The organism is Pseudoalteromonas sp. C2R02, from assembly GCF_018860845.1.
GTDB lineage: Bacteria > Pseudomonadota > Gammaproteobacteria > Enterobacterales > Alteromonadaceae > Pseudoalteromonas.
The window spans coordinates 1-57,671 of record NZ_JAHKQC010000011.1 but is presented as its reverse complement, the minus strand read 5'-3'; the positions used below and the strand labels follow the sequence as shown (position 1 = coordinate 57,671).

Sequence of the window (57,671 nt, the reverse complement as noted above, 5' to 3'; positions counted from 1 at the left end):
TGTTTCAATTTCTAGTTTGCCAGCTTCTATTTTATTAATGTCTAAAATATCATTTAATATTGAAATTAAATTGTGTGCGGATACCGACGCTGTATTAATGAGGTCTTTGTCTTCGTAGTTTTTTGTCGACAGAGCGAGTAACTCTAAAGAGCCTATTATGGCATTCATAGGTGTACGTAATTCATGACTCATCATTGCAAGAAAGTCTGATTTTGTTTGATTTGCTTTTTCAGCTCTTTTAGTGGCTTGTGTGAGTTCTAATGTTCTTGATTCAACCCTTTGTTCTAATTCTAAATTTAATTGAGTTAATTTGTCATTCGCACGAAAAATTTCACTTTGGTCAACACAAAAACCATCAATTCTGCAGTTTTCACCATTTATATTTTTACCTACAACGCCTTTAGCGTAAACATAAATAATTTCTCCATCAGGTAAAACTCCTCGATACTGTTCATCAAATTCTTTACCTGTTTCTAAAGACACTTCTAGCGCTTTTAAAACTTTGCATGAGTCTTCTGGATGAATTCTTTCAGCCCAGCGCTCTAATTGACCAATATCTTCTTGTTCTAATTTGAAGATTTTATTTGATTGTTGATCCCAATCCCAACTCCATACATTTTTTTCTTTAAAAGCTCTCCAAGTACCAATTTTACCTGCTTGCATAGCAAGGGCTTTACTTTCATTTGCATCATTAAGTGCAATCACCATTTCTTTTTCGGCAGTACAATCTAGAAGTGTGCCATATATATGTTGAAGACCCGTTTTGTTTTCGGTAACTTCACCTCTGATTTGAAGCCATTGAATATTGTTATTGACGATTACTCTAAATTCAAAATCAAGTAAGAGTTGGAACTTCAAATGATTATCAAAAAAAATCTCAAATAATCCTCGATCGTTTGGGTGAACTATTTGTAATAGTTCGTTCCATGAAAGGTTGGTGGTGGTATCGACGCCTATAAGCGTTTTAGAAGTATGAGAAAAGTAGGCTTCTTCATTTGAAATATTGTAGCGCCAAATACCAATGTTGGCACCGCTAATTGCATTATGTAACATGGTAATATCATGTTCAGGATTGGTATCAGTTGTTAAATTTGTTTGATGTGAAATTTCGATTAATGAAAATGTATATTGCTGGTTTTTGGTCTCTTTATATAATTTAATAAGTAGAAAATATCTTTTATTCACATCATGAAATTCTAATGAAAACGACTGTTGTTGGTTTGAAATAAACATATTAAACAGAGGGTTGTCATACTCAAAAATTGATTCCAATGAGGTTAATGTTAGTTGTGTTTGGGTTAAGTTTAATAGCTCACATAGAGACTGGTTAACTTTAATAATTTGATTAAACTTATTTAAACTAAGTACCGCAGCTTCATACTCTAAGATGCTTTTCATATTCACAGCTCCTTTGTATAAATAAACTATAGCAGGGTTATTACAATTTTTATGATTGCGTGAAAAAAGAACAGTTTTATTTAGGGTATTTAAAAGGAATTGAAGGATTGATCTCGGATGGCTGGAAAGTAAAAAGAAGCTACGTTAGGATTTACGTAGCTAAATAAGTAATTCAGGGACTTCTTGAATGAGCACTAAATGAGACATGTACTCACCAAAATGTTTTAAGCAACTTCCTGAGTGAGTGCTAAATTAGCCATGTACTCGTCAAATGTACCTTGGAAATCGATCACTTGTTTGTCATTAATATCAATAATTCGCGTAGCGAGTGATGATACAAATTCACGGTCATGGCTTACAAAAATTAAAGTACCTTCGTAAACTTTTAGCGCATTATTTAATGCTTCAATTGCTTCCATATCCATGTGGTTAGTTGGCTCATCCATTACTAATACATTGATATCTTGCATCATTAATTTACCAAACAATAAGCGGTTTTTCTCACCACCAGAACAATTACGTGCTTTTTTATTTGCATCATCTGCAGTAAATAATAAACGACCTAAAATACCACGTACTGCTAAATCATCATGTTTAGTTGTGCGCCATTGTGAGATCCAATCAAATATACTTAAATCATTGTCGAAATCAGCTGAACTATCTTGAGGGCAGTAGCCAACAGAAGCATTTTCTGACCACTTAATAACACCATGATTTTGTTTAAGTTCATTAACTAAACAACGTAGCATTGTTGTTTTACCAACACCGTTTTCACCAATGATTGCTAATTTTGCACCGGCTTCTAATATTAAATCACCGTTTTGGAATAAAGTTTCACCATCAAAACCATGGCCAAACTCTTCTAAGATAAGAGCAGAGCGATACATGGTTTTACCTGGATCAAAACTTAAAGAAGGCTTTAAACGACTTGAAGATTTAACTTCATCAAGTTTAATTTTATCCATCTTTTTAGCACGAGAACTCGCTTGTTTTGCTTTTGAAGCATTGGCACCAAAACGATTTACGAAGTCTTGTAACTCATTAATTTCAGCGCTTTTCTTAGCGTTCTCTGCAAGTAATTGCTCTTGAATTAGGCTCGAAGCTTCAATGAACTTTTCGTAGTTACCTGGATAAATACGTAATTCACCATAATCAATATCAGCCATATGTGTACATACAGAGTTTAAGAAGTGTCTATCATGCGAAATGATGATCATGGTACATTTACGCTGATTTAACTCACCTGCTAACCAGTTGATAGTATGAATATCAAGGTTATTTGTTGGTTCATCAAGTAATAAAATATCAGGATTTGAGAATAATGCTTGTGCAAGTAATACGCGTAACTTCCAACCCGGTGCCACTTGTTGCATTAAACCAAAATGCAGCTCTTCTTCAATACCTGCATCTAGTAAAATTTGTCCTGCACGGCTTTCGGCTGTGTAACCATCCATTTCTGCAAATTGGCTTTCAAGCTCTGCAACTGCCATACCATCTTCTTCACTCATTTCTGGTAAAGAATAAATACGCTCACGCTCTTGTTTTATTTCCCATAGGGCATTATCACCCATGATCACAGCATCAATAACAGAATATTCTTCAAAAGCAAACTGGTCTTGACTTAAAGTACCCACTTTTAAACCTGGTGTGATTGAAACATTACCTGCGCTTGGTGCAAGTACACCGCTTAGGATTTTCATAAATGTTGATTTACCGCAACCATTGGCGCCAATTAAGCCATAGCGGTTACCGTTACCAAATTTAGCTGAAATGTTTTCAAACAAAGGCTCAGCACCAAATTGCATTGTGATGTTATTAGTCTGGATGATAACCAGTTACTCCAAAATTGATTTTTATAACAAGTGGTTATTATTCACTCACTATTTAAGGCCGCGTATTATACATGAAATAGGCTTGTCGTGGGGATTTTATTCAATATTAAAGTAGGCAGTTTAATGTATTACATTGTTTAATCATCACATTTAATTGTTATTTATTCTCTTCTCCAATCTTTAGTAAACGCAATAAATTTTTGTAATAAAGGCGATATATATTTTTCTTTGTGATGCACTAAATAATATTGTCGAGTTTGTTTTTTAGGCAAGTTGAGCATTATGAGTCGTTTGTCTTTTACTGCATGCGCCACGGCCAGTTTTGATAAACAGGCAATACCTAATCCTGCAGCAACACTGTTGATTATGGCCTCGGTATTGGTAAGCTGAAATGCGATACGCCAGTTTTTTAGTTCTGGTTCTAAAAAGTGCATAAAATAATGTTTAGTGCCCGAGCCTTCTTCTCTAAAAATCCAATCTTGGCTTTCTAAATCCTTGATTTTTTTGATCACTATACTAGCAAGTGGTGAATCAGATGCGCATACAATGCACATTTCGTCTGATAACCAAGGTATTATCGATAAGTTGTCATATTTAGCTCTACCTTCAACTAATGCAATATCAAGTTCAAATTTAGCGAGTTTCTCATAAATATCAGTGCTATTTGATATGGTAAGGTTTTGTTTTGTATGTCGGGTTTCAAGTCTGAAATCTTTTAATAAATAGGGCACAACTTGATTACCTATAGTATCACTGGCGCCAATTTTTAATTGTCCAGTTAAACTGGTATGTTCATCAAATAAGCTCTCTATATCTTGAGTTCGGTCAAGTAGTTCATCGGCTAATGGTTGTAGCTTTAACCCAAATTCATTAATGAGTAGGCGATTATTATGGCGGTCGAATAGCTTATGTCCTAGTTGGTTTTCTAACTCATTTAAAGCCATGCTAACAGCGGGCTTAGTTAAAAATAACTTTTTAGCAGCTAATGTAATGGATTTTTCTTGGGCAACCATTTTAAAAATGTTTAATTGTCTTAATGCGATATTCATTTGGTTTACCTAAGTGGGTTAAATTATATTGAACTTTATCTTAATATGTTCAAATATTATTAATTTAAGTATGCCTCTACAATTATCATATGGTCAACCTTTAGTGTTATGAGTATTGTGCTTATGAAAACTTTTAACGTATTTAAACTAATTTATCTACTGGGATTGTGGCCTAGCACAATCGCAAAGCAGTTGTTTAAAATTAGCGTGAACTATTAATAATTAACATATCGCGTTATTTAAAATAAAAGAGTTAGAAGGAGATTGATGATATTAGTTTAAAAGAGTATTAATATTATAGTCTAAACTTATGTATATATGGCAGTATGCTCAGGAAGGGTTATGGATATCAGTAAGCTTGATTTAGTTTTTTTGGGGACTTTAAAAGTGAAAGTAGGTGTTTTTTTAGCTAATGAAAATAGCATTCCTGAATTTAAATCACATACAAAAATTGAAACAGATTGTGCATATTTATCTCTTTTCTTTGTGTTTAACTTTTTACGTCAATGGCATTTATAGATCGTGTTTAATAAATATTTTTACCAACTTATATTTAAAGTGATTGTGTTTTTTGCCTTATTTTTAAGTCCTTTGAATGCGAATGAAATAAATAGGCCAAAGGTTTCAATAGTAGTTGATAATGCCTATCCCCCTTATTCTTATTTAAAAGATGATAAATTGGAGGGGATTTATGTGGAAATGGTATTACTTGCAGCACAAGAGTTAATGCCATTCTATCAAATAGAATTAATTCCTATGCCATGGAAAAGAGCTATTTTTGAAGTTGAATTAGGCCACGTAATGGGTGTATTACCACCATATAAACATCTAGAGGAACGGCCATTTATTACGCCTTATTCAGAACCTTTAATGATTGAAAGTGTTATTGCATTTTGTAATAAAGACATTGATATTAATAAATATTTAGATAAAAAACTCAAAATACCAGCTTTAAATATTGGAGTTAATGCCGGTTTTTTAATTTTAGGAGATAAAATAACAAATGCAGCTAAATTAGGCTCAGTTAAAATTTGGGAAAATAAAAATACGAGCGCTAATATTCTAAAATTATTATCAAAAAGAATAGATTGCTATATAAATGATAAGTTATCGACTTTATGGCAATTTAAGCGAATGAAACAACAAAATGCATTATTAAATTTTGATGATATACAGGCATCAATGTTGATTATGGAACAGCAAGCATATATTGGTTATGCAAAAGGGTTTAGTCAACTTGAAACAAAAGCTGATTTTATAAAACGTATGAATTTAGCTTTAATTAAATTGAAAAACACAGGCGAGGTTAAGGAAATTTTAAATCGCTATATAAAATAAAAAGCTAAGAATTGAATTCTCAGCTTTTTTAAAAAAATTACTTTTCCTCTATATCTTCAATATCACCGCGCATCACAGGGTAGCCCATTTGCATCCAACCAAATATGCCTTCCCATAAAACAGCTGTACGGGTATAACCTTTCCTTCGGAGTTTACTAATTGTGTGCTCTGCAGCAGCACGAGGGCACGAACAATAGGCTACAATTTGTACGTCCTTTGGAATGCCCTCTACAGTTTCATCTAAGTCAGCGTAATAAGGAAAAGGGATAGAGCCTGCGATATGGGCTGTTTGCCAAACAGAAGGAACTCGAGTATCAAGCAATACCATTTTATTTTTATTGTTAAGTGCTGTATTTAAATCATCAGAAGATACAAACATGCCATCAGCAAGGTTAAAGTTAGGATCATCTCCTTGTTTATTTATTACATATTTATCAGGTGTCGGAAATGCTTTTAATACGGTTTTTTCCATTTTCCAACCACTGGCTTTACTTCTTAAAAATGCAGTGATGTTATTGATATCATCTGATGATAACTTATCTTTATAGGGCTGCATGGGTGTATCTTGGCGACCATAGCGAATAGCATGCCTGATAAAGTCATCGGTATTATGGGCAAGCGCCGACTGATTGCCTAAAGCAGGACCGGTGATCCCTTCACCTTTAATACCATGACAGCTAGCACATTCTTTTTGATAAACTTGCTCACCTCTTATTATATTGCCATGAACAGGGTTTGTTGAAAGTCTGAGTCTTTGATAGCCCGCTTTTTCAAATAGCCAGTAAGTTAAATCCCAGGTTTCATCTAAAGTCATTGGACCGCCCACTTCATCAAGATAGCCTCCCATAGCAGTGTCAACACGGCCATATTGCATAGGTCGCAAAATCGCATGAGGTACGCCTGATTCAAATAAGCTTTTACTACGTAGTGAAGGTGCATGATCATTTACATGACCTTGTCGGTCGGCGCCATGACATAAAGCACAATATTTTTGATAGTTTTTTTCAGCGACTTTTGCTTGTGAAGTAGTGAGTTTACGTGGCGGTGGTAAAGTGTCGTATTCACTTTGTTGCGCTAAAATGGAGTGGGGCAGCAGTATGATAAGCCCAGAGAGTATTAAAATTAGTTTTTTTATTATCGTCATAATAATCTTTATTGTTAGCTGATAATTAAGGTTACTGGGCTTTATCTGTATTATCAATGTGATATTGCTTTTTGAAACAGCTGGTAACAAATGAATATGTTCTTTATGAAGTGCTATGATTAATTAAGCATTAAACGCTTAGGTACTTATATGTATTTTTATCAAATATCTGTATTTTTTTGTCTCTTTTCTATTAGTTGTGTATCAGCTCGGGTATTAGAATTTGTCACAGAAAATGCACCTCCATTACAATATATTGACAAGGGTAAAGTAGTTGGTAAAACAACGGCATTTATTAATCAAGTTACCAAAAATTCTAACTTTAAAGCTGATATAAAAATACTCCCTTGGGCTAGAGCCTATCAAACGGCACTCACTCAAAAAAATATATTTATTTATCCTTTAGTGAGAACCGCTGAACGAGAAGAAAATTTTATTTGGATAGGTAAGATATACACTCTGAAGTTAAGTTGGGCTAAATTAAAGTCACGTACGGATGTAAGCATTAACAACCCTGAAGATGCTAAAAATTATAAAACAGGAGTTATTCGTGCTGATGCTACTTATAACTATTTAATAAAAAATGGTTTTATAAAGAATGACAATTTTATCGTGGTAAGTGAATTACCTTTATTACTTGAGCTTTTATATTCTGAGAAAATTGACAGCTTTATTGTTGATATTACTCTGTTAAAAGAAATGGCTGTATTAAAAGGGTACGATGCACATCAGCTAGTTTCTGAGTTTGATATTCCTAAATTGAATTATCACCTTTATTTAGCAACGAACCTCAATACAGATCCCGTTTTAATAGAAAAACTCAAAAATAATTTGCATGGTATTAATTAAGCACTGATAGAAGATATTTCCTGAGCAAAAAACTCTTGAAACCCCTTTTGCGCAACTATTACCTCTCGTCGGTATTAAATATATTTTATATATGTTTAATAACATTTCTAAGGTATTTCTCCATTCTCAAAATGATATAATATTTCGGGTTTTTATAGACCGAATACCCTCTATGTTTGAACCTAAAAGGCTTGTAGTAAATGTTAGAAAATAAAAGTTCACCTTTATTTAAGTTATCTATGACTAGGCGATTAGTCTTGAGTGTATGTAGTATTGTTTCGCTCATTTTATTAGTTATATCAATTATTATAATCAACAGATTATCAGATGAAACCACGTTAAAAACTCAAAGCAGTCTAGCAAGAGTTGTAGAAACAGAAGCTTCTAATATAGAGCAATTGTTTTTAAGCCGTTATAAAGTGTTAGAAACTGCATTTGAAGCGCCTAGCGTTAAAAGTTGGATAGAAACCCGAGAAATACCTTGGGAAGAAATTGATGGTAATACAGAATATAACTCTGTAAATAAATATTTAAAACAAATAGTTGATAGTGAAGACGAAATTACGAGTATATTTTATTCGCCAATGACGACAGGTGAGTATTGGGATGAAAACGGTCGTATTCCTAGAGAGTATATGACTTCTAGTATTAAAGAGGTGCCTTGGTGGATAAAAACTACGCAAGCTAACCAAGGGGTAGTAAATGAACCTTTTGAAGATAGCCGATCAAAGGTGGTATCTGCAGCATTGAGTAAACCTGTTTATTCAGATTCTGGTAAATTAATTGCAATTGCTGGCATTGATTTAAAGTTAGAAACGATACAACATCAAATAAAAGAAAATGCAAAATTTAATGATTTAGGTAATGCATTTTTATTTCAGGATAATGGGCAATTAATTACTTTACCTGAAGGTGTTCAGTTAGATAAAAAACAGCGAACACTTGATTTCATTGAGCAAGAAGAAACAAACTCAGGCTTTTATAACCTAAAAAAAGAAAACAAAAAACTATCTTTTCATCAAGTCATATTTGATGGAGAACCACAGTTATTAGCCTTAATTAAAATTGAATCAACAAAACCACAAATGGATTGGCGTTTAGCGCTAATGTACCCTCAAGAAAAAATTGATGAACCTATAGTTGATACAACTTTACAGTTGATTACTTTTACAATTATTTTAATTGTTACACTTGGATTATTATTATCTTTTTTAATTAAATTAGGCTTAACACCATTACATGAGATTTCAGATGCCATGGCACGTATTGTTAACGGAGATGGTGATTTAACACAGCGTCTTGTGGTCAAAGACAATAATGAGATTGGTAAACTCGCTCAAATGTTTAATGAATTTGTATCGAATGTAAATCATGTTGTCAAAGAGAGTTTAAACGTATCATCTCAAGTTTCAGAATCAAGTGAGCGTTTGCAATCTATGATGGAACAAGCTGATGATGCTGTACAAAGTCAAAATGCAGAATTAGATATGATCGCAACTGCAACAACTGAGCTTTCACAAGCGGTAAATGAGATCTCTTCTAACGCTGAAAATTCTAGTCAAGCAACCATTGAAGTTCAAAATCAAGTAAGTATAGGTATGGAGCTAGTTACTAAAGCAGATCAGCAAATCAATACCTTAGCTAACAGTTTTAGAGAAAGTGAAACTCTAGTGACTGAGCTAAATGTAAATTCAGATAAAATTGGTGAAGTATTAGACGTGATAGGCAGTATCGCAGATCAAACAAACTTACTAGCCTTAAATGCGGCAATTGAAGCAGCTCGAGCGGGCGATCATGGCCGTGGTTTTGCAGTTGTTGCCGATGAAGTACGTACTTTGGCTAAACAAACGCAAGACTCAACGCATAATATACAAAGTATAATTAATACCTTAAGAGAAAATACTAAACAAGTATTAACCGTTATGGTGGATAATCGACAACATGCAGAACAAAGTGTTGAAGATGCGAAAAATATTCATCAACAGCTAACCAAGTTAACAGTAGAAGTTGAAAATATTCAATCACAATCTTTACAAATAGCTGAAGGTACATCACAGCAATCGATTGTATTAGATGATATTTCAAGAAACATCGTAACAACGAAAGACTTTTCAACCAGTACATCTGAGCTGATGAATGAATCAAACTCAGCTTGTGGTGAATTAAAAGATGAGAGTCAGGCGTTATTACATAATTTAAATCAGTTTAAAGTGAATTAATTTTTAAATCGTATTTATATATTTAAAACCTGCATAATGGAAGTTATGCAGGTTTTTTACTTTAAATTTGGTCAGTAACACTTAATAATCTTGCTTAGACATTTTAAGGACATGACTTCAGTTATTTTTAATGACATTAAAAGTTGAATTTAAAAGTGGTGATGTCATGAAAAAAATATATAAACTATTAACTGTAGGAAGTGTGCTTTCAATATTGGTTGGCTGCGGCGGCGATGAAGGTTTAAATGATGACACTAGCATACGCGATTATTCAGGATTCTTTACAGCTTTACCAGAGCAAGCTATTTACCCCGAAAATAACCCATATTCAAAAGAAAAGTCTGATTTAGGTGAATTGCTTTTTTGGGATCCGATTTTATCTGGCAATCAAAATGTGTCTTGTGCATCTTGTCATCACCCTAAATTTGGCTGGGCTGATGGGCGAGCGTTTTCAATCGGTTCAGATGGTATAGGTCTAGGGCCTGACAGGCATGGTGATGAAGTGACACCTATTCATTCTCCTACAGTGATGAACGTGGCATTTACAGGAATAAGTGTAGATACTAATACAGATAATTTTACTTCTGGACCATACTTCTGGGATTTACGTGCTGATACATTAGAAGAGCAAGCGATAGGTCCAATTAAAAATAAAATTGAAATGCTAGGTTATAATTTTCATGAAGATGAAATTATGACAGAAGTGATAAATCGATTGTCTGCAAACGATGAATATGTTGATTTATTTGAGCAAGCTTTTGCTAATGAAGAATCTATTAATAAAGAAGTAATTAATGAAAAAAATATAGCTAAAGCACTAGCTACTTTTCAGCGAAAAATTACGACATCAAATTCTCGTTTTGATAAATTCTTAAATGGTCAAACAGATGCTTTTAGCGAAACAGAAATTATAGGTTTAAATACCTTTATTGATGGTGGTTGTGTCACGTGCCATAGTGGCCCTATGTTAGCTGATAATTTGATTAGAGAAGATGAGAAAATAATAGATTCACTTGATGCAGTACGTACACCATCACTTAGAAATATCACTAAAACAGCACCTTATATGCAAGATGGTTCTCGCGATACATTAGCGAGGGCAATTAGTATTTATGAAGATAGAGATGATATCGGTGTGAGTGTTGGTGAAGATGATTTTACCGGTTTAGAAATTTTCTTACGCACATTAGATGCTTCTGTTTATTCTCATATCCCAGCAAGAGTACCAAGTGGTTTACCTGTAGGCGGCGATATAAACCAATAAATTTACTTTTATAACCAGTCATACGATAAAAAGTACTGATTTTTTCAGTGCTTTTTATTTTTTAACCGAATAATCAACGCTTAATTTGAAATAAACTGATGTTTGCGCCAAACTGACCTAATTATAAGAAAAACAATAGGTTTGTTAATATGCTCCGAAATATATCAATCGCACTTTTTTTAATACTTGCTACTCCATTTATAACAGCTCTGTTTGTTCATAATAGCTATGATGTTGAACGTGAAATTGTGATCAATCAACCAAAAGACAGAGTATTCCAATATGTTAAATATTTAAAAAATCAAAATGAATTTAGTAAATGGGCCAATATAGACCCTAATATGACTAAAACTTATCGTGGCATTGATGGCACAATCGGTTTTGTTTCTGCTTGGGATTCAACACATGAAGAAGTCGGCACAGGTGAGCAAGAAATAAAAGCAATAGAAGAGGGTAAACGTATTGATTTTGAGTTACGTTTTATAAAGCCATTTGAAGCCACTGAACCCGCTTATATGATCACAGAATCTGTTGATAATAATACCACTAAAGTTAAATGGGGTTTTAGCGGTCATATGGATTATCCAATGAATTTAATGTTTTTATTTATCGACTTTGAAAAAACCATAGGTGATGACTTACAAGAAGGATTAGATAATCTAAAAGTGATTCAAGAAAGGCAATAACTGGCATTATAATGTTTGCAATACATTATAAAAATGCCGTTCAAAGCAGAACGGCATTTTTTATAAGTATAGTTAAAACTTTAGCTTTTTAGCATAATCTTTCCTGAGTTATAAAAGTATAATTACATAACCAACTACCAGATTAACACTTGTTCACACTGTGCCTCATAATATTTTATTATAATTTCCCCTCTGATTAAAAGTAACTATCTGATTTATATTGAAGTTATAGGGGTGGTGTTGTAGCTGTTTAGCTATTAAAATATCACAGTTATAAATGTCAAAGTGTTGGATTAACAAAGCTGCTGCCTTACTTCCACACCTGAATAAATAGATTTTATTGTAAGGAATATTATGAAAAGTATATTAACCATATTAACTTTATTTTTGCATTCATTTGGTGCGAATGCATCTATATTAAGCGATTGTGAAAAGAAGTGGGGTACAGATTATGTGATGGTTAAATATTGTGTAAATCGTCAAACCAAAGCTTATAACGAGCTATACGGTTCTAAGCCTCCAGTCAAAAAATCTCAGACAACCAAGAAATCAAACTCAAGTAATGATAAGTATATAGACATTAGAAAAGGAGCTACTGAGATTGATTCAATTAATAAGCGTTATTTAAAAAGAAAAATCTCTAAAAATGCTCGAATTAATGAAATTAACAAACTTTACTCAAGGAAACTCATCACTAGAGAACAAGCTACAAGCGCAATAAATAATGAGCCAGTAAGTAAATAGGAGAGTGTCTGTTTTTTTATCGGTATATAGCTGTAGCTGAAAAGCTATGTAAGAACTCAAGGAAACTACTGAAGAACTTATAGAACAATACATACTTTAGCTCACTTGATTACATTTATAAACATTTAATACGAACTATAAATCAATAAGGCTCTGTTTATTTCTTGAGGCTTTCTATTTGAATGAGATAATGAAGAAAATATTGATAATCGCAGTGATATTCATTTCCGTACTAGGTTCATCATTCTGGTTTAAGCAGAATAATTTCAATAATATAGTATCGAAAGACAAGAGGAATAAAGGTGTAGATATATATATTTACAATCAGTTTCTACTTAACCCTAATGTTTTGATTATTGATATCCAGGGGATTCCTTCTACTAATTCACAAATGGACGTCATACGGGTGTTAATGCAATACGCTCAAGGTATTAAGGGTAATAGTTACAGTAAAGTTATTCTTTCATATAAAGGTACTCAGAAGTTCTTCATGAATGGAGATTACTTTAAGAATCTAGGGAAAGAATATGGCATACAGAATCCAATGTATACAGTCAGAACTATGCCTGAAAACCTGTATAAACCGGAAGGCAAAAAGGCGTTTTCTACTTGGACTGGAGGAGCGTTAGGCGTACTAAGTAAGCAGATGCAAGACCTTAAGAGTATGAGTGAACAGTGGTATTTAGATGATCTTGTTTCGAATTAACTACGGTTATAAAAAACAAATAAAAAAGGCGCTCAATGAGCGCCTTTTGGAGATGATATAATTTGCTTAAACCATATCTTTAAAAGGGTTTTCTTGGCTTAGCTCAATAGGATTAGCAAAGCCTGGTAAAGTCATTTCAGTTTCGGTGATATTGATTTCATTTTCATCAATTAAACCTTCGCCGAATTTATAAATCAGATCGTACTCACCATTATTTATTTGCGTTTTATAAGCTTGTTGCGCAGCTTCAACAACGGTTAACTTTTCTTGGTAACTCGCCATTGCTTCATCACCATGACGTTTTGCTACCATTTCTAAACTTACTTTAGGTGAAAGTACCGTTGCAGTCGCGTTATTTCCGCCAAATCCTTTAGAGTTGATAAAGGCAATATCCATTGGCTGACATTCATAATGTTCAGTTCTGATATCTAATTGTTCTGCATATACATCGTCAGCTACTTTATCAATTGTTGTAATACCCGGCATGATGTTGTGCTCAAATATACCTAAAGCCATAGCCATTTGGTCACCACTTGCAGGCCCAATTGTATGGCCAACAAATGCTTTTGGTGCAGCGACAGGCCAGTTATTGATTGCAAAGCTTTTACCGATACGATCATAAATTAGAGATTCAGTTACGCGGTTTTGCGGCGTGCTTGAACCATGGGCTAAAATAAAGCTACGTTCAGTGACTGCTTCTTTACCTAGTACATTTTGTGCAAGGGCAACAGATTTAGCCATAGTTATGTAGTTACCTGGACCAGGTGCTGTAATTGATTTTTTAATACCATCAGCATTAATAAATACGTCAGCTACTGAGCCAAGTACTCTAGCGCCTAATTCTAGTGTTAATGCATCATCCATTAATACAACAAACTGTGCGCCTTCACCAATTGTAAAACCACAGTTTTGGCCAAATGGGCGGCTCGTACGGCGATGATCAGCTGTATCACTGTTATCTAATTTTTTAAGACCTTCTTCGTTTGCCAACGCGCTCATGTTACCAAAACCTTCGATAATCTCTTGCGTGATCGGCGTTTCAGCACTACCAACTACAGCGACACGAATTTTACCTGTTTGGATATCTTGAACAGCAGCGCGTAGGTTATATAAAAAAGTAGCACACGCACCAGATGCAGTGAAAGTTGTACCAACGTTACCTGTTACATATGCATTGATGAAATCGGTAGACATGGTATTTAGGCCTAAGGCTAAATTTTTAGTTGAAACACGGCCACCACGCATACGACTTTTCATTAAACCTGCAAAGCCTTCTTCTTGTAATTGCCCAGCAACAGACGCTGAGTAAGTACCAATTTGATCCGGTCCAATTTTATCAACAACTGTTTGCCATTCCATACCTAATGAACGGATCGCATCAGTTGCGCCAAATATCGTTGCTTGTAAACCGCGCGGTTGGTAACGACTGTTATACATATTTGCAGGTTCAAATCCTGTCGGAAACTGTCCAGCTGCTTTAATTGGGTTGTCGCGGTAACCGTCGTGAGTAATGTCTAAATCGCCAGGGATCTCTACTTTTACTTTGCCCGCTTCAAGCTCTGTAATTTGCCAAGTACGTGGTAATGGAGCAGGCAGTTTACGTTTGCTTGTTTCAAAAACGATAGTCTCGCCAGAAGGGCTTAAAGTCATTTTTTGCTGCCAATGGGTTGCATCAACATCAAAATGATTTTTTTCAATTTTTCGGATCAAAGTGCCATCTAAAATCTGTTGCCCTAGTTTTTCTTCTATTTCACTAGGTGCAATTGCTTGGCCATCAGCATCTACTAATTGATCATTCTGATAGCTTACTAAATTCATTAAAGTAGCAAGACCAACAAAAGTTTCACGACGTAATTCTTGATTTAATTTTTCTATTACAATGCGTTGGTAGCCTTGATGAAAAGAAGTTCGGCCTGCGGCATTTATTCCGCCCATGCCAACAATAAGAGGTAAAGCTATCATGAGAAACCTTTTAACGTGTAATAATCTGTTTTTAATATGTATACAGTTTAAGTTGCTTTCAAAAAGTTTTTTATAACAAAGAAGCCAAAAATAAGGATATAATGGCCAAAATGTAATGCTAGGGATTAATATGCCCAATTTAAATAATAAAATATCCAATAAGATCAAAGTTTCTTTATTGGTTTATCAGCATATGCTGGCAACCAGTCTTACTTTACCGGTTGAAATGCTGCGTGCAGGAGAAGCTTTTGCGCTTAGTCATGATAAAAATGGTAAATCACTGAGTATCGAGCTTGTTGGTGAAGATTTACAACCCATAAAATCAAGAGCGGGTATTAATATTATGGCTGATAACACGCCCGAATCAGCTGATATGGCAGAGTTAATTATTGTACCGAGTATTTGGCGTAATCCGAGACCTGTTTTAAGAAAACACCCAAAGCTCATCTCTTGGTTAAATAACTTATGGGCGGGCGGCAGTACATTAATTGGTGTGGGTACCGGTAATTGCTTTTTAGCAGAGTCAGGATTATTAAATGGCTTACCTGCAACAACACATTGGCACTATGCAGAGCAATTTAGACGTGATTACCCTGAAGTAGACCTAAAACCTGACTTTTTTATTACACAGTCAGAGCGTATATATTGTGCAGCCAGTTTAAATTCATTAGCAGATATTATTGTACATATTATCCATCAATATTATGGCCGAGAAGCTGCACAACATGTTGAAAGAAACTTTTCTCATGAGATCAGAAAACCTTATGAAGAGCAGCGATATTTAGAAGGCGCTGCAGATAGGCATCCTGATGAATTAATTGCACAAATACAGTTTTGGATGCGTACAAACTTATCATCTACCTTAGATTTAAATGAAGTTGCAGCACAGTTTAATATGAGTCAGCGGTCTTTTACACGTCGTTTTAAAGCAGCGACCGGCACAAAAGCGACTGATTATTGGCAACAAGTACGAATCGAATCAGCAAAAGATTTACTCTCATCAAGCAATTTATCAATTCAAGAGATTTCATTTGAAGTAGGGTATAGCGATCAGGGTTATTTAACACGAGTTTTTAAAAAACATTTAGGGCAAACACCCAAAGAATATCGTGGCTTAGTGCGTAAAAAATTATTTAGTTGAGTAATTAATAGAGAGTTTTAGGTGAGCCTTTAATTTCCTTGATAAAACGTATAGCAATTTTTGCCTTTGCGCTTTGAGTGATACATGGCTTTATCTGCATTGTTTAGCAGTAAAGTTATATCAGTGCCTTGCAATGGAAATAAGCAAATACCTACACTTGCTGATAAATCAGCATTTTTAAGTTCATCAGGTAGCGTTATTGCGCATTGCATTACAACTTCTTGGGCTACTTGCTCTATTATACCTCTATCAATATCTGGGCTATTGAGCTCAACTAAAACAACAAATTCATCACCGCCTAATCTTGCTATGTTCAGTTCTATCGAATCTTTGCTAAATTTATTTTCAATTCCAGATAATCTATTTGCAATTGTTATCAGTACTTTATCACCTGCTTGATGACCTAAAGTATCATTTATTTCTTTAAACCCATCTAAATCTATAAAGATGATTGCACCATGGCTGTTGTTTTTTCTTGAGTTTTTGAGTGCTAATTCTAAATTAAAAATGAAACTTCTACGGTTATTTAAACTTGTTAACTGATCTCTCTCACTGAGTTTTTTATGCCGTAAAACATTATTAATAAGATATCGACGGTTAATTAAAAAGGCCACGATTAAGACAGATAATAGCCCGGCGTAAAGAAGTATATAAAACCGTATTTTTTTAGTTTTGTAGATTTTATCAAACTGCATCCCACCTATTATTTTTTCTAATTTATCCAATTCAGCCGCTAATGGGTTATTAATAAGTTGAGGAATTAACAGGTTCATTTCTTTTCTTAAAGCTTGATACTTATGTGCGTGCCAAATAAATAATCGGATCAATTCTTTACTTTCTTCACTTGTATCAGGGGTCATTTTTTCAAGGGTTAATAGAATACGATTATTTTTCTTCGCTATTCTAGCTTCGGTAAAGACCTTCAGCCCTAACGCATTAATCACTATGTTATCGATTGTTTGGATTAATAAGCTAAATTTTCTATTATCCAGTTGAGATCTTATTTGTTGCTCTAATTTAGGCAAGTATCGCAATGAGTTGTTTACGTTGGCATGTAAAGATTTAAATTTTTCGATTTGGTTTAAACGCTTTTTATATAATAAATATAAATTATCACCTGATATTGATTCATTGATATTTATTATATTATTAGAATTTAATAATAGTTTTAAGCTGTCGATTTGCTCTGTTAAGGCTTTTTGTGCATGAGCCAGTTCATCAAAATTTGAATTCAAATTACTATGACTTTTCAAAATTAATTGAGAAATATCAGAATCTTGTTTATGAAGCGCTAACAGTAATAAATTTAAATTATTTTCTGATTTTAAAGTTGAGATCTGTGAATTAAAATTAGCAAAAATAAGTAGACTTAAAAGTAAAAAAATAAAAAATAATGCAACATAGTGTTTAATTTGTTTATTCATAAACTGCATCCAAACTCTTTAAAAATGCTTCTATACTTTTAACATCTTGATTATTTGGAATAATCCCAAGCTGATATTTAAACATTATCCTTATCGCTTTTTTTAATGTTTTGGCTGAAGCATCATGAAAGTAAGGCGCTGTTTTACTAATATTTCGTAGGCTTGGAACACGAAAAAAATACTTATCACTGTTTCTTTTGCTGGTATTAAAGTAACCATAATCACGTTGCTTTATGTTAGTTTCATTAAAATAAGGACGCATAACCCCAAATTTTTGTCTCATATTACCGCCTATATTCATTCCTTGATGGCAGCCACTGCATCCATAATCTTTAAATAATTGATATCCTTTGACTTCTTCAATAGTAAGTTGTTTAAAATCACCTTTAAGGTATAAATCAAATCTAGAAGGTTTTGGTAAACTTAATTCAAAAGAGATTATGGCGTCTCTGATTGCTTCTGGATCAATATTTAAATATCCTGCTTTAGTAAATAACACTGGGTAATGCTGAGTAGTTGAGAGCCTCTTGATAATAGTGTCCCAAGTATTATTCATTATTTTTGGGCTCGTTATTAGCTTATCTAGGTGTTTATTTAAATTATTGAATTTTCCAGTCCAAGTGAAATAATAATTTAAACCCAAATACTCTAAACTAGGCGTATTCATAGATAATGGCTTGCCATCAGCGCCTAAAGAAAACGTTTTACCATCTGAATATGCTTTATCCGCATGATGGCAGCTAGCACATGAGAACATTCGGTTTTTTGATAATAAAACGTCATTAAATAACTGCTTACCTAATTGAACTTTCGATTGATTTTTTTCAGTAAGAATTAAAGGCAGTAAAGGCTCTTGAGCATAAGAAAAATGAGCGAATGAAAAAGCTAAAATTGATAAAGTTATAAAAAGGACAGTTAATATACGCATCATTACCTTAAATTTTTATAAATTATATTTGTGAGTATAGGCTAAACAAATCCTTTTATTTTAACGACAAGTATAGAAGACCATATAAGTTGTAAAAGTTATTCAAAATTAATAAATTTATATTTTGTTACGAATTTATTACCTGCAAATAGACGTGATTAATCGTGTTTTGGCTTTAAAGTAAACAAAATTCTGTTATAACTAGAATCGATTAAATTTTAAAACCTAATGGAATAAAAATAATGTCAAACTTAAAAACACTTTTTAAAGGTTCGGTTCTTACAGCGGGTATTTTATGTGCCACTATGGTTAATGCTCACAGCGAACATAGCCATGGTGCATCAGCTTTAGATAAAGCAATATCAGGTGAATATCGCTCAGATAAAAATAAAAGTCGTGATATGTACCGTAACCCAAAAGAAACTTTAGAGTTTTTTGGCTTTAAACCTTCAATGACAGTTGTTGAAGTTGCACCAGGTGGTGCTTGGTATAGTGAAATTTTAGCGCCAGCGCTAAAAGAAAAAGGTCAGTTTTACGGTGCGCAGTACCCAGATACTGGAGAAGATAACTACTATAGTAAATCTCGTAAAAAGTTAGAAAAAAAATTAGCAAGCAATGAAATTTTTAGCAAAATGAAGCTAACTGATTTTACACCTAAAAAACCAAGTGTACTCGCGCCAAAAGGTACTGCAGATTTAGTTTTAACTTTTAGAAATTTGCATAACTGGAAAGAAGAAGGCGTAAGCCAGTTATTTAAAGATGCATATGTTGCATTAAAACCAGGCGGTGCACTAGGTGTTGTTGAGCATAGAATGCCTGAATCTCAAAATTGGGAAACAAATAAGAAAAGTGGCTATTTCCCAGCCTCTTTGACAATAAAATTAGCTAAAGAAGCCGGTTTTAAACTTGCTGCAAGCAGTGAAATTAATGCCAATGCAAAAGATAAAGCTAATCACCCTAAAGGTGTTTGGACATTACCACCAGTATTAGCACTTAAAGATAAAGACCGTGCTAAATATATGGCTATAGGTGAAAGCGATCGTATGACTTTAAAATTTGTAAAAGCGGGCGCTAAACTTTAATTAACTAAATAGTTATTTTCGATTTAAAAAACCTTAACTGATTTCAGTTAAGGTTTTTTATTTTTAACATATTTAAAAAGCTTTTATACAATGCAATTTCAGGAGCTTTTTACTTGTGAGATAAAGTTAGAGTATTATTAATACCTTGCGCATAATTTATTTTAAAATTGTAAAGTGATGTTGTAGGTGGACTATATAAAATGTCAGCTGTATCTACAACAAGTGCTAAGTAATGACCTTTAGGTACATCATATGCTGTTGCTACTAGGTCTATATCTACTTTTATTATTTCATTGGGCGTCGCATCTAAAATAGTATAGGGTGCATGCGTAATTAAAGTGCCTATGCCTGCCCAGTTTACATCGTACAAATACGCAACTAATAAAGCTTTATCTGATGATGGCGTAACATTAAGGTGTATCTTGTGTATGCCTCTTAATTCTAATGTTTCATTTAGCCAATCAGACTCCCATCTAATCGCATTGATTGAACTGATCAAACTCATACTAGAAAGAATAGGTAATGATAAATAGTCTTCTGTGATATATGACAGTAAAGGAATGCCTGTTGTTGCAAAAGTATCTAATCCTGAATAAACAGTATCGGTTTTTGGCCACCAAGGTGCATAGGGCCAGTTTTTCATATCACCATCGCCATCGAATTCTTTTTCATGAAGGTATAAAACCTTTTGTGAAATATCAGTGCTTGGCCAACTGTCAAATTGCTCGTATTGTCCAAATTTTACTTCTACTTCTACAGGCTTTTTATTTGTAATGCCATTTTGTTCACCCTTTAGCCAATGATCAAACCAAGCATGGGCATTTTGCCAAACATGATGCTGCGCATTACCCATGCCTAGCACTTCACCTACAGCATGTGTTCCTTGATTTAAATCTAATAGCTTTGGCGTTGTTAATGCTTCGTATAAGGCTAATACACTATTGGGCTGAAACAGGTTATCACCTAAGTTATTAGATATATAAATTGGCGTATTACTTTCATTGAGTTCATCTATATAATTTAAAGGAGAGCGTAAGTTTGCCCATTGGGTAATTTCATTAATATCTTGTTGTTTTAACAATCCAATATAATTTTGTGCAATTTCATCACTGGGAGTACCGGTTAAATAACCAAGACCAGTTAATAATGCCCCCCAAATTAATCTAGGTGTTTGTTGGCCATAAAGTGAATCCGTTAAGCTGCCCCATGTACTCATTGCTGCAACAGCACTTACCCTTGAGTCATAAGCGGCGCTTAAAAGGCTGATCCCAGAACCGTAAGAAACGCCAGCCAAACCTATGTTGCTTTCGTCAACAGGGTAATATGCTAATAAATAATCAATTACAGCTGAAACATCTTTTAAGTCTTGCTCACCCGCTGTGGCTATTTTTCCTTGAGAACTGCCAAAACCTCTAGTTGAGTAACTTAAAACAACATAGCCTTGTTCAGCAAATTCTGAGGCTTCGGTGAGGTATTCATATTCATCTAGCCCCCAACTATTAATAAATATTACTGTAGGGTAGTGAGCAGCACCACTGGATGGCACAAATATATTGGCATGTAATTGCGTGCCATCATAAGACGAAATAATAATGTCATCATCTGTAGTGTATAAATCAGACTGCTTAAATACAGGTTGGCCTACTAGTGCTTTGAGTAAATCGATTAATGGGTTTGCGTGTATCTGATTTGAGTTAAAAATAAATGTAAGGAGTAAAACAATATGGTGTAATTTTAAATGATGTAGTTTTAAAAAAGTCCGAGTTTTTGTCATAAGTATTCTCTTGTTATTTTTAGATTGAATTATTTGAGTCTCAAATTGTTTAAAAAATCAACTTAGAGTTTTTATTCTAGTAAGCTATTTAGGTGTTTGATATTTTTTATATTTATAGTGAATATTCATAAGGTTTCTATATTGGGTACTTTATGGTTTTGTATAGGATTGATATAGAAAGGTATTTTATTTTTCATATGAATTTTAAAATTGAGGATTGTAAATGTGGATGTGAATAAAAATTGACATCGCTGTCATTTGTTATCAGGATGTAAAATCAAGTTAACAGAATAGGTACTAATTGTGTTTAAAATAAAAAAACAAACATTAGTGAGCATGTTGCTTATATTACCGAGCATTACTACCATCAATGCAGCTAATGCAGCTAATGTAGCTAGCAACCAACAAGTCACATCAACAAGTTTTGAAGCGTTCAAACCTAATGGGGTTTATTTAGGAGGCGATCAAGTTTTTTATAGTGCATCACTTTTTGAAGCGAGATATTGGACGCAAGGAGATACGCCCGATAAAACAAATCAATGGGGACCTTGGAAGTTTTTAAGGGAATGTGAAGGAGGTAGTACAGGTGAGTGTTCAAGTGGCGGAGGTACAACTGATCCCGTTAATCCGCCTGGCCCGCAGCCAAAACCTGGCGGTGGTTATACGATGCTTAAAAGTGAAATAAATGCACACGAAATAAGTTTAACGGACACGCCATTATTTGTTGAAGTTAAAGCATCAATTGCGACATTAGACAATCAAACTGTTGAAGCTGTTACCCCTGGTAATATAAATAACCCTGAAAATGTGAAACGTGTTGAGCAAATTATTAATGAGGCATCTTGGGTAAATACATTTCCAGATCGTGATGCAGCTTATACCTATACTAAGTTCTTAAAATCTATCGCTAAGTTTTCAGGATTTTGTGCAAGTTATGATGATGGGCGAGATTCTGATGCGATTTGTCGTAAATCGTTAGCAACGATGTTTGCACACTTTACGCAAGAAACCGGAGGTCACGATCCTAATTCTGCTATTGAAGAGTGGCGACAAGGCTTAGTATATGTGCGTGAAGCAGGTTGTGGTGAAGATGGACCTAATTGCCCTTACAATGCTGAATGTTCTCCAGATACTTGGCAAGGTCAAACGTGGCAATGTGGTACAAATGCAGATGGCAGTTATAAAAAATACTTTGGTCGTGGTGCTAAACAGTTAAGCTATAACTACAATTATGGGCCATTTTCACAAGCGATGTTTGGGGATACTAAAGTATTATTAGATGATCCTGAGCGCGTAGCTACTAGCTGGTTAAATATCGCATCAGCTGTATTCTTTTTTGCTTATCCAGCATCTCCAAAACCTAGCATGTTGCATGTTATAGATGGTACCTGGTTACCAAATGCACATGATACAGCTAATGGCATAAAGCCCGGATTTGGTGCAACAACTAATGTGATCAATGGCGGTATTGAATGTGGTCATGGTTATGAAAAACCACAGTCAGTTAATCGTATTGCTTATTATAAAGCGCATGCAAATAATTTAAATGTGCCTATTGAAGCCAATGAAGAGTTAGGATGTAAAGATCAAAAGCGTTTTGATAAAAATGGTGCCGGAGCATTGTTAGTTTACTGGGATCAAGATTGGGGTTATTACCCTGAAAACCCAGAAGGCAAATCATTTGCTTGTAAACTTGTGGGTTATCAAACCCGTCACTTTGCATTACAGCAAGGTGATTATCAAAAATGTGTTGAACACTATTTTGATGTTGAGGTTGTAGAATAACAACCTAGTATAGAAATAAGGGATTTAGTGTTTTAAGCGCTAAACCCTTTGTTCAGTTTAAGTTAATGTTCACATATTAAGCTAAAAGCGTTGACCTTAATTGATGGCGCTAAAAATGATAAAACCTATCTTACGATTTCTTACATTTTCAAGACAATTGCTCACGTTATTCAATTCATTTTTATATAGAATATAAACATCAACACATTTGGTTGATATTGTTTTTAGATTTTAGAGTAATTGGTACTTCATGTTAAAGCCTATATTTTCAAAATTTGTGTGTATTTTTATGGTTTTCACTTTGTCTGGTTGTGCGACCATGCAATTTAGAGACTTGTTCTCTGGTTATGCGCAACAAATGAAGCCTGTAAAATTAAAAGCGATTAATGGTCATTTTGATCAAGCTTTACAAGAAGTTCCTATTAGAGATATGTCTGATACTAACTATATATTAGCTTTATTAGAAAAAGGGCGCTTAACTCATTTAGCTGGTGACTATCCCTCTAGTAAAAACTATTTCTTTCAAGCAAGTGGTTATATTGATGAGCAAAAATTAAAAGCTAAGTTGCAAGTTAGTAAAGGAATACAAAATATTGGTGCTGTGCTCAGTAATGATAATGCGATTACTTATGAGGTACCTGATTATGAGCAAAGCATGATGCATAGCTATCAAGCATTGAATTATCTTTATTTAGGCGATCATGAAGCGGCGCTGGTTGAAATTAGAAAAGCAAATTTAGTACAAAGAGCAGCTTTAGAAAATAACTTTGATGTCATAAATGATGCAATAGTAAACTTACAAGATGATGCAAAATTAGATTGGCAAAGCATAAGTGCAACATACCCTGAAATGGAAGATGTGATTGGCGAAGCCAAAAACGGCTTTCAGAATGCCTACACATTTTTTATATCAGCAGTACTGTATGAAGCATCAGGAGAGTTAAACGATGCCTATATTGATTATAAAAAAGCATTAGAAATATACCCGGATAATCAATATTTACAAAATGATGTATTGAAGCTCGCCACAAAATTAGGCATGACGGATGATTTAGTTAATTTTGAAAAACGTTTTGGTAAATACCAGAAAAATGAACAAAAAAATACAGGTCAAGTGGTTGTTATTTATGATCAAGGTTTGGTTGAAGAACGTGATGAAATGCGTTTACGCTTACCTGTGTATACCAGTGATGCTGAAATGCGTTTTTATAGTGTGTCGCTACCTGTTTATCATAAATCTGAACAGTATTTTCCGAATGCGCAATTAAGTATAAATGATGAAATACTCACTTTTGATCAAATTGTAAAAGTTGAAGCACTTGCTGCGCAAACTTTAAAATCACAATTACCGAGTTTAATTACCCGTCAGGTTATTAGACTTATCGCAAAAGAAAAAATGCGTAAAAAAATGAGTAAAGAAGGTGGAGATGTTGGTAATATTTTGGCCAATATTTATAACTTGTCGTCTGAGCGTGCAGATACAAGAAGTTGGTTAACACTGCCACAATCTAGCAATATATTAAGATCGGATTTAACTGAGGGTCATCATAATATTTCGCTCAAAATAGGGTCACTCAATAAAGAAATTAACCTTGATGTAAAAGCAAATCGCATCACTTTAGTAAATATCACCGCAACGGGTAATCATATTGATTACAAAGCAATTAACCTATAAAGGGCTTGTTAGATGTCTCATTTTATAAAATTAGTATTCGTCATTTTTGTTAGTGTTTATATGATGTTAGGGTGTGCTAAACCTGTTACATCGGGCATAGGTTCAAGCCCAATGACTGTATCAGATAACTACCAGGCACATCTGAAATTAGATAATCCTAAATTAGCTAAAAAATTACAGATCACCAATATTATTACGCGAAAGAATAATGATTTATTACAGTTAAATTTAGAGCTCAGTAGCAAATATAAAAAATCACAAACGCTGCAATATCATTTTGAATGGTTTGATGATCAAGGTTTTGCGGTTGAAGCCGGCAAAGCGCCTTGGAAGCCGCTTGATTTACATGGTTTTGCAGTCATTAATTTAGACGCTTTAGCGCCATCAGTTAGGGCTTCAAAGTTCAAAGTATATGTGCGTGAAGTATCAACGAAAGCACAAAGATTTTAAAACTAATTTAGATTAAATTTCAAAGAAGGAAATCCCTTGAAAAAAGTAATTGTTAGTACCGCAATAGGAATGACTGTTTTAGCCTTAACAGGGTGTGCAAATAAGGCTGTAGTAAGCTACGGCGATGCAACTGCAGTCGAAACAACAGATATTAATTTTGGCTCAACGGATTTACAAAAAGTAGCCACTCAAATGACTGATTCATTATTACTCTCGCCAGTTGTAGGCACATTAACAGCTAATAGCAGACCTGTAGTTTTTGTTGAACGTATCAAAAATAAAACCAGTGAACATATAGATACTGAGTCTATTACAGATTCTGTTTCAACTAAGTTATTACGATCAGGTAAATTTCGTTTTGTAGATATGGGCAGAGTTGAAGCAGCGCGTGAGCAATTAAATTTTCAGCAAAAAGGTGGCATGGTTAACCCAAGTAAAGCAATTGCTTTTGGTAAGCAAGTGGGCGCGCAATATATGCTATACGGTAACTTATCGAGTATTGTAAAATCGAATAAAGATAAAGCTGACGTATATTATAAGTTCACTATGAGACTGATGGACTTAGAAAGTGGATTAGTTGAATGGGCTGATGAAACTGAAATTCGTAAAACCCGTGAAACTGCCCGTGTAGGTTGGTAGTAAAGCTTAAAGGTATTTATTATGAAAAAAGTAATCACCTTAATATTTATGACTTTTATATTTAGTACACATGTTAGTGCCGGATATGAAAGAAATAAAGCCGTACCAGTACAGCAAGTCTTATTTGGTAAAGTACAATCTGTTAGAAATATTACTGAGCATGAATTAATCCGAGATCGAAATAAGGGCTGGAAAGTCTTTGGTGGCGCATTAATTGGTGGTGCGATTGGTAGCCAATTTGGTGACGGTAGTGGTCAAGTCGCTGCAACCATTTTAGGGTCTCTGATTGGTGCTTCGATCTCAGATAAAAAACATCCTCAATATCGTGAAAAAACCTTACGTTTAGTTGAGATGATGATTAAAACTGAGCAAGGTAAAGAGTACATGGTTGTACAAGATTTTGATTCTAGAATGATATTCAATCGAGATGATAAAATACGTTTAATTTACTTAGCTAATGGTAGTGTCAGAATAGATAAAGCTTTTTAGTGTCTAATTAACTTGAGCTGCGAATAAGCAATCTGCTAATAACGCTTATGTAACCTTAGGTTGAATCTATTTTAAAAAACCTGATGATGAAAATTGTCAGGTTTTTTATTGCTTGTGTTTTTTATTCAGTATAAATTTCATTCAATAGAAAGGTTATATAACAATCACAATAAAGGATTAGAGATGAAAAACTTATATTTAGCAGGCATGCTTTGTTTAAGTGTAAATTTGACAGTAGTTGCAGCTGAACAAAATAATATTAAAGCACAAGAAGTTAGTCAAAGCTGTCTATCAGAACACTGGAGTAAATCAAAACTAATTGCGCTTAAAGCATCTGACTTTAAAGTTGACAACCCGCGTGAGCGTGAGCAACTCGCATTGCAGATGCTAAATTGTTTAGCGCATCCAGATCCTGAACTCAGAGATGGCGTTGCATTTGAGAGCTTATCTAAATGGCTTAGAGGTAATTTGCTAAAAACAGAAATAGCCATTCAAATGTTAAATACATTAGAACCTGTTTTAAATACGAAAATTGATGATGTGAATGGGATATATCAACCATTTGTCGCGCTAGTGTTAGCTGAATTGGCTCGAGTAGACCGTAAATCTCCCTATCTAACAGAATATCAGCGTAGCAGTTTGCTAAAAGAAGCAATCACTTATTTAATTTACCAAAAAGATTACAGAGGATTTGATAATAAGCTAGGTTGGCGACACGGTATCGCTCATGGCGCGGATTTATTATTACAGTTATCGCTCAATCCTAAACTAAATAAAGTACAGCTTGATAGTATTTTGAATGCTTTATCTACTCAAATAAAAGCGAATAATGCACATTTTTATATCTATGGTGAATCTAAGCGTTTAGCTATGCCTTTAGTTTATATATTTTTAAGAAAAGAGCATACTGCTAAAGATTGGCAACAATGGATTGAAAAAGTGATAGTGCCTTTGCCATTAGCTAGTTGGTCAGAGGCTTATAATAGTCAAGAGTCGTTAGCAAAACTTCATAATCTACAAAGCTTTTTATATTCACTTTATGCGATTATAAAAAATAGTAAAAATGAGGTATTAGTGTCGATGATCCCAGACCTTGAAAAAGCGATAAAAATAGTTAGATAAAGAAGGGGAGTGATGTCCCCTTAAATTATTTGTTTATAGGGCTGACTTATTTAGAGTCAGCACGGCCCATAAATTTACGTTCTTCAGTATTTACTTTGATTTTGTCACCAGTAGAAATATGCTCAGGCACTTGTACAGTTAAACCTGTAGAAAGAATTGCTGGTTTTGTACGAGCAGTAGCAGAGCCACCTTTAATAGAAGGGTCAGTTTCTGTGATCACAAGCTCTACACTTGAAGGTAGATCAATGCCAACCGCTGCGCCATCAACTAAAACAACTTGAACACCTTGGGTATTTTCATCAATAAATAGCACTTCGTCTTCAATGCTTTCTTTATTTAGGTTATACGGTGTGTAGTCTTCGTTATCCATAAATACAAACTCATCACCATCTAAGTATGAGAACATAACTTGTCGGCGAATTAAATCAGCAAGTGTTAACATATCACTGTCTTTAAATGTTTCATCAACTTTAAGACCTGATACTACATCGTACATACGCATACGGTATAAACTGCCGCCAGCACGACCTTGCGGTACTGAGCGTTCTATATCTCTGATGATGTAAACACTGTTGTTATACTCAATTGCTGTATTTTTTTTAACGTCACTTGCCTTTGGCATAATATTTTTGTCCTGAAAATTACAATGCGGTAAAAGTAACATTTACGAATTTATATGCAACTAGATAATCAAAATCTGATTAATTAAGTGATGATTTTAGATGTTAGTGTATTTATAGACTTTGAATAAATGAAAAAACCTATATTGCACGCAATATAGGTTTGACTGAAACGTCCGGGAAATAATGTTAATTTTAAAACGGCTTCAAGATATGTGTTTTATAGTAAATAAAAATTATATCTTGAAGCGAGTGAACAACCGTTTAAAAAGTCATAGACCAGCGGTTAATTGTGCCTGTATCCCAAGATGCACTATCAACTGCTTTTAATTGCCAAGTACCTGTTGTATCAGTACCACTTAATGTCACAGAGTAAGTCTGTTTTATATCATTGGTGCTGCCACCAGCATTGTTGTGTAATACATAACTCACACCAGATGGGCTGATCAAACTAACTTTTAGATCACCTTTATAAGTATGACTAATATCAACTTCAATACTCACACTTGATGCGTTACCAATATCAGTTACTGCGATATCACTTGAAATACCTGCTGCATTATTATCTGGAATTGAGTAGCTTTGATTATTCTCAAAAGTACCTGTACCGCCGCCAGAGCCTCCTTCAGTGTAACTTGCAACTAATGTTGCACCTGAATAAGCAGCGTATCCATCTAACATAGCTGAATAACGAACTGTTGCTGGAGCTGCTACTGTACAGCTTTCTGTATTACCATTCTTGTATGGGCGACAATCGTAGTTTGATTTTGAAGCTGTGCTGCCTGCTTTCATATATAAGTCGGCATCACCACTACCACCACTGATCTGTACTGCTAAATCAGTTGCACCTGCTGGTACATCAATATAGTAAAGAGTTTGAGAGTCTTTACTACCTGATACTGTTATACCAACCCCATTTTGTAATTGAGTTTCAGTGTCGCCACCGCCACCTCCGCCGCCACATGTTGCGTCTACACCAACAGTATTGAAGGCTGCAATAACGTGGTCTGTATTGTAACTTGCATCTGTTGCAGCATTTTTTACACCACAAGCTGCTTCATCAAATGTTGTGTTAGCAGTCCAATATAACTGATTTGCTCTAACCATAACCTCAAATGCTTTTTTTGTATCCCAACCAGCTGTGTTTGCAAGTAAGTAGAAAGCGCGATTAAAAACACCGCTTGAATGATGTACATCTATACCATTGTAATAATTTGATGCATGCCCAATTGAACTACCATCTTGTGTTGGGTCTTGGAAATAACGTAAAGAACCTTGTCCTTTAAATATTTGCGCGCCAACTAACCAATCGTTTGAGCCTTGCATAAAGAACTCTGCTGCTTCACCAGCCATATCAGAGAAGGCTTCATTAATACCACCAGATTGATTACTGTAGACTAAACCTGAGTTTTGCTCAGTAAAACCATGACTCACTTCATGAGCAGAAACATCTAAACTTACAAGTGGATAGAAGGTATTAGCGCCATCACCAAATGTCATGGCTGAACCATCCCAAAATGCATTTTCATAATTACTAGAATAATGAACGCGCATTGTTAATTGGAAAGTTAAAGGGGCAGTGCCATACCAATCATTATATAAATCAAAAACAACGCCACCAAAGAAGTGTGCATCATTTAATGGCGCGTAAGCCCCATTGATTTGCTGAAATGTATTTTTTGGACAGCTATAACTGTATGCTGAAGAACCTGATGTTGAACCGTTTAAATTAACAGTCTTTACATTGGCATTATTCATGGTACATGTATTTCCTGATTGGCTTACATCTAAGAAACCAAAGTCAGTGCCATATTCATATTGGCCCGTTTTTTCATTACCGCCAGGGCCTGTGCCTACCAATGCATGTGCTAAGCCTTCCCATTGATTGATAATTTCACCCGTATTTGCATCCATAATTGCAAAAGGGCGAGTAGGTTGTTTATGCGCATTGAAGTATGAGAGTTCATAAACAAGGCGGGCTTCTTGATGATCATCTAAATAAACATATAATTGTGTTTTTTTGTTTTCAGCTTTAACTTTTATACTGCTTTGCGCTATCAGTTTTCTCATTGCTTCATCGGCTGAGATACTCACGGTTGTTGATACGATATCTTGCTCAATGTTAGTTAGTACCTGACCAACACTTGCTTGCATTAAACCAAAGTTATTTGATTGTGCAACTATAGCACTATTATAAACAGGAATACCTTTATACTGTTGCTGGTATCTCGCTTTTACATTGCCATTAGAAAGCACCACTCTGCGCACTTCTTTCATCTGGTGATCTGTAGGCAAGTTTAATTGTTGGCTAATAGTTTGTTGCATGACAGAGTTAGAGATATTTTTATTGGAGCTAACTTGTTGTGCATCTTGCCACTGAGCAGCTTGTGCATTCATACTAAAAGCGATGGCGACTGCAACAGGTGCAAATTTAAAAATATTTTTCATTTTATATCCTTAAAGAACGATTATTGTTTGTCTCACATAACAAGAATTTACAAAGCGTCTTGTTAGTGGTGTTTCTATTTTTAGAACTAAAAAGATATGAATGGAAGTTAATTTACAATGTATTAACATTGCGCGTAATTTATTTGGTCTGAATATGTTTCATAGGTGTGTTGTTCTTTTATTGTATCTCTATAAATTAGACTATTTGTAGTATGTAAAAGCTAACCTGTTTTTTTAAGTTTAAATGTTGCATATTTGTTGTATATTTTAAATTTGAAAGTAAGGCTCTTGATTAGAGCCTTAATTCTAAAGTATACGAATTATGCAGATTGAACTTGTTCTGTTGTAATATTAGATTTGAGTCTAGAAAATTGAATCAGTATTTTACTCATTTCATCTATTCGTCTTATAAAGCTTTTTTTACAAGCGCGTTCATCAATAGTATGGTCGCCATCTCCATATGGCCCAAAACCATCAAGTGTTATTAGCCCAGCTTCAGACATGGTATTAGCATCGCTTACTCCACCACGTGACTCAGTAGGTAAGGTGTAGCCAATTGCTGAATTTATAAAATCTAATAACGCTTTTTGTTTGGGATTTGATGACATGACATCTCTTTGTACACCACCACTTATGTTGATTTTAACGCCTTCAACTTTGGCATGATCTACTATATGGTAGATATTTTCCAATACTCTGAGTTTTTCATTAAAACAATTGAATCGCGCTTCTACTACTAAATTCGCTTTTGGAGAAATAGTATTTGCACCTATTCCACCTGAGCACTTACCTACATTAACCGTGGTTTGCTGTGTTAAGTCAGTCAAAGCAGTTAAATCTATGATCATATGCGCTGCAGCTAAATTCGCATTGATACCATTAGTATATTCATTTCCTGCATGAGCTGCTTTGCCTTCAATTTCGATATTAAAAGTTGCAACGCCTTTTCTTGATATCACAACCTCATGGTCTTTACCCGCAGCTTCAAATACAAAACAATAATCATAGTTTGCAGCTAATTGACTTGAAAGGGACTTACTATCATCACTACCTGTTTCTTCATCACTCACAAGCAGCATATCAACATTATAAATGTCACCAAGTTGTTTCTTTAATTCTCTTAATGCACATAAAGCCACATAATTTCCGCCTTTCATATCACATACGCCTGGCCCATAGATCCAGCTTTCATCTTCAGAAAACTTTTCAAATGTACACGGTGGATAAACTGTATCTAAATGACCTAATAGTAATATTTTTTTACCTGGTTTTTTCTTTGACGTAAACAAAATGTGATCACCGATAAGCTCTCTTTCATATGTTTTAGTTTGAAAGCCTAAAGGTTGCATCCATAACTTAAAAATTTGGGCATTTTGATCTATGCCACATTTATTTTTACTGTATGAATTGATATTGATTATTTGAGCAAGCTCAGAAAAATTCATTGAGTTCAACATGTTTTAAAGCCTTCCATAGTGATATTTACTGTGATTTACCACTGTATTTAAATATAAAAATCTAAAATTTAAGTTTCATTTTTGTGACCGTTTAATGAACAATTTAGTGATTTTATATTGCTTCAACTAACTGTCATAAAACTAGATTTTAATAGGGATAACAAAAACACTTATTGGTTAAGCTTAATTGGCAACAAAGGCTTTAAAGGAGATAAAGAATGGCAATAGCAAATGTTGGTTTGTGGTTATATGAAAATGGTGGCGGAAGTCAAATTCAAACGAAAATGGTCGATGCGCTTAAACAAAGAGATATCAACTGCGTTACAGGGTTAAACTTGAGAGATGCTTATGCCAGAGATGGCAATATATTTTGCAATGGCATCATAATGGAAGAGCTTGATTTGTTTCTAAGTTATAACGCAGGGCAGCAGAGCCAATATCAATTGTATTTATATGAAGCCATTAGTCAGAGCATTCCTACCATCAATAATTACGCAGCATTTGCATTGTCTGAAGATAAGTTTAAAACCTCACATTTACTAAATAACCATTCGATTGCTACGCCTGAATATCGTTTATGCCATAAAAATGATACGTATGGATTAAAAACAGCCATTAAAGACTGGGGTGGTAAGCTTGTTTATAAACCAACCGATGGCTGGGGTGGGGCAGGCATAGTCAAAATTGAAGGCGAACAAGCGCTTGATATGTTATTACCTTTTTTAAGCCGAACTGATTTACGTTACTTTTATCTAGAGCGTTTTATTGATTATGACAATACGGATTACCGCATTGATATTGTTGATGGACAATTAATTGGTTGTTATGGTCGCAAAGCACCTAAAGATGATTGGAAAACAAACATTACTTCTGGCGGCAGTATTTTTGTTCGTGAACCTAATGATGAAGTGGTTGCCCTTGCTAAACGGGCTGCTGATTTAGCTGGCTTGGAAATCGCTGGTGTAGATTTAATTTATGATCGTGAACAAGAGCGCTATGTGGTACTTGAAATTAATAGTATTCCTGCATTTGCGACACCTGAGCAAGAAAAACTGGGACTTAATTTTAATAACAAAAAATTAGACGCCATTGTTAATTTAATAGATCGCACTGTATCCCAATCTACCTCTAAGGTTGCGTAAAATGAAAAATAAAAACTCTTTACCTAAGCTAGGCTTTTTGTATTTAAATCATGTTATGCGCTTTTTTGATAAGTCTAACTTTAAGGGCTGGCCAAATAAAATTGAGCAAGTGACATATCGTTGGGGTAAAGACAAACAACGCTTTATAGATGAAATAAAAACAAAAAAAATAGATGTATTAATAGGTAATATCCCGGCAACTGCTTATGAAACATTTAGAGAAATCTCAAAAGCATTACCTCATGTTGAGTTTGTGCCTTCGCTTGATGCGCAATTTTCCAATAAATCAAAAGAAAATGTAACGCACTTTTGTAATAAATATAATTTGCCAGCACCTAAAACAAGTATTTTTTATGTACCTGATCGTGCAGAAAAATATTTGAAAAATGCGACATATCCTAAAATTATAAAGCGGTCTTTTGGGCCATCAAATTATGGTGGATATTTTGTACATAAAGTTGACAGCTATGGTGAAGCAAAAGCTTTATTAAATAAACGTAAATACTACCCAGTATATGTTCAAGATTTTGTTCCTATGGAAGCCGATATTCGAGTCATGCTAATAGGGCATAAACCTGTGTGTGCTTTTTGGAGAAGACCACCAGAAGGTGAATGGCTAACAAATACAAGCCAAGGCGGTAGTATGGATTATGCAAATGTGCCGAAGAATGTACTGAAACTCGCTATAGAAACATCTAAAGCGGCTAATGCGGAATATTGGGCATGTGATATTGCTTTGGGTAAAAATGGGCAAATTTATATTTTAGAGTGTGCAACTGCATTTGCTGCTTTTCCATATATTCGAGATTGGATTGGTCAATACCTTATGTGGAAGTATTCAAATGGGCAATTTAAAGCGCCTCATATTCCAATGTGGAATTGGGAAGAGTTAGGCAAAATTAATGTTAGCCTGCTCAGAACTATGAGGCATATTACATTTGGTCAACATACACCTAGCTGTGATGGTAATGAGTTGTTTAATCAAGTTGATGAATTTGGTTACCCTGTTATGCGTATTGAGCAAAATGACGGTGAAGAATGGCCAAGTGATATGTGGAATTTTCAAGATAACTTTAAGCTAAACCACCCTGAATTATTTTCTCAGCCGTTGCCTATTCAAGTGAGTAAAGATGAAAGTAGTGATTCTTTAGTCATCGAAACACCAGATGATCAAAATGCAATTTCGCAATTAAGTTTGATGTCATTTTTTACAAGCATTAAAGGCATAGGCAATAAAATGGCACAAGAAATTGTGAATACCTTAGGCACGCAAGGTGTTGTTGATGCGTTGCAAAACAACCCTCAAAAGTTATGTGAAATAAAAAATGTTAAAGCTAAGAAATTAGAAGTCATTCAATCTCATTGGGCACAATTTAGTAAAAATCTTTAAAGCGCGACTTTAGGGCAATTTTTATATTTAAACTTGCCCGCTAAAATTTTTGATAATCAATAAAAGTATCCTTATGAAAATACAATATGCGTCATATCAAGAAACTATCGATTTCTTACAATATGCTATGAACCAACATCCTAATTTAATTCGATTGCATAGTATCGGAGAAACTTGGGAAAATCGTCCAATTATGATGGCAACAATTTCAAATGACGTTGCTTTTGCAGATGAAAAACCCGGTTTATTGTATACGGGTTCTATTCATGCCAGAGAATGGATTGGTAATGAGTTAGCGATTAAATTTATTAAGTATATTCTGGATAACTATCGTGTTAATCCTAAGCTAATGGATACGTTAACCCGTAATACGCTTTATATTGTGCCATGTTTAAATCCAGATGGTTTTGAGTATTCTCGTAATCACTTTTCATTTTGGCGTAAAAACAGACGAGTGAATGGCGATGGCACATTTGGCGTTGATTTAAATCGTAATTTTGATTCCAAATTTCGAAAAGGAGGCGATAGTAATAGCAATACTTATGGTGGTCCTTACCCTTTCTCAGAGCCTGAAACTCGGGCTATTCGAGATTTTGTTGAAACGCACTCTAATATAACAGTATCACTTGATTATCATTCTCAAGGAAATGTATTTTTTCCTGCTCATAAATTTAATCATGAAGTTGAAATTGAAGGCACAGATCTTAATATTTTATGTGCCAACATGAATAATGAAATTAAGAAAGTAACAGGAAGACAATACGGTATTCATAGAGGGAAACCGCCAGCAAATTTAATTCGAGGCAGTGGCCGAGAGTATTATTATTCAAAAGGCATATTAGCAACGGTTGTTGAAGTGGGTACGCGTAATATTCCTGATTACATGCAAAATATGGCGCAAAGCATTGATGAAAATATCCCAGCCTTGATACATGCCTTATCTGAAGCGATTAACTATTCCCAACTTGCACCTAAACGAATTGAAGGTTTTACAATAAAAGAAATAGGTATAGATACAGTCACACTTGAGTGGGTTTGTCCTGTTAAAGATGATTTGTATTTTGAAATTTATCGAAGCGAAACAAATAAAAATATGTGCAATGAGCAAACTTTAGTGGCTATCACTAAGTCATCAGAGTTTACAGACGTGCAATTAAAAAGTGGCCAGAGCTATTTTTATAATATTAGAGCTGTTGATAAAGTTACAAAAATCAAATCGCCTTTTAGCCCTGAATTGCGTTTAAAAACCAAGTTAGCAAGTAACGAATTCTCTATGACTTTATTTCCTGCAAGGCAAGATGTGGGCTATTTAGCCCAAAACTACATCAATAAAAATAAAGAACATTTCGGTTATAATTCAATGTTTATCGGAGTGAATAAAAAACGTGGTATTAGTTATGGTGTGATACGTTTTGATTTAAGTAACTTACCAGATAACAGCATGATTAAAAATGCAAAGTTTTCACTTTACCCAATGAATCGCGTTAATGCAAAAATTGAGAAATTTGGTGAATGGTCAATTGATATCTTAGATGCGAGTCAAATTATCGATATTTATGATTATGATGAAATAGCCAATGCTGACAGTATCTGTAGTTTAGGTCAAACGATAGAGTCAGATAAAATGACACAAGGTATTTGGAGTAAATGGCAGTTTAATGGCATTGAACGCAATGTATTAGATCAACTTATTTTAAATAACAGCCCAGAAATTTTATTGAGGATCAAAGGGCCTACAAGTTTGCCTTTAGGTAATGACTCTCAAATAATGCAGTTTGATATTGGTTATGGGCCTTTTGGCAGCGGACTGCATTATCGTCCATATTTAGATTTGATTTATACACAACCAGCTAAAACCATAGAGATGAGTCCAGCAATACTTAATACGATTCACCCTGAATTTGTACAAAGTGAGCAGCTAAAATCTGGGTTTGATCAGCAAGGTCAGATTGTATATGGACAAATGGCATTTGCGTTAGATGTTTTGCCAAACCCAGATACCACAGTGATCACGCAAGCATATTTACAACTCAATAATAAAAATTATTTAACAACATCAAAAGATATTAGATTCACCATTGAGCTGGTGGAGCTTAAAGATGTTGATTATAAAAGTGTGAAACAAAGAGAAAAAATTGAGTATATTGGCTATGAAATTTCTAATGAACAGCTCAAAGATAAATCTCAGCATCATTTCATATTTGATAGCTATTCTATGCAAGCTTTAGAGAGACTTCATTGTGAAAATAAACCTTTCTACTTTATTATTCGTGCAACAGCTGAGTCACAAGCGACTAATGCGCTTGTTGATTTTCATGGTGATAACGAAGAATTTAAAGCTAAGCTCATTATTAATTATTTAGAGCGTCGTAAATATGCTTTAACACAACCTAAAAATTTAGAGGTTTCGATTGAAAATAAACAAGTTAAACTAACTTGGCAAAACCCAGATAGTGCAGACTTTGTTGGCTCTTTTGTTGTGAGAAATCGATTTCATCCGCCAAAGTCGCCTTTTGATGGTGTAAAGATTTATGGTGGGAAAGACGAATATACATTTGATAACTTTGGTAATGCAAATATCCCAAAATATTACAGTGTCTTTAGCTATGATAATGTTCCAAACTATTCAGCTGTGACAGGAATTTATTACCCACAAACTCAAAGCATTAACTTAGAAGAGTTAGATGATGATTTGCCACATGAGTTAGAAGATGAAGATATGTTCCTGGGAGATGACTAATATTACAAATAATATCAAGCTTGATAATGTTCCAAACTATTCAGCTGTGACAGCAATTTATTACGCTCAAACACAAAGTATTAACTTAGAAGAGCTAGATGATGATCTGCCACATGAGTTAGAAGATGAAGATATGTTTTTAGGTGATGATTAAAGCTTTGATATGGGGGTAAGCGGGAATATATCCCGCTTGCTAAATCTATTTTTACTATTATGATACGCGTCATGATTAATTCGCTATCAATTCAAAAATGAGTATCACAGAAAACCTAAGAGCATTATTAGAAAATAACAATATTAGTTATAAAGAAGTTGACCATGAAGCTGCTGCAACCTGTGAAATATCGGCACAAGCCAGAGGCGAAGATATAAAAATAGGTGGTAAAACATTATTGTTTAAAGATAAAAAAGGTTTTCATCTATTTGTTATTTCTGCACAAAAACAGGTAGATTCTAATAAAGTAAGAAAAATCCTTAAAACACAAAAACTCAGATTTGCCACCGAACAAGAGTTAAAAGACATCTGTTATGTAGAAAAGGGCGCTTTACCGCCTTTTGGTAAACCTATCTATCCATATGATTTATATTTAGATGAATCAATTTTATATAATGAAAAAATTGCATTTAATGCAGGCATATTAACAAAGTCATTTATATTAAATACACAAGATTATTTAACTTTAATACAGCCACAATATTGTGAGTTTGCTAAATAGCTCAGAACCTTTGGGGTTTTCAATTCTAGGCATGTTATTGCAGTAATGGCTACTCCTTTAAAAGATAACATAATGGTATAAACCATAAATGAATCAAAATTATATAAAAACGATTAGCTTTACAGTATTTGCATTACTCGCTTTTGCAGGTAACTCTGTTTTATGCCGAATTGCATTAGGTGAAAACTTAATTGATTCAGCGAGTTTTACTGTGATCAGGCTGTTATCTGGCATTATTATTTTATTTTTGATTTTAATGCTTAAACCTAAAGCGATTAATAAAAATAACCATATAAAAACAAATGGCAGTTGGTTAGCTGCAACTATGTTGTTTATATATGCGATTTGCTTTTCCCTAGGTTATATTATCTTAGATACTGGAGTTGGGGCACTTATCTTATTTGCCTCAGTTCAAATTTCAATGTTAATCGCAAATTTGGTTAAAGGAAATAAGCTTCACTATAGTGAGTGGTTAGGCTTAAGCATTTCATTTATTGGTTTTATATATCTCATTTTACCCACCTTAAGTACACCTTCAATATCAGGTATTATTTTTATGATTTTATCTGGCATAGCGTGGGCTTTTTATACTTTGTTTGGGCGAAATTCAAAGGATCCCTTAAGTGATACGGCTTTTAACTTTTTGCGTACGATTCCTTTTTTAGTTATTGTACTGACTGTTAGTTTTAAAGATGTACATTTAACCAATCAAGGTGTTTTGTTAGCTATATTATCAGGTGCTATCGCGTCGGGATTAGGTTATACCATTTGGTACATTGCCCTTAATGGATTAAGTGTATCTCAAGCTGCAGTTGTTCAACTTGGTGTGCCTATCATTGCTGCTATTGGCGGCGTCATTTTTGCTAATGAGATCATCACCCAACGACTAGTCTTATCATCTTTCGTAGTATTAGGTGGTATTTTATTGGTAATACTGGGTAAGCAGTATCTCATTAAAAAAGCTTAATAAAATAGTAGAAGCAACAAGTTATCAGTTGCTTCTATATTGAACTCAATTTAACTTAATATTGCCAAGTTAAATTTAAACCTGAAAAGCCTGAGTAGGCATAAACCCCAATATGCCATGTTCCAGCTTGTGGATTTGTTTGAGTACAAGTCTCACTGTTGCCATTTTTATAAGGACGACATACATAGCTTGTTTTTGTAGGCTGATTACCTTGTTGAAGATATAAATCAGCATCACCACTGCCATCTTTTATTGTCACATTTAAACTTGAAGTGCCTGCAGGTACTGCTACTTCGTAATAAAGCCAATTGCCAGTGCTTGCTGATAAATTGGTTTCACTGCCACTATTACCTCCTGTATTACCAACTTCATATGATGCTTTTAAGGATAAGCCACTATAGCTGCTATAAGCATTCAATTGAACAAAGTACTCACCAGCTACATTTGTAGTGAAATTACATGTTTCATTATTACCATTTTTATATGGGCGACAATCATAATTAGAGCTTGTTGGCTCTGTGCCTTTTTTAATATATAAATCGGCATCGCCTGTGCCAGAAGAACTTGAAATTGTGACAGAAGTCGCTTCATTTGGAACGATAAACTTATAATTTGAAATACTGTTTTTGGCACCAGATAAATTATTTAACGGGATATTATTTTCTAACGTTGGCGAGTTTTGTGTTGTTGTATTAAAACCCATTTCGATTGCAAAACTGGTGGCGAGTTTTGCAAAATTGAGTGCATGTTCAGCAGTGGCATCTAATTTATCTGGTGTATCGTTAGCAGTATGGATATGTGGATTATATGCATTCATTTTTGATTCAAATGGCATTGCAGCTGGGTATCCTTTATTGTGCCACGAAGCATGATCTGAGCAACCATAGCCACATGTACTAAAAGCATAATTTACACTTGGCTGATATACATCTAGCAATTGAGTTAAATAAGTATTTAATCCTGAATCAGTATAATCATCCATAAACACAATATCTTCTGGACCACCTATATAACCAGTCATATCTAATTGCATGACAGCAAGCACTTTATCATTATTATTAGCAGCAAGTGTTGCAATTTCACCACTTCCTCTTAAACCCACTTCTTCCGCTGCGTAGCCAATAAATTTAATTGTGCGTTTGGGTTGTTCTCCAGTTGCTAAAAATACGGTCAATACTTCTGTTAAAGTGGCAATACCAGATGCATTATCATCAGCACCTGGTGCGATGGTCGTTTCTCCTGTTGATGTGCCGCTTATTGAATCTAAATGACCACCAATAATGATAATTTCATCAGGTTTTTCACTACCTTCTAAAGTGAGAATAACCGAATTCTGCTGCCATGCGCTATGGTTAAAGGCTGTTGCAGTCGCCCAACTAATATTTTTTGCTAAGTTATGCCAGCGATCTTGAATCGAATTTGCAGCATTGACCCCATGGCTTGTTTGATAGTACCGATTGGTAAATGCTGCTAAGTCATTAATTGTATTTTTAATATTATTAGCATTTAGCTGACTTAACGCATTTGTTACTTTGATATTTTGATTGATAACAGGTGGAATAAAACTTGCCAAAGTTGAAGGCAGTAAGCTGGCTGCAACAGCATCTTGTTCTGATGAATGCACAGTAAAACCACCACATCGTCTGTGTTCATCGTGCATTAGTTTACTTAGCTGAATGACATTCTTATCATCAAATTTAGCAATTACTTTTTGAGTTTGGGATATTGATTGCGCATTACTTTGAATTTTTGCATTTACTTTTTGAAGGGTTTTTATTGAATCAGCATCGGCTGTGATCCAAAGTTCTTTGGCAAAGCTCGGTGAGGTAATCAATGCTAGCGCACTACAAATTGATATGGCTTGGATCTGTGTTGTCATTATTATTTTCCTTAAAATTTAGTCAAAACGAATATCGTTTTGTAGCTAAATTAAATACAACAACCGCAAACACTACATTGTTAAAATATCTTTAATATATTGTAATTTTAATGTGTATGTGTGTGTTGATGGAATCTATTTCTACACTTTTATACATTTACATACAGTATTCGACAAAGCCACTACACATTTCTGACATTATTTTGCTTTGAATTCATCTAAATTATATGCAAATTAACTACAGGGATGACCTAATGACATCATCAAAAATACAATTTAAGCTATCAGCGCTTGCGATATTTATGAGTGCTAACTTTCATAATGTGAATGCTCAAGAAGTACTGGAAACAAAAAAAATAGAGCGAATCGAAGTGCAAACTAAGCGAAGTAGTGTTTTAACCCAGATCACTGATGATGCACAAAAATTAACAAGTATGCCTGGCGCTATGGGTGATCCGTTGCAAGCCGTTTACGCACTACCTGGTGTGGTTGCTGCTGGTGGCGCAATGAGTGAACCTGCAGTGAGGGGCTCTGCACCAAGTGATAACTTATTTGAAGTTGACTTTATGCCTGCTGGGTATATTTTTCATGACTTTGGCTCTTCTATATTTAATAAATATATCATTCAAGATTTTCAATTATATTCAGCGAGCTATGGCACCAGTTATAGCAATGCGACAGGTGCTGTATTTGATGTCTCTTTAAGAAACCCCAAGTATCAACCGCTTAAAACAACATTAGATTTCACTATGTTTAATGCGGGCATTTTTACCGAAGGACAATTAACAGACAATACAGCATTTTACTTTTCGGCTCGTAAAAGCACTTTACCTTTATTTTTTGAAGAAGGTGAGGAGTTAGAAGATGATGATGGTGAGTTAACAGGCGTTACCGTGAATCAAGCGCCTGATGATCATGATTATCAGGGTAAACTCATATGGGATGTGAATCATAATAATATGTTTACCTTCTCATTTACCGGAGCAGAAGATAGCGCCAAGGCTAACTTTAATCAACGTGCAGAGCTGGCATTAAAAAACCCAGAATATCAGGGTGATGCTACGTTTAGCAGAGGATTTAATAGCCAAAATATATTATGGGATCATTATGGTGAAGGTTTCCATTTGAAAATGGGTGTAGGGTCTTTAAGTGAAACTGGCAAGTTTGAATATGGTAGAGGCCAAACTGATGGTGGGTTTTATGAAAATGAAACTGAAAAACAAATTACATATAAAGCCAGAGTAAATTATCAATTTAATCAAGAGCATAGTTTTATATTTGATGCAGCATACCATGATAAAGAAATAGAGTTTAGTTATGACATGATTCAATATACGTGTACAGATATTGACCCTGATTGTACTTTAAATAAAGGTGGTAGAGTACAAGACACTCGGACAGAAGATATAGATGATCAATTTGTTGGTGTATCGCATATCTGGCAAGCCACAGATAAAATACAAACTGAGCTTGGAGCGCAATGGCAACATAACGATTATACAGATGAAACTTTTGTTCACCCAAGAGTCGCATTAAGTTATTTTGCAACAGATGAAAGTACCATCAACTTTAAATATGGTGAATATAACCGTTTACAAGACTTAGATACCATCATTCCTGAAATCGGCAATCCTAATTTAAAATCTCAAACAGCTCAGCATACTAGTTTAGGTTTTCAACAAGAACTCGCAGACGAATGGAGTTGGTCAATAGAAGGTTATTATAAAACCATGTCAGATTTACCTTTGGCATTAACAGAAAATTATGCAGATTCAGAGCTTTTGTATAGTAATGATGTTGAAGGGCAAGCGTATGGGTTTGATTTCTTGATCAATAAGAATAAAACCGATAAATGGTATGGCTGGATGTCACTAAGTTATGCTAAAAGTGAACGAACAGACTTAAGACGTGATATCACTAGAGATTATTATACAGATACACCTTTGGTTATGAATGTGGTGTTTAATTATCAAATTAATGAACGTTGGAATGGCGGTTTTAATTTTACAGCGAGAAGTGGTCAAGCTTATACACCTATTACGGGTGTCACTAATAATCCAGATCATGAAGGGAAGTTTTTACCACAATATGGCGAACCTTTTTCAGAGCGTTTTGATGTTGCTCACAGGTTAGATATTCGGTTTGAAAGAAAAACAGACTTTTTTGATTTAGATGCCATGCTAATTTTGGAAGTGATGAATGTATATGGCCAAGATAATGTCAGCTATATAGATTTAGATTACCAAAAAATACAATCGACGAATGATTTGATTATTAATGAAGAAACTGATGACTTTGAAATGCGGCCTTCTATTGGGTTTAGTGTCAGTTTTTAGCATCTTCATTAAATAACTAGGCTTCAATTTATTAAATAGTTGAAGCCTATTGCTTTATATCCTAGAGGGGAAATATGAATAATCGTATAGCAGGTTTTGATCTTGCCCGCGCTTTGGCCATATTTGGTATGATAATTGTCAATTTTAAAATTGTGATGGGCGGTAAATACGGTAATAGTTTTTTAATGACTTTTACTGAGTTATTTGAGGGCAGGGCATCTGCATTATTTGTTGTTTTAGCGGGTATGGGTATTACATTTTTATCTCGCCACAGTCAGCTTAAAAAAAACAATTTCGAAAAATTTAGAATTCAAATATCACTATTTAAACGGGCTATATTATTAATTGGATTAGGTTATATATTTACCTTAATTTGGCCAGCTGATATTTTACATTTTTATGGTTTTTACTTTTTAGTTGGCTTAGTTTCAATTAAATTGAGCGATAAAAACTTACTTAGACTGACTATCGCAATTATATTAACTTTCCCTGTATTAATGTTTTTTATTGATTACGGACATGGTTGGAACTGGAAAACGCTCAGTTATCAAAACTTCTGGAGTTTGGATGGGATATTAAGGCATCAATTTTTTAATGGATTTCATCCTGTATTTCCTTGGTCGGCATTTTTAGTCTTTGGCATGTGGTTAGGACGTCAAACTTTATTAGAACGAAAAACACAAAAGTTATTATTTTTAGTTGCTTTATCAGGGTTAGTTTTTATTGAAGCGAGCTTTTACGGTTTAAGGTTGTTTGCAATTGATAACAGTGAGTTTGGATTATTAAATGATGAGGTAACTTTCTTATTTTCTACTTCAATTATCCCTCCATTACCACAATATATGATTTCAGCTGTATGTTCTTCGATGATGATTATTGTGGCATGTGTTTATATTTATCAAAACAATCAGCAATCTTATTTACTTAAATGCTTAGCTAAAACGGGGCAGTTATCTTTAAGTATTTATATCGCCCATGTTATTTTAGGTATGGGGTTAATTGAGTTGCTGGGGCTTTTTGATACTAGCTCTATAGAAATAGCATTTTTAAGTGCGATTAGCTTTTGTATTTTGAGTATTGTGTTTAGTAATGTTTGGCTTAAATTTTTTAAATTGGGACCGTTTGAAATACTGTTTAAAAAAGCAGTCAGTTAACTGTTAGTGATTTAAAAAACTTCCTCCATATTTAATCCACATTTTTTGTGTAAATTTTGATTACATTAAAGGATTATCTATTTTAAGTTAAATGAGTCAAAACTATTTTAAACATAATAACTTTTTAGTTAAAAGCGATAGACTTAACCCGCCTATCGTCAGTGGAAACTTCAAATCAGGTGCCGAATTAAGCCAAAAAAGGTTTAAGTTGATGTTATTTGTTTTAATTGTATTGGTTATCGCAACTTTTAAGTTGTTTTATGATTTGACTCGCATAGATTCGATAAATACACAGTTCAAGTTTGATATTTCACATCAAAATATAGCGACAAAATATTTAAAACGTAATTCTAATTTACAAACTATTTCAACTGAAATAAAACAAGGCCAATTACATTCTTTTGTAAAATTACCCCCTTTTGAATTAGTTGAATATGCCATTGATATAAATAAAGCCATAGCAAAATTCTGTCCATCTAAAAATGATAAACTTGGCTTTAAATTTCCAACTTCACAATGGCAAATTTTTATTTATAGCCGCCTAAAAACAGACTCACTATCCTTTGAATGCTAAAAGATATGGGTTTTCTTTAGGTTTATAAAACTAAAAAGCCACATATAATATGTGGCTTAGTATTGAATATGCTTGATAACTAGCTTGCGATGGTTTGCTTTTCAGTGATATAAGAAACCAAATCTTCAATCGATAGCACAGGCATATCATGCTTATTAGCAAACCGTGTTACTTCAGGTAACCTTGCCATTGAGCCATCAGGGTTATTGAGTTCACAAATAACGCCAAAGGGACTCAATCCAGCTAGAGCCATTAAATCTACAGATGCCTCAGTATGACCTCTACGGACTAATACGCCGCCACTTTTGGCTTTTAAAGGAAATACATGGCCTGGACGAGATAAATCTTCAGGTTTAGCATTTGGCTTAGTTGCTGCTTTGATTGTAGTAACACGATCAGCGGCAGATACACCTGTTGTCACCCCTTCTTTTGCTTCAATCGTCACAGTATAAGCTGTATTGTTTTGGCTAGTATTATCTTGCACCATTTGCGGAAGTTGCAGTTGTTTAGTTCGCTCATCGGTTAAACACAAACATACAATACCGCTACCTTCGCGGATCATCATAGCCATTTGTTGTGTGGTTAAGTGCTGAGCTGAAAAAACAAAGTCACCTTCGTTTTCACGGTTTTCGTCATCAACAACTAATACGCCTTTGCCTGCGCGTAATGCGGTTAATGCATTTTCGACACGAGCGTGAGGCTCGCCAAATTGAGTTAATAAAGACTGACTCATGGTAAATTCCTTAAAATTTATGATTACCAGGATCAGGGAATGTAGAGTTGCAAGTTTTTACGCATGCAAAGAAAATATACTCAGCATTAAACTGAATATATTTTTATTCTCTCTCATCCGGACTATGACCGTCGGCTCTGGATTTTAACCAGATCTGCTGACCTTTAAATAGATTAAGATTAAACATTTAAAGCGCTCGCGGGCTGATTCAAAGTTGAATTTACCGCCGGTGGGGAATTTCGCCCCGCCCTGAGAATGTGTTAATACAAATAGTATTAATTTTTAGCGCGAATATTTTAACGCGACAAGGCTGGAATTCAAAATTTAAATAATGAATAATCGACATAATTATTTTTAGTCAAAAGAAGTTAAATAATATGATGCAGTTTAAAATTATTCCCGTTACCGCGTTTCAACAAAACTGTACCTTATTTTGGTGTGATGAAACTAAAGAGGCGGCTATTGTAGACCCTGGTGGTGATATAAATACAATTTTGGCTGAGGTTGAAAAGCAGGGCGTTACTTTAACAAAAATATTATTAACCCATGCCCATCTAGATCATGCAGGTGCCAGTGCTGAGTTAAGTGAAAAGTTATCTTTAACAATTGAAGGCCCTCATAAAGAAGATCAGTTTTGGATTGATTTATTCCCTGAGCAAATAGCACAATTTGGTTTTCAACCGGTAGAGGCATTTTCTCCAGATCGTTGGTTAGACCAAGGTGATAAAGTGACTTTTGGCAATATCACATTAGATGTATATTTTTGCCCTGGTCATACTCCAGGTCATGTTATTTTTTATCATGAACAAACTAAGTTAGCGCAAGTAGGAGATGTATTATTTAATGGCAGTATCGGCAGAACCGATTTTCCAAAAGGGCATCAACAAACACTTATTAAATCTATAAAAGAAAATTTATGGCCACTAGGTAATGATGTGCGTTTTATTCCAGGCCATGGTCCTATGAGTACTTTTGGAGAAGAAAGACAATCTAACCCCTATGTACGAGATTAATCATTAGTTTAAATTTTGATAGATACAGGTTTTATTTTATATCGAGCATATTGTATACTCTTGATTAACAAGGAAGAGTATACAATTTAATACGGAGCAAGCATTGAGGGCCAAAGGAAAATTAGTTTCATGGAATGAAGAGAAAGCATTTGGCTTTATTTCTCCATTAGCAGGCGGTGCTGATATATTTATTCATATATCGGCTTTTACTAGTCGTAATTATATCCCATCACTCAATGAGATAGTCACCTATACACCATCAAAAGGTAAAGATGGTAAGCCTTGTGCTAAAAATGCAATTTTCCCGAGTAATCAGGGAAAAATTAACAAAGTAAATAACGCCAGAAAAAATCACTTTTCTATTTATCTATCGAGTTTATTTTTATTGAGTATTACTATTGCTTGGTTAATTCAAAGTTTTCCCCAAGATATTGTCATAGCTTATTGGGCATTAAGTTTTGTTACTTTTATGCTTTACGCTATAGATAAACAAAAAGCAAAAAGAGGTAAGTGGCGTACTCAAGAAAGTACCTTGCATATTTTATCTATTGCTGGAGGCTGGCCTGGAGCGGCATTAGCGCAACAGTTTTTAAGGCATAAATCACAAAAGTCATCTTTTAGATTTAGTTTTTGGTGCACAGTTATTGTTAATTTAGCAGTATTATCATATTGGTTTAATGACGATATTCGATATTTTATAAATCCAATTATAGGAATATAAAACTACTTAGATCGGATAAAGACACATACTGCAAGAATGTGTCTTTATCCAATAAATAATATTAGCTTTGAACTTCTAAAACAGCTTCATTTTCGTTGGCTACTTGTGCTTTTTTGTATGGTTTTATGAGCTTGGCGCTAGTGAATATAAATATAAATGCAACTAACATTAAACCTATTTCAGTTGCTATGACAGTTTTAATACCTTGCTGCCATAAATCTAATATTCCAGTACCAAACATCACCCAATCAAGTATCACGGTTGATAATAAAAGAAGCCCTGATATTTTAAGTAAATAGCCTAAAAAAACTTTTTTATTACTATTAAAAGGTAAAACACACGCCACTAAGATTAATGTCGCAATAAAGCTATACACCATATAATCAGGTCTTTGTGTAAAGGTGATAGGCATTAGGCGTTCTGTAATGAAGGCGACAGCCGTTGCGATTACAACACCTCCGGTACTCCATAAAGTAAAGTTGTTTACAAATGCGAGAGTTTTTGGTGATTGGTTCCTTTGTTTACTGCGTTTTTCAATCCAAAGTAGGTTGCCTGTAATGATGAGTCCACATACACCTATTCCTAAAATAAAGTATAACACCCTTAAATCTAATCCGGCATAATCACCAAAGTGAAGTCTGGAGATAACATATAAACCGTTTACGAGTGTATTAGGATTGTTTTCATCTTTAACATATAAGGCTTCTTGATTTGACACAGCTATTGCCGTTTCATATCTATATGCAAACTCTGTATGTACTTCGCCTCTTATTTGCATCACTGCGCTTTGGTCGCCATAGTTATAAAATCTAATCATGCTAGGCGTTGATTTATATTTGTCTTTAATATTATGTAATATGTCATCAACTTTAGGGTTTTCCCATGCTTTATCTGCCCACTTGGGCGCTATTTCTTGATAGCCAGCATCATCTAATAATGCTTGTTGATCGCCTTTGTACAAAATAACTGCAAATGCGATTTGGTAAATAATCACTAAGTTGAAAATTAAGCCACTAATGGCATACATAATAGTAAATGGTAGGCTCATTACACCAACAACATTATGCATATCAAGTAATTGACTTCGTTTTAGTTGTTGAGCACGATATTTAAAAAAGTTTGAAATTAGTTTTCTAGCATGCATAAATATGCCAGAGATGATTGCAAAAAAGAAAAAGAGTGTGACAAAGCCAATAACATATGAACCCGAAGGGATATTTAAATCATAATGTAATTTATATATAAAATTAGCTAAGTAAAAATCATCTGGGTTGGCTATTATCTCGCCAGTTACAGGGTCTATCAAAAGAGCGTCATGATCTTCTTGTCCAGCCTCATGTTCAACATCAACATATACTTTGTAATATGGGCTGTATTTACTTGGTTGTACTAAAGTTAAATGCTCTTTTGCATCAAATTTTCTATCTTTTATTGCAATTTCAAAGATTTGACTGACTGGTAGCTGTGCCCCCTTAGTTGCTTCAAAATGAGGTTGCATTGACCACTGGGTTATTTCAGCTCTAAATAGTGCAATGGACCCCGCAAAAAATACAATAAATAGTAAACCGGATATGATTAACCCGAGCCAACTATGTGCATCTGTGATTCTTTTCAAAAATTCTTTATTCATTATTTATCTCAATACAAAAATAGCGTTTAGACAAACTGACAGTAACAATACTGAAAAGCACCTTTTCCATGCTTGTTTACCGCCATCACTGACATAACACCAAACCATCATAGTGATCCATAAAGGAAAAGCGCACAGTAATCCTATAAACAGGCGTGTATCTACTGCTGCGGGTAATAAGTAGTTAAGATTTAGCATGATAGAAACTGAAACCAGACATCCACCAAAAATTGCAGGTATGCTTTTTTCCCACATTACAAACCTCCTAATTGTGCTAAACCAATTGAAAAAACAACACCTAAAGAAACGAATGGTAAAAGCTGTATTTTTAAATGACCATGAGCAATCACAATTATTGTCCAAAAAGCCATAACGATTGATAGCACGACTAAGGCTGCTGTTATAGCTGGATATGAAGCTAATAGTAAATACCAACTAGCTAAACAAGAAACACTGAAAATTGACCAAGTTATGTTTTTATTCGGTTGTTTGATTATTAATGTTTGATTGGGGCTAGAGAGAAATACAGCTAAGCATCCTGTCCATAGAAGTAATACTGAAATCGTCATGATAATGCAAATGATTGTTATTTGATTGTTATATTATATATATTGCTGCATAAATTTAAAGCGATAATTTCCTTTATTTTAAATACGACAGACCGGAATTAGGTACTTTTCAAAGAGGTTTTTATAAAGATAGAGTATTAACGCTAGCTTTTCATTAGTAATTATTGCTATTATCGCCGCGAATTGTAATGAGAGTGATTTTTATTATCGTATTGTTGCAGAGACGTGGGATTTAACAGGATTTAAAAATGAAAACTAGCTACCTAACTCAGGCTATTCGCACAGGGTTATTACTTACAAGTACTTTTGCTTTATCGGCTTTTGCACAAGAAGACATTTCAGGTGTTGAAAAAATTGTTGTAACAGGTCAAAAAATTGATCGTTCTTTACAAGAAACGGCGGCAAGTGTTGCTGTTTTTACACAAAAGAATTTAGAACAGCAAAATATTACAAATTTTGGTGAAATATTAGCCCATGCACCTAATGTAAATTTTAACGATTATAGCTTTAGTATTCGTGGTATTGATGCCTTTAATGTCTCTGGTGGTGGTAACAGTTACCTTGCAAGTGTTTATGTTGATGGTGCTGCTTTACCTTATAGAATGATTCAATCTGGTGGCTTTTCAACTTGGGATGTCAGCCAAGTTGAAATCTTGCGTGGTCCACAATCCACTCTTCAAGGCCGTAATGCATTAGCGGGTGCCGTTGTAATGAGCACACAAAATCCAAGCTATGAATCTGATATGAAAATCAGAGTCGGATTTGGTGAATATGGTCAAAAAGAAGCTGCAATCGCTTTAGGAGGCGAGTTAATCGATAACCAAGTTGCATTTCGCTTTAGTGGTGAAAAATCAGAAAAAGATGGTTTTGTAGAAAATATTACCAGGAATGCACCTTCGGATTATGCACAAGATCAAACATATCGTTTAAAGGTAAGAGTTGAACCAGAAGCAATTGAAGATTTATCAATTATGTTTAGTTATACCTATAATGAGCAAGAAGATGGTGTGGCGAGTAGTGCAACAATTCATGGAAATAAAAAGTATTCCATTTACGATACAAAGACTTTTGATGTTACTGAAAATGATCTTTACAGCATAAAAGCGGATTATGATATTAATGATACTTGGTCACTCACTTCTATAACCAACTATGTTATTAGTGATTATGACTATCAGTGGGATGGTGATGCAGGCGTAGATGAGTCACAATCTATTTTAATCAATGATCGTACTGATAAAACATTTAGCCAAGAGTTTAGAGCAACGTTTGAGTATGATCAACTAACTGGTCTAGTTGGTTTATATCACTCTAGTTTAGATGTAGGCAGTGTTAATGGCGGCGACCGTAAAATTACGCTAGCTAGATTAGGAGTGCCTACTTTGTTAGTTACGTCACCTGAGCACGGTGGTATTGGACTACCACAAAATTATGCTGATATGATTTTAGGTTTTTATGAGCAAGTAAATCCTGTGGAACTAAATACATATGGAAGAGTTGATCAGAAAGTTACATCAAGTGCAATTTTTGCGGATGTTACATACCAAGTAAACGAACAATGGGACATATTAGCGGGTATTCGCTGGGATCATGAAAAGCAAGAAAATGAAGATGAAAGTAAAATAACGGTATCCAATGGTAACTTATTACCAGATCCTACTAACCCAAACTTTGATCCTATGACGGCGCAAATTATTGCTGGATTAAACGCGCAACTATACAAAATGGCAGATGATGCCTCAGGAAATGAGCCTTTAGTTGATGCTAGCTTTGATGCTTTTTTACCTAAATTAGGTGTTAGTTACCATATTAATGAAGATATGACGACAAGCTTTATTTATCAAAAAGGGTATCGTTCAGGTGGAGTCGGGACAAATATAGCGCGTGCTGAAACTTATACATATGATGCTGAATTTACTAATAATTATGAGTTGTCATTTAGGTCTGTATGGCTTGATGGTTCTTTAACTGCAAATGCTAATATGTTTTATGTTGATTGGAAAGATCAGCAAGTAGATGTGCAATATTCTGCAAATCAATATGATTCAGCGACTGAAAATGCAGGTAGCTCGGTAGTAAAAGGTTTTGAAGCTGAGTTATTTTATCAAGCGAGTAATGATTTAACTTTATCAGCAGGTATAGGCAAATCGCATACCGAGTTTAAAGAGTTTACTTCACAGATCCCAGGGCAAGACCCTACGGACTTATCAGGTTTTAGTTTTAGAGATTCGCCAGAGTGGACAGCTAACATTGCTGCTACTTATAAAAGTGATAATGGTTTTTTTGCTAATATAAATGCCAATTACGTTGATGAGTCTCGAGCGGCTTCAAATCCGTTTGCACAAGGTAAAAAACGAGGCGATGAAGGTTTTGATCCTAACAATGATGCTGCAACGATAGTTAATACGCGCGTAGGGTACGAGTGGAATAATATGGGCGCTTTTTTAAGTGTTAGTAATCTATTTGATAAAGAATATTTATCTTTTGTTGATACAGGCTATGGTTCACAAACATATGGTGCCCCAAGACAGGTTTCTTTGAAGTTTCATGCCGAGTTTTAATATTTAATAATAAATTGTTAATACTTTAATTATTAAGCTATCAATATTTATTGATAGCTTAAATCATACTCTAACCTCAAATAAGTCAGAAACCTTTATTTAAAGTGCTATCATTTTATTAAAGCCTTTACTCTTGTACTTTTAATGTTTTCCAATATTACTTATCAATTCACAGCACACATATCAAATATTATAAAATGGAATTTAGCTTCCTTATTTTTGTTTCTATCATTCTATACTCATTCAAATGACTATCATTCAGTGACTTTAAGGCAACCACCGAATAATCAAGCCAGTAATTACGTAAAAGAGTTACTCGAACGCTTATATTTTGAACTAGGTAAAAAAGTTGAATTTATTGAAGTCCTTGGTGCACGTGAATTACACATGGTTGAGCAAGGATTATTAGTTGGTGCTTTAGCAAGGCAAGTAGGGATAGAAAAGAAACATAGTAGTTTAATACGCATACCTATCCCTATTTTAACATTTGAATTAATACAAGTTTCTAATAGCAAACAATGTGGGCAGTGTAATTTAAAAAAAATTAAATCAATTAGTTATATTAGAGGGGCTGTGATTGCAGAGAATTATTTAAAACAGTTACCTACACTTGTTAAGCAGTTTCCAATTAAAGATGCTTATTCATTGAATCATTTATTGTTAAAGGGCAGAGTCGATAATGTCCTTATGATGGATTTTGAAATGACAGATGAAATTAAATTTAAAGATCATTTTATTAAACGCAGTATCGAACAAAAAGTGAATTATCATTATTTATCACCTAAATATAAACATTTAAAGCAGCCCTTATTAAAAGCATTAGCAAAACTTAAAAAAGATGGTGTCATAGATAAATTGAAGTATAAATATAGAATAAATATGAAAAGATTACGTTAGTGAATGTTTTATATAAGAATTAATAAATTAAAGTAGGATGTTTTTATATTGAAAATAATGTGAATTTTAAAGTATTAAATGGCTGGGATACCAGGATTTGAACCTGGGAATGCCGAGATCAAAACCCGGTGCCTTACCGCTTGGCGATATCCCAACTAATTTAATCTTAACTAAAATGGTGCGGAAAGAGAGACTTGAACTCTCACATCTTGCGATACTGGAACCTAAATCCAGCGCGTCTACCAATTCCGCCACTTCCGCATTTTTACTATAAGTAAATTATTTTAGTTCATAACACAAAAAAGTAAATGGTGGCTACTACGGGATTTGAACCTGTGACCCCATCATTATGAGTGATGTGCTCTAACCAGCTGAGCTAAGTAGCCATTTATCTAATCATCTGTGCGATGCGGGGCGGATTATGCGGATGATTGAGGGAATCGTCAACCCTTTTTTGTAAATAATTATAATTTTTTTTAAATTGATTAATAATTTATCAAATATTAGGATATGTATAATAAGTTGATAATCTATTTAGGTAAATAATGAACAACAAGGCGAATCACTCTCAAGGTGTATTATTGTTTAAGTTAAACTCAAGGCAGTTGTTTGCAATGGGTACCCTTAAAGTTAAAGAGCTAGTACGCTATTCTTCAATGAGCCGATTACCTAATTCGCACGATACAATTATTGGCACTGCAACAATCAGAAATCGTACCGTACCAATTGTAGATATGGCTAAAGCAGTCGGTTACCGTGCGATCACATCAGAAGAATTAAAAGACAGCTATATAATCATTACTGATTGTCAAAGAAAGGAGGTCGGTTTTTTGGTTCGAGGTATAGATAAAATCGTTAACTGCAATTGGCGTGATATCAACCCACCTCCCAGCTCTGTTGGGCAAAATGCCTTTCTAACTGGGGTTGCAAAAATTGAAGATAAGATCATTCAACTATTAGATGTTGAGTTAGTACTATCTCATATATACCCAGAAGATAGCGCAGGCTACTTTCCAAGTCTTACGGATATTCAAAGGGAAATGGTAAAACCTTTAAATATTTTAATAGTTGATGACTCTAGAGTTGCAAGAAAACAACTTTCGGATGCACTTAATGGCTTAAATATTCCATATAAAGTCGCTTGTAATGGTCATGAAGCTTTAGAAATAATGAAAAGTAATGCGCAAACATCCCAGCAAGTACATTTGCTTGTGAGCGATATTGAAATGCCAGGATTAGATGGTTATGAATTATCGTTTGAAGTGAAAAATACTCCTTCCTTAGCTAATGCCTATATTATTTTACATACCTCCTTATCTAGTGAAATGAGTCTTAGTCAGGCTCATCAAGTCGGCGCAAATGAAGCCTTAACTAAGTTTGATGCGACTGAATTAATAGAGGCCATTTTAAGAGGCGCTAAGCATCATTATGAATTAAGTAAAGATTTAGAGGTCGCATAAATGGTAACTGAAAGAGAGTTTACAATTACCATAGTGTTTTTAAACGCTGTATTTTCCAGAATTTATGGTGTCAGATAGGCGTTTTACCCATATATTTATAACTGATTTAAGACTATCCAGATTATGAGTATTATCATCAACATACATTTCATCTGTTTCTCGTTCCACAATGGCCGATATTAAAGTGTGTTTTGTATTTGTATCGATAAATTTAATTTCCATTGATGCTGAACCTATAACTGCTTTTTTAGCCGCAGCTAATAAATAAGTATTTTCAGTAACTGTTTTAGCAATTCTAATAGGCATAGGAATCAAATCTCTTAAAGTAATACTTTGTTCTTCTTCTTGAATATTAGTCAGGGCAATAGCGAGAGTTAATGAGCCCGGTGTACCGACAGGTACAAATTCAATATCATGAGTGATATGCCGCTTTAATTGCTTTTGAAAGTAATTCGTTAGTGCTTTTTGTTTTGATTTATCAGAAATAATTAAAGTATGAGCTGCGTCACTTTTTGTTTTTGGTAGCCAAATTTCAATTGGTGCTATCACTATCTTTTTGTAATTTTTGAAATCCGATACACTAAAATTACTGTGTTTTTTATAGAATGAATTATCATCATTTGGATTCACTTTAAAGTTTACGTAATCGTTTAAAAAGCCTGATTCATATTCAGGCGTTTGTTCAGTAGATGAGCACGCTAGTAAAAATAAGCTAGTCATCATTATTAATAAATTAAACTTCATATATTCGGCCTATATGTTGTAGAAAACAAGACCTACTATAACAATCAAAAAGTGATTAAAAGTAACTCAGTACTGGCATTTATTTTTAAATCTGTAACAAGATTTATATTAGCTGTGAATTGAATTAATTAGGTACATAATAATCTTATCATATTAAAAACCTGCTATGTCGTATCTCTAAAGATTAAGTATCGTGTATTTAAGTTGCGCTTATTGAGCTTATTAATAGATACAAGATTTAAAAAAGTAAGAAAATAATACTATTTTTTTGATTTTAAGATTTAAGACTGATGGTAATATTTGTTGTAAAGACCTAGAATTAATACAAATATTAAAATCCCATTGTGCTCTATATGTTATTTAATCGAATTTTACTTTGTATCTGTTTTTTGTTTAGTTTTATCAGTTATAAGAGTTTATCAGCTCCTGTAAGTGATGGGATGTGCATTTTATTAAAGCAACAAGTACAGCAATTTAGTCATGCAAAGCAAAGCCGTAGTTATAGGCAAGCTAAACGTGCATACGATCAAGGGTGTTATAGAGCTAAGGCAAATAAGTCCTCTACACAGCCAGTTTCAAATAAAACAAAAACTGCCAAAGAAATTCCTACAGAAGTAAAACCTATAGTAGTTACCCCTGTTGAGGTATTACCGGTAGAAGTCATGCCTGTTGAAGTGGTGCCAGTTGAGGTTATGCCTGTTGAAGTGAAACCGGTAGCAGTAAAACCTATTGGGGTTAAACCAGTTACTCAAGAGGTAAAGAACACAGCCCCTGTTATTGCAAACTCTTCAAGTAAAAGTACTTTACTTGACGCTTATTTAATGCCAACACTGGTATTAGTCGGCGTTTTATTGCTCGTTATTTTCTCTATCTTTTATATCAAACCCAGAGCAGGAAAGCTAAAAAATAGTGTTAAAGCTATAAAGTCCAAAGCAGAAAACATAAAAATAGAACAAGCTGAAAAGAAACAAAATAAAGAAAAATCAATAGTAAAACCTATCTCTAAAAAACGACCTGTAGCAAAAAAACGAAAAAAAGATGAGTTAGATAAAGATATTTACAAGTCATTTAAGCAACTTGAATTGCGATTAGAGAACAAAGAATTAGTTAAAGTAGAGCGGATCACTGTTTCTCCCTATGGTATTTTTGTGATTGCATCACAAACACAAACCGGTGGTATATTTGGTGGTTTAAATTCTGATAAATGGACAAGTAAAACAGGCGATAAAACGCTCGAGTTTAATAATCCAATTAAAGATGTAAAACAAAAGTCCGCTGCATTGGCAAAGTTTTTGGAAGTAAAAATAGAAATTCAGTTAATTGTATTATTCGATGATGCAACAGAGTTTAAGGCGCCTATGCCAGCAGCTGTGATGAATCGAAGTAAATTAAATACTTATATTAAAAGTTTTAAAGAACTTGTTTTAAGTGATGATGACTTTGAAGGTTACGCTCAATTAATAAATAACAAAGTAACGGCAGATTGGAATAAAAGTCAGAATAATGGACATCCAGAAGAACACAAAACAGCGCCACTTATAAATAACTTAGAAAAAAAGCCGAACGTCACCCATACCGCCTCTGAAGATCAGCAAATGAACCAAACTTCAAACCAAAACTTAAGTGATGGAGTCATAAATAATACCGATATACCTAAGCAAGAAGAAGCTGCTAAACCGCTTTCACTGGAAGAAACACTAAATGAGCTTTATAAAAATGAAGCACATATTGCAACTCAACATGTAGAAGAGCCAGAAGATAACAAGGTTGAAGAAGTCGTAGTAAATTTACATGAAACAAATAATACTGACAATACAGTGGAAGAAGAGCTGACTCAACTTCCAACTCAAGATGAATTTTTAGCAAGCTTAGAAATGCCTGAGCTGTCTAATGAAAAAGAAAATGAAGAAACGCTTACTAATATCGAAGCTAAGGAAATTGTTTCCTCAGAAAGTGACGCGATACTAGCTGAAATTGAGCAAGCAAAAAAAGAATTAGACTCTTATTTGGATGAGCCAAATTCAAAACCTCAATCAAGTATTGAAGCTGTATCGGATGATATTATTGAGCAGTTAGATTCGATAGCTCAAGGTCAAAATGAATTACCTCCACAAGCAAAAGTTGTTGATAAAGTGAGTGATATAGAAGTTAAAGACTTAAACCAAACTGATGATACGTCGGATTCTTATATAGAGCCTAGATCTAATTCTGAGGATGTTA

The 57,671-nt window shown here is 34.2% G+C and carries 48 protein-coding genes, 3 tRNA genes and 1 riboswitch (1 of these 52 running past the window's edge); of the genes, 31 read left to right on the top strand and 20 right to left on the bottom strand.

The features are described 5' to 3' along the window. From KO527_RS02365 to KO527_RS02355, 3 genes are all read right to left on the bottom strand, one after another. Positions 1 to 1,398 carry the 5' portion of a PAS domain-containing hybrid sensor histidine kinase/response regulator gene (locus KO527_RS02365; protein WP_216038778.1) on the bottom strand. 1,344 nt of this gene lie to the left of the window's left edge, so 1,398 of the gene's 2,742 nt are visible here — the first part of the coding sequence; it begins with the start codon at positions 1,396 to 1,398; its stop codon lies beyond the left edge, outside the window. Between the two features lie 224 nt (positions 1,399 to 1,622). Next, a complete protein-coding gene (locus KO527_RS02360) occupies positions 1,623 to 3,227 on the bottom strand; it encodes an ABC-F family ATPase (protein WP_216038809.1) in 1,605 nt (534 codons plus the stop codon). 164 nt (positions 3,228 to 3,391) lie between these two features. Continuing rightward, a complete protein-coding gene (locus tag KO527_RS02355) occupies positions 3,392 to 4,279 on the bottom strand; it encodes a LysR substrate-binding domain-containing protein (protein ID WP_216038777.1) in 888 nt (295 codons plus the stop codon). Between the two features lie 342 nt (positions 4,280 to 4,621). Between KO527_RS02355 and KO527_RS02350 the strand changes: the two genes are divergently transcribed. Further along, a complete protein-coding gene (locus tag KO527_RS02350; protein WP_216038776.1) occupies positions 4,622 to 4,798 on the top strand; it encodes a hypothetical protein in 177 nt (58 codons plus the stop codon). A 3-nt stretch (positions 4,799 to 4,801) separates the two neighbouring features. Next, the gene (locus KO527_RS02345; RefSeq protein WP_216038775.1) at positions 4,802 to 5,617 is read left to right on the top strand and encodes a transporter substrate-binding domain-containing protein; all 816 of its coding nucleotides are present in this window, start codon (positions 4,802 to 4,804) and stop codon (positions 5,615 to 5,617) included. Positions 5,618 to 5,654: 37 nt separating this feature from the next. Here KO527_RS02345 and KO527_RS02340 read toward each other — a convergent pair whose 3' ends face one another. Continuing rightward, complete coding sequence (locus tag KO527_RS02340; protein WP_216038774.1) at positions 5,655 to 6,761, bottom strand: c-type cytochrome; 1,107 nt, start codon at positions 6,759 to 6,761, stop codon at positions 5,655 to 5,657. Between the two features lie 150 nt (positions 6,762 to 6,911). Between KO527_RS02340 and KO527_RS02335 the strand changes: the two genes are divergently transcribed. The 6 genes from KO527_RS02335 (at position 6,912) to KO527_RS02310 (ending at position 13,229) form a co-directional block, all read left to right on the top strand. After that, the gene (locus tag KO527_RS02335) at positions 6,912 to 7,610 is read left to right on the top strand and encodes a transporter substrate-binding domain-containing protein (RefSeq protein ID WP_216038773.1); all 699 of its coding nucleotides are present in this window, start codon (positions 6,912 to 6,914) and stop codon (positions 7,608 to 7,610) included. 200 nt (positions 7,611 to 7,810) lie between these two features. After that, a complete protein-coding gene (locus KO527_RS02330) occupies positions 7,811 to 9,829 on the top strand; it encodes a methyl-accepting chemotaxis protein (protein ID WP_216038772.1) in 2,019 nt (672 codons plus the stop codon). 166 nt (positions 9,830 to 9,995) lie between these two features. After that, on the top strand, positions 9,996 to 11,093 hold the full coding sequence (locus KO527_RS02325) for a cytochrome-c peroxidase (RefSeq protein ID WP_216038771.1): 1,098 nt from the start codon (positions 9,996 to 9,998) through the stop codon (positions 11,091 to 11,093). Positions 11,094 to 11,242: 149 nt separating this feature from the next. Continuing rightward, positions 11,243 to 11,779 (top strand): SRPBCC family protein, encoded by a 537-nt coding sequence (locus tag KO527_RS02320; RefSeq protein WP_216038770.1) that lies wholly within the window; start codon positions 11,243 to 11,245, stop codon positions 11,777 to 11,779. A gap of 354 nt (positions 11,780 to 12,133) precedes the next feature. Further along, positions 12,134 to 12,523, top strand: a complete 390-nt coding sequence (locus KO527_RS02315) for a hypothetical protein (RefSeq protein ID WP_216038769.1) — start codon at positions 12,134 to 12,136, stop codon at positions 12,521 to 12,523. 178 nt (positions 12,524 to 12,701) lie between these two features. Then, the gene (locus KO527_RS02310) at positions 12,702 to 13,229 is read left to right on the top strand and encodes a hypothetical protein (protein ID WP_216038768.1); all 528 of its coding nucleotides are present in this window, start codon (positions 12,702 to 12,704) and stop codon (positions 13,227 to 13,229) included. 66 nt (positions 13,230 to 13,295) lie between these two features. Here the strand turns inward: KO527_RS02310 and KO527_RS02305 are convergent, their stop codons facing one another. Then, a complete protein-coding gene (locus KO527_RS02305) occupies positions 13,296 to 15,191 on the bottom strand; it encodes a beta-ketoacyl synthase (protein WP_216038767.1) in 1,896 nt (631 codons plus the stop codon). Between the two features lie 130 nt (positions 15,192 to 15,321). Between KO527_RS02305 and KO527_RS02300 the strand changes: the two genes are divergently transcribed. Further along, the gene (locus KO527_RS02300; protein ID WP_216038766.1) at positions 15,322 to 16,332 is read left to right on the top strand and encodes a helix-turn-helix domain-containing protein; all 1,011 of its coding nucleotides are present in this window, start codon (positions 15,322 to 15,324) and stop codon (positions 16,330 to 16,332) included. A gap of 29 nt (positions 16,333 to 16,361) precedes the next feature. On the opposite strand, the gene KO527_RS02295 is transcribed toward KO527_RS02300, so the two are convergent. Further along, positions 16,362 to 17,756 carry a diguanylate cyclase gene (locus tag KO527_RS02295; protein WP_216038765.1) on the bottom strand — a complete coding sequence of 465 codons (1,395 nt, stop codon included), beginning with the start codon at positions 17,754 to 17,756 and terminating at the stop codon, positions 16,362 to 16,364. After that, positions 17,749 to 18,684, bottom strand: coding sequence for a cytochrome c peroxidase (locus KO527_RS02290; protein WP_216038764.1), 936 nt, complete (start codon positions 18,682 to 18,684; stop codon positions 17,749 to 17,751). Before KO527_RS02290 ends, KO527_RS02295 begins: the two co-directional genes overlap by 8 nt. 242 nt (positions 18,685 to 18,926) lie before the next feature. On the opposite strand from KO527_RS02290, the gene KO527_RS02285 reads away from it, so the two are divergent. Next, a complete protein-coding gene (locus KO527_RS02285) occupies positions 18,927 to 19,766 on the top strand; it encodes a methyltransferase (RefSeq protein ID WP_216038763.1) in 840 nt (279 codons plus the stop codon). 109 nt (positions 19,767 to 19,875) lie between these two features. Here the strand turns inward: KO527_RS02285 and KO527_RS02280 are convergent, their stop codons facing one another. Continuing rightward, positions 19,876 to 21,540, bottom strand: a complete 1,665-nt coding sequence (locus tag KO527_RS02280; protein ID WP_216038762.1) for an alpha/beta fold hydrolase — start codon at positions 21,538 to 21,540, stop codon at positions 19,876 to 19,878. Positions 21,541 to 21,843: 303 nt separating this feature from the next. Between KO527_RS02280 and KO527_RS02275 the strand changes: the two genes are divergently transcribed. From KO527_RS02275 to KO527_RS02250, 6 genes are all read left to right on the top strand, one after another. Beyond that, positions 21,844 to 23,325, top strand: coding sequence for a glycoside hydrolase family 19 protein (locus tag KO527_RS02275; RefSeq protein WP_354668597.1), 1,482 nt, complete (start codon positions 21,844 to 21,846; stop codon positions 23,323 to 23,325). A gap of 250 nt (positions 23,326 to 23,575) precedes the next feature. Beyond that, positions 23,576 to 25,000, top strand: coding sequence for a hypothetical protein (locus KO527_RS02270; protein ID WP_216038761.1), 1,425 nt, complete (start codon positions 23,576 to 23,578; stop codon positions 24,998 to 25,000). 12 nt (positions 25,001 to 25,012) lie between these two features. Continuing rightward, positions 25,013 to 25,450, top strand: coding sequence for a YcfL family protein (locus tag KO527_RS02265; RefSeq protein ID WP_252733351.1), 438 nt, complete (start codon positions 25,013 to 25,015; stop codon positions 25,448 to 25,450). Positions 25,451 to 25,519: 69 nt separating this feature from the next. Then, on the top strand, positions 25,520 to 26,089 hold the full coding sequence (gene lpoB / locus KO527_RS02260) for a penicillin-binding protein activator LpoB (RefSeq protein ID WP_216038806.1): 570 nt from the start codon (positions 25,520 to 25,522) through the stop codon (positions 26,087 to 26,089). Positions 26,090 to 26,110: 21 nt separating this feature from the next. Further along, positions 26,111 to 26,578, top strand: a complete 468-nt coding sequence (locus KO527_RS02255) for a glycine zipper 2TM domain-containing protein (RefSeq protein ID WP_216038760.1) — start codon at positions 26,111 to 26,113, stop codon at positions 26,576 to 26,578. A 183-nt stretch (positions 26,579 to 26,761) separates the two neighbouring features. Continuing rightward, positions 26,762 to 27,700, top strand: a complete 939-nt coding sequence (locus tag KO527_RS02250; protein ID WP_216038759.1) for a DUF2785 domain-containing protein — start codon at positions 26,762 to 26,764, stop codon at positions 27,698 to 27,700. A 46-nt stretch (positions 27,701 to 27,746) separates the two neighbouring features. Here KO527_RS02250 and yeiP read toward each other — a convergent pair whose 3' ends face one another. From yeiP to KO527_RS02235, 3 genes are all read right to left on the bottom strand, one after another. After that, positions 27,747 to 28,322, bottom strand: coding sequence for an elongation factor P-like protein YeiP (yeiP, locus tag KO527_RS02245; RefSeq protein ID WP_216038758.1), 576 nt, complete (start codon positions 28,320 to 28,322; stop codon positions 27,747 to 27,749). Positions 28,323 to 28,584: 262 nt separating this feature from the next. Beyond that, complete coding sequence (locus tag KO527_RS02240; protein WP_216038757.1) at positions 28,585 to 30,768, bottom strand: M4 family metallopeptidase; 2,184 nt, start codon at positions 30,766 to 30,768, stop codon at positions 28,585 to 28,587. A gap of 320 nt (positions 30,769 to 31,088) precedes the next feature. After that, positions 31,089 to 32,225, bottom strand: coding sequence for a M20 family metallopeptidase (locus KO527_RS02235; protein ID WP_216038756.1), 1,137 nt, complete (start codon positions 32,223 to 32,225; stop codon positions 31,089 to 31,091). 218 nt (positions 32,226 to 32,443) lie between these two features. Here KO527_RS02235 and KO527_RS02230 point away from each other — a divergent pair, with 218 nt between their 5' ends. The 6 genes from KO527_RS02230 (at position 32,444) to KO527_RS02205 (ending at position 39,180) form a co-directional block, all read left to right on the top strand. Beyond that, entirely contained in the window at positions 32,444 to 33,367 is a 924-nt protein-coding gene (locus tag KO527_RS02230) for an ATP-grasp domain-containing protein (protein WP_216038755.1), read from the top strand. Between the two features lies 1 nt (position 33,368). Next, positions 33,369 to 34,757: a hypothetical protein gene (locus KO527_RS02225; RefSeq protein ID WP_216038754.1), complete on the top strand. Its 1,389-nt coding sequence runs from the start codon at positions 33,369 to 33,371 to the stop codon at positions 34,755 to 34,757. A 73-nt stretch (positions 34,758 to 34,830) separates the two neighbouring features. Beyond that, entirely contained in the window at positions 34,831 to 37,497 is a 2,667-nt protein-coding gene (locus tag KO527_RS02220; protein ID WP_216038753.1) for a M14 family zinc carboxypeptidase, read from the top strand. Then, a complete protein-coding gene (locus KO527_RS02215) occupies positions 37,490 to 37,651 on the top strand; it encodes a hypothetical protein (protein ID WP_216038752.1) in 162 nt (53 codons plus the stop codon). The genes KO527_RS02220 and KO527_RS02215 overlap by 8 nt, the downstream gene beginning before the upstream one ends. A 97-nt stretch (positions 37,652 to 37,748) precedes the next feature. Then, positions 37,749 to 38,213, top strand: a complete 465-nt coding sequence (locus KO527_RS02210; RefSeq protein WP_216038751.1) for a YbaK/EbsC family protein — start codon at positions 37,749 to 37,751, stop codon at positions 38,211 to 38,213. A gap of 88 nt (positions 38,214 to 38,301) precedes the next feature. Further along, entirely contained in the window at positions 38,302 to 39,180 is an 879-nt protein-coding gene (locus tag KO527_RS02205) for a DMT family transporter (RefSeq protein ID WP_216038750.1), read from the top strand. Between the two features lie 55 nt (positions 39,181 to 39,235). Here KO527_RS02205 and KO527_RS02200 read toward each other — a convergent pair whose 3' ends face one another. Next, entirely contained in the window at positions 39,236 to 41,059 is a 1,824-nt protein-coding gene (locus tag KO527_RS02200; protein WP_216038749.1) for a M20/M25/M40 family metallo-hydrolase, read from the bottom strand. Positions 41,060 to 41,361: 302 nt separating this feature from the next. On the opposite strand from KO527_RS02200, the gene KO527_RS02195 reads away from it, so the two are divergent. From KO527_RS02195 to KO527_RS02185, 3 genes are all read left to right on the top strand, one after another. After that, a complete protein-coding gene (locus KO527_RS02195; protein WP_252733357.1) occupies positions 41,362 to 43,395 on the top strand; it encodes a TonB-dependent receptor in 2,034 nt (677 codons plus the stop codon). Between the two features lie 74 nt (positions 43,396 to 43,469). Continuing rightward, on the top strand, positions 43,470 to 44,549 hold the full coding sequence (locus KO527_RS02190) for a DUF418 domain-containing protein (RefSeq protein ID WP_216038747.1): 1,080 nt from the start codon (positions 43,470 to 43,472) through the stop codon (positions 44,547 to 44,549). Between the two features lie 91 nt (positions 44,550 to 44,640). After that, a complete protein-coding gene (locus KO527_RS02185; RefSeq protein ID WP_216038746.1) occupies positions 44,641 to 45,123 on the top strand; it encodes a hypothetical protein in 483 nt (160 codons plus the stop codon). Between the two features lie 79 nt (positions 45,124 to 45,202). Here the strand turns inward: KO527_RS02185 and ribB are convergent, their stop codons facing one another. Continuing rightward, positions 45,203 to 45,856, bottom strand: a complete 654-nt coding sequence (ribB, locus tag KO527_RS02180) for a 3,4-dihydroxy-2-butanone-4-phosphate synthase (RefSeq protein WP_216038745.1) — start codon at positions 45,854 to 45,856, stop codon at positions 45,203 to 45,205. 101 nt (positions 45,857 to 45,957) lie between these two features. Next, positions 45,958 to 46,117, bottom strand: a riboswitch (FMN riboswitch). Between the two features lie 116 nt (positions 46,118 to 46,233). On the opposite strand from ribB, the gene KO527_RS02175 reads away from it, so the two are divergent. After that, positions 46,234 to 46,869, top strand: a complete 636-nt coding sequence (locus KO527_RS02175; protein WP_354668596.1) for an MBL fold metallo-hydrolase — start codon at positions 46,234 to 46,236, stop codon at positions 46,867 to 46,869. Between the two features lie 103 nt (positions 46,870 to 46,972). Further along, positions 46,973 to 47,590 (top strand): cold shock and DUF1294 domain-containing protein, encoded by a 618-nt coding sequence (locus tag KO527_RS02170; protein ID WP_216038744.1) that lies wholly within the window; start codon positions 46,973 to 46,975, stop codon positions 47,588 to 47,590. Between the two features lie 61 nt (positions 47,591 to 47,651). Here the strand turns inward: KO527_RS02170 and KO527_RS02165 are convergent, their stop codons facing one another. The 3 genes from KO527_RS02165 to KO527_RS02155 are packed head-to-tail and all read right to left on the bottom strand — an operon-like array spanning position 47,652 to position 49,789. Continuing rightward, positions 47,652 to 49,220: a PepSY-associated TM helix domain-containing protein gene (locus tag KO527_RS02165; RefSeq protein ID WP_216038743.1), complete on the bottom strand. Its 1,569-nt coding sequence runs from the start codon at positions 49,218 to 49,220 to the stop codon at positions 47,652 to 47,654. A 3-nt stretch (positions 49,221 to 49,223) separates the two neighbouring features. Then, positions 49,224 to 49,475: a hypothetical protein gene (locus KO527_RS02160; RefSeq protein ID WP_216038742.1), complete on the bottom strand. Its 252-nt coding sequence runs from the start codon at positions 49,473 to 49,475 to the stop codon at positions 49,224 to 49,226. Then, a complete protein-coding gene (locus KO527_RS02155; protein WP_216038741.1) occupies positions 49,475 to 49,789 on the bottom strand; it encodes a hypothetical protein in 315 nt (104 codons plus the stop codon). Before KO527_RS02155 ends, KO527_RS02160 begins: the two co-directional genes overlap by 1 nt. A 248-nt stretch (positions 49,790 to 50,037) precedes the next feature. Between KO527_RS02155 and KO527_RS02150 the strand changes: the two genes are divergently transcribed. Both KO527_RS02150 and KO527_RS02145 read left to right on the top strand, forming a co-directional pair. Then, positions 50,038 to 52,350, top strand: coding sequence for a TonB-dependent receptor (locus KO527_RS02150; RefSeq protein ID WP_216038740.1), 2,313 nt, complete (start codon positions 50,038 to 50,040; stop codon positions 52,348 to 52,350). Between the two features lie 261 nt (positions 52,351 to 52,611). After that, the gene (locus KO527_RS02145) at positions 52,612 to 53,247 is read left to right on the top strand and encodes a hypothetical protein (RefSeq protein WP_216038739.1); all 636 of its coding nucleotides are present in this window, start codon (positions 52,612 to 52,614) and stop codon (positions 53,245 to 53,247) included. 79 nt (positions 53,248 to 53,326) lie between these two features. Here KO527_RS02145 and KO527_RS02140 read toward each other — a convergent pair. From KO527_RS02140 to KO527_RS02130, 3 genes are all read right to left on the bottom strand, one after another. Further along, positions 53,327 to 53,401 (bottom strand) — tRNA-Gln (locus KO527_RS02140). Between the two features lie 22 nt (positions 53,402 to 53,423). Next, positions 53,424 to 53,508, bottom strand: a tRNA-Leu gene (locus tag KO527_RS02135). A gap of 48 nt (positions 53,509 to 53,556) precedes the next feature. Beyond that, positions 53,557 to 53,633, bottom strand: a tRNA-Met gene (locus tag KO527_RS02130). Between the two features lie 159 nt (positions 53,634 to 53,792). Here KO527_RS02130 and KO527_RS02125 point away from each other — a divergent pair. After that, positions 53,793 to 54,707 carry a chemotaxis protein gene (locus KO527_RS02125; protein WP_216038738.1) on the top strand — a complete coding sequence of 305 codons (915 nt, stop codon included), beginning with the start codon at positions 53,793 to 53,795 and terminating at the stop codon, positions 54,705 to 54,707. Between the two features lie 39 nt (positions 54,708 to 54,746). On the opposite strand, the gene KO527_RS02120 is transcribed toward KO527_RS02125, so the two are convergent. Continuing rightward, entirely contained in the window at positions 54,747 to 55,451 is a 705-nt protein-coding gene (locus tag KO527_RS02120; RefSeq protein ID WP_216038737.1) for a DUF3313 family protein, read from the bottom strand. 440 nt (positions 55,452 to 55,891) lie between these two features. On the opposite strand from KO527_RS02120, the gene KO527_RS02115 reads away from it, so the two are divergent. Continuing rightward, on the top strand, positions 55,892 to 57,671 hold a 1,780-nt coding region (locus KO527_RS02115), incomplete at its 3' end, for a nuclease-related domain-containing protein (RefSeq protein ID WP_216038736.1).

Bases quoted from the DNA above. Each gene is read 5' to 3' on its own strand.
- KO527_RS02255 (WP_216038760.1), top strand. From the start codon at position 26,111: ATGAAAAAAGTAATCACCTTAATATTTATGACTTTTATATTTAGTACA.
- KO527_RS02325 (WP_216038771.1), top strand. From the start codon at position 9,996: ATGAAAAAAATATATAAACTATTAACTGTAGGAAGTGTGCTTTCAATA.
- KO527_RS02290 (WP_216038764.1), bottom strand. From the start codon at position 18,684: ATGCGTATATTAACTGTCCTTTTTATAACTTTATCAATTTTAGCTTTT.
- KO527_RS02235 (WP_216038756.1), bottom strand. From the start codon at position 32,225: ATGTTGAACTCAATGAATTTTTCTGAGCTTGCTCAAATAATCAATATC.
- lpoB (WP_216038806.1), top strand. From the start codon at position 25,520: ATGACTGTTTTAGCCTTAACAGGGTGTGCAAATAAGGCTGTAGTAAGC.
- KO527_RS02320 (WP_216038770.1), top strand. From the start codon at position 11,243: ATGCTCCGAAATATATCAATCGCACTTTTTTTAATACTTGCTACTCCA.
- KO527_RS02240 (WP_216038757.1), bottom strand. From the start codon at position 30,768: ATGAAAAATATTTTTAAATTTGCACCTGTTGCAGTCGCCATCGCTTTT.
- KO527_RS02175 (WP_354668596.1), top strand. From the start codon at position 46,234: ATGATGCAGTTTAAAATTATTCCCGTTACCGCGTTTCAACAAAACTGT.
- KO527_RS02335 (WP_216038773.1), top strand. From the start codon at position 6,912: ATGTATTTTTATCAAATATCTGTATTTTTTTGTCTCTTTTCTATTAGT.
- KO527_RS02120 (WP_216038737.1), bottom strand. From the start codon at position 55,451: ATGAAGTTTAATTTATTAATAATGATGACTAGCTTATTTTTACTAGCG.
- KO527_RS02220 (WP_216038753.1), top strand. From the start codon at position 34,831: ATGAAAATACAATATGCGTCATATCAAGAAACTATCGATTTCTTACAA.
- KO527_RS02250 (WP_216038759.1), top strand. From the start codon at position 26,762: ATGAAAAACTTATATTTAGCAGGCATGCTTTGTTTAAGTGTAAATTTG.
- KO527_RS02285 (WP_216038763.1), top strand. From the start codon at position 18,927: ATGTCAAACTTAAAAACACTTTTTAAAGGTTCGGTTCTTACAGCGGGT.
- KO527_RS02295 (WP_216038765.1), bottom strand. From the start codon at position 17,756: ATGAATAAACAAATTAAACACTATGTTGCATTATTTTTTATTTTTTTA.
- KO527_RS02210 (WP_216038751.1), top strand. From the start codon at position 37,749: ATGAGTATCACAGAAAACCTAAGAGCATTATTAGAAAATAACAATATT.
- KO527_RS02305 (WP_216038767.1), bottom strand. From the start codon at position 15,191: ATGATAGCTTTACCTCTTATTGTTGGCATGGGCGGAATAAATGCCGCA.
- KO527_RS02160 (WP_216038742.1), bottom strand. From the start codon at position 49,475: ATGTGGGAAAAAAGCATACCTGCAATTTTTGGTGGATGTCTGGTTTCA.
- KO527_RS02265 (WP_252733351.1), top strand. From the start codon at position 25,013: ATGTCTCATTTTATAAAATTAGTATTCGTCATTTTTGTTAGTGTTTAT.
- KO527_RS02340 (WP_216038774.1), bottom strand. From the start codon at position 6,761: ATGACGATAATAAAAAAACTAATTTTAATACTCTCTGGGCTTATCATA.
- KO527_RS02330 (WP_216038772.1), top strand. From the start codon at position 7,811: ATGTTAGAAAATAAAAGTTCACCTTTATTTAAGTTATCTATGACTAGG.
- KO527_RS02350 (WP_216038776.1), top strand. From the start codon at position 4,622: ATGGATATCAGTAAGCTTGATTTAGTTTTTTTGGGGACTTTAAAAGTG.
- KO527_RS02280 (WP_216038762.1), bottom strand. From the start codon at position 21,540: ATGACAAAAACTCGGACTTTTTTAAAACTACATCATTTAAAATTACAC.
- KO527_RS02185 (WP_216038746.1), top strand. From the start codon at position 44,641: ATGAGTCAAAACTATTTTAAACATAATAACTTTTTAGTTAAAAGCGAT.
- KO527_RS02200 (WP_216038749.1), bottom strand. From the start codon at position 41,059: ATGACAACACAGATCCAAGCCATATCAATTTGTAGTGCGCTAGCATTG.
- yeiP (WP_216038758.1), bottom strand. From the start codon at position 28,322: ATGCCAAAGGCAAGTGACGTTAAAAAAAATACAGCAATTGAGTATAAC.
- KO527_RS02225 (WP_216038754.1), top strand. From the start codon at position 33,369: ATGAAAAATAAAAACTCTTTACCTAAGCTAGGCTTTTTGTATTTAAAT.
- KO527_RS02165 (WP_216038743.1), bottom strand. From the start codon at position 49,220: ATGAATAAAGAATTTTTGAAAAGAATCACAGATGCACATAGTTGGCTC.
- KO527_RS02125 (WP_216038738.1), top strand. From the start codon at position 53,793: ATGAACAACAAGGCGAATCACTCTCAAGGTGTATTATTGTTTAAGTTA.
- ribB (WP_216038745.1), bottom strand. From the start codon at position 45,856: ATGAGTCAGTCTTTATTAACTCAATTTGGCGAGCCTCACGCTCGTGTC.
- KO527_RS02300 (WP_216038766.1), top strand. From the start codon at position 15,322: ATGCCCAATTTAAATAATAAAATATCCAATAAGATCAAAGTTTCTTTA.
- KO527_RS02230 (WP_216038755.1), top strand. From the start codon at position 32,444: ATGGCAATAGCAAATGTTGGTTTGTGGTTATATGAAAATGGTGGCGGA.
- KO527_RS02270 (WP_216038761.1), top strand. From the start codon at position 23,576: ATGTTAAAGCCTATATTTTCAAAATTTGTGTGTATTTTTATGGTTTTC.
- KO527_RS02315 (WP_216038769.1), top strand. From the start codon at position 12,134: ATGAAAAGTATATTAACCATATTAACTTTATTTTTGCATTCATTTGGT.
- KO527_RS02195 (WP_252733357.1), top strand. From the start codon at position 41,362: ATGAGTGCTAACTTTCATAATGTGAATGCTCAAGAAGTACTGGAAACA.
- KO527_RS02190 (WP_216038747.1), top strand. From the start codon at position 43,470: ATGAATAATCGTATAGCAGGTTTTGATCTTGCCCGCGCTTTGGCCATA.
- KO527_RS02205 (WP_216038750.1), top strand. From the start codon at position 38,302: ATGAATCAAAATTATATAAAAACGATTAGCTTTACAGTATTTGCATTA.
- KO527_RS02215 (WP_216038752.1), top strand. From the start codon at position 37,490: ATGACTAATATTACAAATAATATCAAGCTTGATAATGTTCCAAACTAT.
- KO527_RS02150 (WP_216038740.1), top strand. From the start codon at position 50,038: ATGAAAACTAGCTACCTAACTCAGGCTATTCGCACAGGGTTATTACTT.
- KO527_RS02155 (WP_216038741.1), bottom strand. From the start codon at position 49,789: ATGACGATTTCAGTATTACTTCTATGGACAGGATGCTTAGCTGTATTT.
- KO527_RS02355 (WP_216038777.1), bottom strand. From the start codon at position 4,279: ATGAATATCGCATTAAGACAATTAAACATTTTTAAAATGGTTGCCCAA.